The sequence below is a fragment of the Thermoplasmata archaeon genome, assembly GCA_038874435.1.
Classification (GTDB): Archaea; Thermoplasmatota; Thermoplasmata; order Lutacidiplasmatales; family SKW197; genus SKW197.
Map to the genome: position 1 here is coordinate 1 of JAVZCK010000005.1, position 57,671 is coordinate 57,671.

The window sequence follows — 57,671 nt, forward strand, 5'->3', positions numbered from 1 at the left end:
TTCATACTCATTAATTCCCATCACCTTGTAGGATAGCGGTATGCTCTCATAATTGAGGTCATGCACAACATCCAGTTTATACCCATAGTGCTCATAATATGGGCTATAATCTGCTTCTTTATCATGCTTTAGCGAATATATGTCTGTAGCATCTTCTGCAGTCCTTACTCCTATCTCAATACCCTTCTTTTTACAGTTAAAGATAAAGTCATAGAGAATTGTATCAAACACTTTTCTCATGTTCTCTTGACCAATTCTTTCGTTTACGAACTCACGGAGGAGTTCGTAGTTAGGACACTCTTCAAATCCTAACAACCGCCAGCCCTCATTTTCACACATCCGTCTGTATGCTTCTATTATCGTCTTGCATTGCCATGCACAAAGCAAGAGTAAAAAACGCACCTTCGGTGCCATTCTTCGCTCCACCACATTCCACCTTTTGTACACCCTAAGCTCTTTTATCAACTGGATAATGGGATTCACATCACATTTCCCTATCTCTTCCATGGAGATTGTCATGCATCCCATCCTCCTTCGTTTTTATTCAGGGAATTCTTAGAAATAAATTAAGGTTTAGGAGTTGTGAATAGAACCATGCTGCTTTATATACTAGCACCCCAAATCTTTATGACCCGTAAGAAATGATGAGAAACTATAGATAGGCCCATATTTTTTTCGCAATTTCCTCCCCCAGCCTTTCTCTGAGAAGGGTCTTGAGTTCTTCCTTTGTAAAAGGTCTTTTTGCACCAATCTCGCCAGCAAGCTTTTTTGAAATACCTGGTACAGAAGTGAGGGCATCAAGCGGGCAGTGGTTCACATCGAGGGGATGCTCAATGCATGTTATGCTTCGCTCACCATGGCCTACTACAATCCCATCAGTAAATTTTCCTACTTCAATCGGGTAAGGAAAGCCCACGAGCAATGGATATGTGCCTATCTGCCTCCCAAATGTGGTTTTACCTTCATGCATCTCAAGCCAAACCCTTTTTATGATTGTTTTTTCTGGCACGATTTTCTTAAGCATCGGCAAGTCAATGTTTTTTCTGACGATAAATTTGAAGTGCTGGAATTCTGATCTGTGTTTAAAATTGAACGGTTTTCGAACTCCTGCCACCTGTCTTATGTTTATTCTCCGCACCCACAAATCTCTTTTCAAAACTTCTACCAGAAACTCGTAATTTAACTTGTATGTGTTCCTTGTCTCGCCATCCAAGCCACCCAAAAAGTTCAGTCCTGGTAGCAACCTCGGCAATCCATTTCCTCCCCTTACCTTTCCAAACTCATTTAGAATTTCTATTGCTTTCATCACCTGATCTGGCCTGGCATTGAGATTGTTCTGCTTAACTACTACCGAATCTGCGGACTCCATTCCAAAAGCCAATACATTTCCTGATGTAGTGTACTCAACAAGCAATTTTGTTATCTCTCTTGCTTTGGATTCATGTTCTGCAAGTACTGCAGGGTTTGCATTGTCCAGATGTAAAACTTCTATTTTGGGGCATCTTGCCCAAATTCCTGTGAAAAGCTTTCTTATTACCTCAGGATTTGGTTCTGGTGTTTCAGTTTCTCCTACACCTTTTGCCATGTATGAGTAAATACATGTCTGACCTCCAATTCGAAAATTTCTTAGTCCAAGCTCATACATTGCTACAATTTCATCAACGATGTCTTCTGGCTCCCTGAAAACTGGTTCACCAAACAATACATCAGTGCAGAAACTACAACCTCCTGTAATCCAGCGTACACAACCTTTATAGGTTTCAATTTCAGCTATCACTCCATGTGGAAAATCCTTTACAAACTGAATGCATGCAGCACCAGTGCGCGCCCAATTTCGCCATTCAGTAGGGGTCTTCCGTCTTTGGCATTCTCCGTTGCCTACAAGAATGTCGTACAACAATGCTTCTCCATCTTTTATTGCAATCCAATCAAACTCATTGCTGACCTCCTTTCTCACTCTTCCCGTGAATGAAAACTTAGCCACAGGTCCCGCTAGAATTTTTTTCCCGTTCAGTTCTCTTGCCATGCTCACAATTTCATGCATTGATGCAGGCATTGTTCTCAGGTATTTACCTGGCACCAAGGCGCCACCAACGAAATACACAATTGTTGCATTTCTTACCTTCTCCCAAGCATCTTCCTTTTTTCGCCAGGTATCAACAGTAGCATAAATTGGCTCATGACCTGCATTTGCAACCGCACCCCATGCATACCTTGGATATGGAGAGATGTATGGTGGAACTCCAAGGACGCTTGGCTCATCAACATAGCAGTCAACGATGGCTACTCTCAACTATTCCCCCTCTTTCTCAAGTCAAGGTAACGAACCGTTACTAAAAGAAGCATGAGTCCAGCACACAGAACAAGGAACAGGAAGACAGAGAGCGTTCCTGAATGATCACTTAAAAAGCCAGCAACTGGTGGGCCAATACTCATGCCTGCAGAGATCACAATGCTGTAAAGTGCCATAGTTACCCCCTTTGCTCTCTGTGGACATTCATCTGCAAGAGATGCTAAAGCACTGGGTCCAAATGCTCCTGCTAGAAATGCGGAAATGCCCAGCAACCCAAGTAATGGTTTTGAGCTCATGAGAACAGAAATTAGACCCTCCACATTATTAGTTGGAGATGCATAAACGCTGTAGGCGACCGTGGAAACCACACCAATAACACCAACGGTGCCAATGAACAATACAGGAATTCTTCCATACTTATCTGCCAGTTTTCCATAGAAAATTTGGGTAGCTAGGAAAATTGTACCGCCACCTCCTAGCACAAGGGCGAGAGTTGTACCTGGCATTGAAATCTGGGCACTTTCCATGCTGAAGAATGAAAGAATCACACCAATCATTATATAGAGCATGAGCCAGGGAAGCACAAGTAGCAGAATTTCCCTAGATGTCAAAACACTTATCACATGCTTAGGAGTAATTTCTTTAGCAGTAAATTTGTGTAGTTCTGGCTCAACAATTGAGAGATAGGCAAAACCTAAACCTGCAAGTGCCACTGCACCTCCTAACAGAAATGGGATTGATAAAGAGCTAGAGAATGCGTCAACTAGGACACCACCGACAAGAAAACCACTGAACCAGCCAAAGAGATTTGCAAAATCAAACGCACCCATCTCCCTTCCTCTTGTGTGCTTTGCGGCATAGTCGGCCACAAGAGCTAGTGAGGCGACAAGAATTGCAGCCGCTGCCACACCGTGGAAGGCATTGATTATCATCAGAAGATAAGGATTTGTTGTGAGAGCGTATAGGAAGAGAGAGAGGGCACCAGTTAAAAGTCCTGCAAGTAAAACTCTCTTTCTTCCAAACCTATCCACAGCTAACCCTATGAACATCACAGAAATCATCTCTGCAAAAGGAGAGGCACCCCATATCAAACCAAACATGAAATCAGAGACAGTGTGGCGAAGATAGTACGGTAGAACAATCAAAATGATGCCAAAGCAAAGACGAATAATGAAAGTAGAAGTGTAGAGGGCCAAAAGCATCTTCCCATACCAATCGATTTTCATTGCTCAATGCCTCCATTTTTCCTCACTCAAGCTCTCCCGTCTTAGATAGGTATACATGCTAACTGCAAGTAAATTAACTGAGATTCCAAGCACAATAGTAAGAATAATAAGTGGGTCCCATGTAACATTTGCCCCTAAGATTGATTTAATAACTCCAATCGCTCCAAAAATTGTAATCGTAACTGCGACTAAGGATGCACTTGTAACCCAGAATGTCTTTGAAAACTCTCCCTTCTTGACGACGACTGTAAGCACCTTACCTATTTCAAAAATCCAGATTCCGATAAAAATCCACCAGATTGAACCACTGAAGAAATCAAGAATTCTTATTCCCACTTCTGCACTGCTTGCATTAAATGAATTGTATCCCTGAATTAATCCAACTATAATCATTATCATACCGAGAATGCTTGTTGAGAGTGTCAAACTGCCAGAAACAATATCTTCTCTGAACGCACTCACAGATTCACTAAGCCACTCAAGCACTCTATATGCCCAGAAGATGAGATAAAAACCAAAAAAGATTAAGATGGAATATATTCCGATAGCTGGCAGATAATCAATTCCCAACCAGCCCTCACGTTTTAACCTAAATAGGACTGGAAGCAGAAACGCGCTTCCTATAACAATAAGTAAAAGTGCGACTGGGAGCACAAGTTTCGAGCGAAACTTCACATCCTTGAGGGCTTTCACAATAAGGTAATAAGTGCTTTCAATGTTGGGATTTTGACGCACATAAATTCGTTTCACGCTGTCCACTTTTAACCTGGAGATGATTATGGGAAGAATGTACTCATCCTCTGCTCCGTCTGTGATAAAAATCGTGGATTCTGGGTTAAGAAGGTGTATGACTTTATCCAACTGTTCTGCAACCTTTTTATCAGAATAGGCACCTACATGGATATCCCCAGTTATTGTTACCACCTCAACATCCTCTCCGTTCTGTTTTAATGAATCATAGAGAGACACTGCACCAAAAATTGCGTTGGCGTCGCTCTCTTCCGGGTCCTTAAGCGCTAAAGCTTTAGCTGCCTCTATATTCTCCTCTCTGCCAATAACGGGTCCAGTAATACCTGTTTTCTCTCCTAAGTCATTGTCTCTATCCACACAGAGTACTATTCTTCTTACCATTTCATAATGGAATAGCAAAAGGTGTTTATTAGGATTGTGCAGTTTGCCTCTTCATAGGAGGCACCTCTTTTTTTACGTACAGACTTTTCTATATTTTCTATTCCCTGTAACATAGAGAATAAGGGCTGTGAAGGCAAACCCAGAAGCAATGTACATCACAAGGTGGAAAGTTGTGAGCGAGGCATTGGCTAATGCAATGTTTCCAATTACAAGTCCTGTTATAATCGGGCCGATTATGTTTGCCAAGCTTGTAGTTCCACTTAGTAATCCGCTCGCTGTTGAATGCTCCTCATTTCTCTCGTTTATGTACTTCAAAGCCCCGACATACATTGTTGCCCAGGAAAGACCGAGAATTACCTGTGTAGGAATCATTTGATGAAAATCTGATGCGAAAGTGAATGTGAGAAATGTTACAGCAGAGAGAGCAAAGCCAAATGGCAGAAGTTTAGTGGAGGCGTAACGGTCAAGGAAAAACATTGAAATTGCTTGAGTGCCAGTGTTTATCGCGTAAAGCACACCGATTTCAAAAGCAGTGCAACCTATTCTCGCAAGGAAGACAGGAAAAATTGCCCAGATTGCTGTTGCTCCAGAATGACGGATTAGCACACCCGCATAGGCACACCATGCTCGCTTTATCACACTTTTAGGGAACATCGGGACGACGTGCTTTTTTTCAGAGGAAAATGGAAGAAGAAGCGCAAGGACAAACCCAGCACACATAAACACAGAACATACCATAAAAATCATGGTGTAATCCTTTACCTGGCCTACAATCAGAGAACCAAAAGCAGTGCCTGCAGCCCCGAAGCTAGCATAAATTCCGAGTTTTTTGCTTCCTCTTTCATATGCATAAGCAATGAGTGCACCAGGAAAGATACCGATTGCAGCCCCAAAAAGCAGCCTAGCTAGTATTAGTGTGTAAACTGAGTTTATCATAAATATGTGGGCAAGACAGACGAAAACTGAGATGCCAAGTCCAAAAAGCATCACATATTTCTTGCCCCTGGTATCCGCAAGCCGCCCGAAATACCAGGAAGTGAGGAAAAGTGAGAGGTTGTAACCGCTTATTATGCCCGTTAGTTGGAAACCATTGGCTCCAACATTGGCTGCAATCTGGGGAATGAAAAGAGAAGCTCCGAATATGCCACAGTTTACGAGCAGGTTGACGGTGGCTGCCTTATAGAATCCGTTCTGCATTTAGTTGGGCAAAAAACAGGAGGTATTTGGGGCTTTGGTTAGATTTACCCTTCCCATCCATGCAATCTAGGCACGAATGCCATGAGAACTGCCTGCTGGGTTATCTGCACTCTGTCGGTAAGCCCTTTGGAGAGCAAACCAATTGCCCCAATGCTCTGTCCAATTTTTTTTTCGCCGTAAATCTCTTCAAACGCCTCCTCGATGCTCCTTCCCTTCTTAACAGTTTCAATGACTTCTGGCGGATATGAAAAGCCAGGACCATGCCCCAGCGTGATTCGTCCATACTTATCCACGATCGCACAATACTGCACATCAAAATAATTCTTCATCTGTTTGTTGTAAAAGAGACCTGCCTCTATTCCAATGCCGTAATCACAATCCCCTATTGCATTTAGAGCACGGTTCTTTGCACCTTTAACTGTCTTGCCCTCAAATGGCTGCTTCCCAACGCCAGTATCAACACTTCTTGGATAAAGCTTCATCTCAAGCGCTGGAAAGATTTTTGCAAGCACTGATTTTGCAGCTTCAACCTTAACAGGATTTGTAGAACCCAGAGCAATCGTAAGGGGCTTTAATCGTTTACCAAGCCGATTGATTTCACCTGCCCTTATTCTTGTTGAGGAGATAGGGAATAGGTCCTCAGCTAGTACTCTTTTCACAACTACAATCTTGAGCTTCCGGAGCCCTTTCTTCACCCTCTTTCTGTTAATCTCCACTGCTCTCTGCACTGTCTCTGATGAGACCACAAGGGCATCCAGTCCTTTCTTAAGTGTGATGCCGTATGCATCATTCAACATGAGAATCTCATAGGGTTTTCCGAATTTTTCCGCAAATTCAATCAGAGTTTTTTTTCGTATCTCGTATGAATTTACCCCTCCCTTATTAGATGCGAATTTATCGCTGGTCAAGCCAATCAAAACCTTGTCTCCCACTTCAAATGCCTTCTTGAGCAATGCCTCGTGCCCTTTGTGAAACAAGTCAAATGTTCCACCAACACCTACGATCATTTCAATCCCGCTAACTGAAGCAGAAGAATGAACAGGAAAATTGCCATCCCTGCATATAGAAGATAAACTAGCATTTTCTTTTTGTTCAATCTAGCATCAAGTTCCTTCTCGCACTTTTTACCGCAAACTTTCTTGTCTGGAGGAATCACCTTGTCGCAAATTACACAATGTCTATGGTCCTCCACCTCCATCCTACTTCACCCTTATCTCCCTGAACTCTCTCTCGGCCTCTGTAAGCACCTTACAACCGTCCTTTGTAACTAGAATATCATCCTCAATTCTCACACCTCCTATTTTGGGGATATAGATGCCTGGCTCTACTGTAAGCACCATGTTCTCCTCAAGTACAATGTCCTGGCTAGGGCTCATACCGCCAGGGTCATGTACAGTCAACCCAAGCCCATGTCCAAGCCCATGCGTAAACTTCCCCTTATACCTTGAGCGGTTGATCACATTCTCAGCCACCTTATGGCATTCCTTTGCTGACTTGCCGGCAGAAATAAAATCAATTGCTGCATCATGTGCCTCAAGCACAACCTCATACATCCTTTGCTGCTCCTTAGTGGCTTTTCCAGCCACAAAAGTTCTGGTTATGTCCGAACAGTAACGCATGTACCTTGCACCGAAATCGCACAGTACAAAATCACCTCTTCGAAGTGTGCCTGTGCAAGCAGTATAATGCGGTTCTGCTGCATTCTTGCCAAATGCTACAATCGTTTCAAATGAAGGCGATGCTGCACCATATTTTGTCATCAAGTAATTTATCTCTGCAACCACCTCAGATTCTTTCATCCCACTTTCCTTCACAATTGTGGGAATTTCATCCGCTACTTTTGAAACAATCGCACATGCCTTTGCAATCCGTTCAATTTCTGCAGGGTCCTTTATCATTCTGGCTTTTCTCAACGCTTCTGACACATCCACAATCTCTGCATCCTTCGTGCATTTTACAGTGTCTATGTAGCCAAGATGAGTTATGTTTTCAAAGTTGATACCCACTTTCTTTACCTTCCTGAGCTTTTTCTTCAAAATTTTTGTTCTATCTTCTTTCCTGTCAAACACCGTGATTGGAAGTTTCGCATGTTTTGCTGTTTCTGCCTCTAGGTTTGTGGTCAAAATCTCAGTTGTCCCGTCTTTCCAGATAAGGCAGATGCACCCTTCAAAAAGTCCATAAGGAAGGTCGGATACATAGAAAAAGTTAGGGTCTATATTTGGCTCCGTTGCGTTCCTGAGCACAATCACATCTACCTCTTGCTTCAGATTTGCAAGAATTTTTTCCACACGCTGCTTCCGCATAAAAACCAAAAAGAAATGGGTGATAAAAAGGTTTCAGTGCTCAAACACAATTGAACCATAACCCACGACTTCAAACATTTCCTCCACATCTCCAGATGTGGCATACTTCAGGAGTTTTCCCTTGAGACCGAGGGCATAAAGTAATGTAAGAACTGGACCATACCCACACATTGAAATCCCATATTTTCTGATAGTAGTGTAAAGCCCTTCTGGGTCACAATTAACAATTCTCTCAATTGCAAGAGCATCATACTTGTATGCCCATTCTTTTGGCACATAGTGGGAAAAGTCAGTGGACGCTATTATCACCACATCCTTGTTTGTGGTTGCAATCGCCTTTTTTATCGCCTCACCTGTCTTTTTCGCTGTAGGTAAATCCATCCTATACATGGCTATAGGCACAAACTGGATATCTGTCTTAAAATACTGGAGAAACGGAAGATGCACCTCAATTGAGTGTTCCTCCTCATGGGCCCTTTTATCATCTGGAATTCCCTCAGAAATCAACTTTTTTGCAATTTCCATGTCAATTTTTGCAGTTCCGAGCGGTGTTAGAAAGTCCTGAGTAGTAAGTGCCACCTCTTCTCCGAAGCCATGGTGGTTCACACCGAGAATTATGAATGTATCTGGAAAACCTTCCTCGGCAAGGGCCCCATAGGCATGGGAGGCAACAGGTCCAGAGTAAACATAACCAGCGTGCGGTGCCACAACCCCCTTTATTCTCTTTTTCCCTTGCTCCCCCAGCTTCGGGATTCGCCCAAACCCAAGTTCATGAAGAAAGCACTGCTCAATGCTCTTTCGCAAACTAGATGCACTGGCGGGGTAAAATGCACCTGCAACTGCTGGCTCTCTCAGAGGCATAGATGATAATGGGCTTGCGGTTATATAAAAGTATCCTTAAAATATCAGTTCATCTATTCCCCCCGCATGGTTGAGAATGCAGAAAAACTGAAGGTGTTGGTTGTAAGCTCAGAAGTAGCACCACTCGCTAAAACAGGTGGACTTGCGGATGTAACTGGAACTTTACCAAAGGCACTTGTGCAGCAGGGAGTGGATGCGAGAGTGATTATGCCAAGGTACAAAAACATAGGAAACTGGGAGAAGACCTTGATGGATTTTCCAGTAACCATTGAGGAATACCCGGATACAGCAATCATTAGGGAAACACAAATCTGGGGAAGTGTGAAGGTCTATCTTGTGGACTGCTATAGATATTTTGAGCGCAATTCTCTTTACGGCCAGCCAGATGATGCAAGAAGATTTGCTTTTTTCGCAAGGGCAGTGATAGAATTCCTTAAAAGACATGAGTGGAAACCAGACATAATACACTGTAACGACTGGCAGACGGGCATAATTCCCGCCTACCTGAAAGTAGTGGAAAAAAACAACGATGAACTTTCAAAGATTAAAACTGTGTTCACAATTCACAATCTCCAGTATCAGGGGAATTTTTATCGGGATGCATTGCGATTTACTGGGTTACCCGAAAGTGTTTTTCGAATGGAGGAAATGGAATTCTATGGCCAGCTTAGTTTTATGAAAGGTGGCATTGTCTACGCAGATGCAGTTACTACAGTCAGTCCAAACTACAGTAAAGAGATTCAAACCCAAGAGTATGGCTATGGAATGGAAGGTCTTCTCAAATATGTTTCCCACAAAGTATCTGGAATTCTAAATGGAATTGACACTGAGTTCTTCAATCCTGAAACAGACAAGTACTTGTATCACAACTATAGAGTTGAAAATGCAATTGAAGGAAAGCAAAAAAACAAACTGGAACTTCAGAAGGAACTCGGGTTGCGGCAAAATACAGAGGTTCCTTTGCTCACCTACATTGGGCGGTTATCTGAACAAAAGGGAATTGATCTGATTGCTGACATCCTTCCAAAACTTCTGGATTTGGATATCCAGATTGTGATTCTGGGCACTGGGGACAGATACTATGAGGAACTTGTCTCTACTTTCAGAGAAGTTAGTGACAAAATTGCCTGTGTGCTTAAATTTGATGAGGAACTTGCCCACAAACTGTATGCAGGTGCTGACCTTATTCTCATTCCCTCTAAATTTGAGCCATGCGGGTTAATCCAGATGATTGCGATGAGGTACGGAACAATTCCAATTGCCAGACGAACTGGAGGATTGGCTGACACTGTATTCGATTTGGATGCTGACAAAGAAAAGGGAAATGGGTTCTTATTCAAAAACTACCTTGGTGATGAATTCCTGAAAGCAATCCTGAGAGCGCTGGAGAAGTTTAACAGAAAGGATGCATGGAATTCACTTGTGAAAAAAGATATGACACTAGATTTCTCATGGAACCGTGCAGCGAATGAGTATATTGAATTATACAAGTCTATTTTATGATATATGATTGTAATTTTTTAGTATAAAAACCGAAATAGAGGATAATATGAGTGTGTTTAAAAGATTCGTTGATTATCAACAGGATGATTCGTTTGCGATTAGATTAAGACGAAAAAGATTTGCCTTTTTTAAGGACCTTCTATCCCGGCTTCCTAAACCTATTAAAGTTTTGGATGTTGGTGGCACAGAAACTTTTTGGGAAAGAATTGGATTTATAGATGGAGTGAACCTCACAGTTTTAAATATGGTCCCTCCAGAAAAAACTAATCCAAAATTGAACTGGGTTATCGGGGATGCACGCGACATGCAGGAATTCAAAGATAATGAGTTTGATGTAGTATTTTCAAATTCCGTGATTGAGCATGTTGGCGATTTCAATGACCAAAAACGTATGGCTCAAGAAATCCAAAGGGTTGGTAAACGCTATTTCGTTCAAACGCCAAATTTCTATTTCCCATTTGAACCCCACTTCATGTTTCCCTTCTTCCAATTCTTTCCGTTATGGCTTAAAGTGTTCTTACTAACTCACTTTAACTTAGGATGGTACAAAAAAATGTCTAAAAGGAACGCAATAAAAACCGCTAATTCAATTCGACTCCTAAAAAAACGTGAATTAATTGAGTTATTTCCTGGTTGTAGGATTTATGAAGTAAAACTCTGGGGCTTAACTACGAGCTATGTAGCATATAAGTGGTAGGTTGGAAGGTTATAAAAAAGAGAAAGAAACAGACAGATGGAAACAATATTAATTCTCTTTCTTCTCTTCTACATTTGTCTTTAGTTCTATCACCATCTTGGTGGGTGTCGGAAGTTTGGTGTTGGCTTTTCTTAATGCTTCTTTAGCTATGTCTAGTTTGTCCTTTGGGACCTCCACAGTAATTATTACATCACCTATGTTTACTCTTGCGGCATGGCCAACTGCTTTCCCAAAGGCAGCTCTCATACCTCCAGAAACTCTGTCTGCACCTGCACCAGTTGCCATCTTATGCTCCCTCAATACATTGTGTGGATACTTGCGAACTGTTAATCTGAACATGTTGGGCAACTTGGACTCAAGAACACGGGTAGCACTAATTCTTGCGGCCTCGTATGCAATGTCCCTTATCTGACATGCTTCAAGGGCTACAAGTGAGACCGCACAGTCAAAATTCGCGGTTAAATTACCCATCTTGAACTGAGAAATTCGAACATTGGGCACACCACCCATGTATTCCTTCCTCGTGTATGGCTGCCCTTCAATCTCTCTGTACATTCTGCCAGGTTTCCTGACCATAGTATCACCTTTCTGTGCTTCTCGGAAATTAGTTCCACACATGGTTTGGGATATATAAATATTTGGCTTTGTCACTCAAGGAAGGTTGCAAATGGACTAGGGGCCAAACACAAACTTTCCACTTCCTGGCTTTCCACACACCTCTCCATGCTCCATCACAACGCTGCCCCGCAAAATCACAATCTCAGGGTAACCAGTCAATTCCATGCCCTCGTAAGGACTCCAGTACTTACTCCTGAATTTCTTCGTTACCTTCGGGTTCAACAGCACAAGGTCTGCATCCATTCCCTTCTCAATTCTGCCTTTCTGATACAAACCAAATTTTTTTGCCTGTGTGCCAGTGACAACCTCCACAAATCTCGCCATGCTCATTCCCCGTTTTTTCACCCCATAAGTATAGATAAGAGGACATAGAGCTTCCAGCCCTGGGATACCTGCAGGTGCACTTTCAATCGGTTTTTGCTTTTCTTCTTGAGGTGTGTAAAAATGGTCCGTAGAGACACAATCTACAAGTCCAGAGATTAGGGCATGCCAAAGGGTCTCAACATCTTCTTTTTCTCTCAATGGAGGATTCATTTTTAGCAATGCCCCTTTCTCTTCCAAATCTTTCCTGGTAAATACTAGATGGTGTGGACATACTTCCGCACTGATTTTACTAACTTTATGCTTCCTCAACACTTCGACACCTTCCTTGGAGGACAGGTGGACAATGTGCAATGGTGCGTTCAAATCAGTAGCGGTGCTTAAAGCTCTCTCAACTGCAATCTTTTCTGCCTGGCTTGGACGCAGCATTGGATAATCCGAGGGCTTCAGTTCTTTACCATCAAGCTTTCCAGCAGCTTCTCTCAACACTGCCTCATCTTCACAGTGAAGCATCGGCAGAAGCCCAGCTTCATCCGCCACAGTAAAAAATTCTTCCAGATTGTCTATCTGATAAGGGCTACACAGAAAACCCTTTATCGCTTTCAGAAACCCCTTCAATTTGTGAATCTCTGCCCCACATCCAGCTCTGTAGTTGCCTGCATGAAAGCCAAAATCCACAATTGCCTCTCTTTTAGCCCGTTCCAATTTTTCAAGAACTACATTCTTTGAAAGTGTGGGTTTGTCTGTGGGCATTTCCAACACAGTGGTCACACCACCTAATAATGCCATTTCTGAGGCATTTTTGAAGTTGGAGGATGGAATTACAGGGTCAAGAATGTGGGCATGAACATCAATTAGGCCTGGAATCACAATCAACCCTCTTGCAGATAATACCACTCCTTTCTCTCCATGAATTACCTTCTTTATCTCCACAATTTTTTCGTTTTCAATCTGAATTTCACACTCAAGAAGTTCACCATCAATTACCGCTTTGCAATCAGTGATTGTGAGCACAGACATCCCTCAACAACCGCCTTGAAACCCTTTCCTGGTTCTCGAAAATTTTTCTCTCATCCGCAGTAAGAAGTTTTCCATTCTTCACCACAACCTTTCCATTCACAATTGAAAAATCAACATTCTGGCTAGCACAGAAGATGAGGGCTGCCGCAGGGTCTGAGTGAGCACCAGCATAATAGATTTTCTGGAGGTCAAAACCTACAATGTCTGCAGCCATTTCAGGTGCGATTTTCCCAATGTCCTCTCGACCAAGGACATTTGCACCTCCTATTGTTGCCATCTCAATTGCCTCGATTGCACTCAGTCCTGATGCACCATATCTCAATCGCTGGAGCAGTAACGCCTGTCTTAATTCCGCAAGCATGTGCGAGGAATCGTTGCTTCCGCTTCCATCAACCGCAAGAGAAACATTCACACCCGCATCCAGCATTTTTCTTACGGGTGCAATTCCTGAACCGAGTCGCATGTTGGAAGTTGGGCAATGGGCCACACCAGTGCCTGTCTCTGCAAGTTTTTTGATGTCGGCGTCATTCAAGTGCACACAGTGGGCATACCACACATTTTTTCCGATGAATCCAGTTTCTTCCATGTACTCAATTGGTCTTTTCCCAAATTTTTCCAAACAAAATTTTTCTTCATCAATTGTTTCAGCAATGTGCGTATGACAATAAACCCCATATCTGTCTGCAAGTTTTTTGGTTTCTTTGAGGAGTTCTGTGGTCACAGAGAATGGAGAACATGGTGCCAGCACTACCCTCACCATCCCATACCTCTCCTTCTCATGCCATTTCTCGATGAGTTCTTTTGAATCCCTCAGGATGTCTTTTTCCTCCTGAACGACACTATCTGGTGGGAGACCGCCCTTGCTTTCTCCGAGCGACATACTTCCCCTGCAGGGATGAAAACGTATTCCCATTTTCTTCGCAACTTTTATCTGGGTTTCTATTGAAAGTTTTTTTCCAGAGGGGAAGATGTAAAATAGGTCAGAAGTTGTGGTACACCCTGTAAGCAAAAGTTCTGCTATTGCGGTGGCTGTGCTCACTCTCAGCCCTTCCTCATCAATGCCTGCCCACACAAGATACGAGCCCTTGAGCCAGTCAAAAAGTTCCGCGTTCTGGACATGGGGCATGTTTCTGAAAAGGGTCTGGTAAAAGTGGTGATGGGTATTAACAAAACCAGGAAGCACAAGATGTTTATCTGCGTTTATTTTCACATCCACCCTTGTTTTCAGTCCCTTTGCAGTTCCAACCTCCACAATCTTGTTCCTCTCTATCCTGATTGCCATGTTCTTCTTCAATTGATATGGCTTCTCCATTGTAAGAAGATATTTTATGTTATGCACGAGAATGCTGCTCATGGTTAGTCAAATGCAGTTGAAGTATAAATCATTTCCCCGTCGCTAACTTCAGTTAAAATTCTCTTTTAAAAAACTGAATTTAAAAAATCAAAAAAATTTAAAGAAAAAGTTTTCTGCTGCAGTCTACTGCCATCACAATCTCTGGTGCCTCAGAGGGTGTCAGTTTTGAGTTGTATGCTTGAAGGAATTCATCCCACTGCGTTTGTTCTGTGAAGACACCCGAAGAAGCATATCCGCTAACACAGCTTGCACAGCCGCTTGGGAAGTAGATGCTAATTCCCTTACAGAAGCTAACGCTGGGGGTGGCTCTGTAGACCATAACAGTTGAGGAAACCTGGCTCATCACATTAGCGGCTGCGCTCTTCAAACTGCTGGAATTTGCGTATTTCTGGATGTTTTCTGCGAATTGATAAAGGTCAACTGTATTGTAGCCAGTTGAATCAAAGATTACACCACAAGCATTCCTTGCTTTGGTTATGTTTTCTTTATCCTTTGATAACTCACTAATTAATGCACTTGCGAAACTATCCACTGCACTGACAAGCCCTGGTACTGCACTAGCACTGTATGCTGCAATTGCTTGGGTGGTATAGCTTGCATCATCAACTGGAGTTGCAACATTGATTATTGTTGTCGCCAAAGCTGCACCCGAGATGCCGGGATTGCCTACAATTGCCCCGACAATCCTGTTCTGCGGGAAGGAGGATGTCCAACCCACTGTCTCGCTTGCTACAACATAGTCCACATATGGATAAACCTGTGCTAGGACTTCAATAGCACCCATCAGGCAGTCATCAAAGTAAAGCACATCCACATTGTGCCCACTGAACTGTTTGAGAGCTTCAACACCGTTAGCGATTTCTATAAGGTCGAGATTGTCACCGCCATTCGTGTCATCCCAGCAACAGCCAAGCCACGAGCCCCCATGGTTCTCAGGGTTCACAAGGTAGTGTTCACCCTGGAATCGCTGGGCACCCCATATCAGGAAGCCAATCCATGTATCTCTATCACCCATGTTTACCTCTCCCAAACTCATGAGTGCATTCTGGGAAGTTGGAGACATGCCTTTCGTAACAAAGTATCTGTATGCGCCGCTACTGGCATGGTCAATCTGGACTACAATGCTAACATCTCTTGTGGAGCCCACACTCGCCACATCCATAAAGTCCTCCACCATGTACTGGTCAAGGTTATTGTCGCCATCGTAGTAGAACAGAACTGTCCACTTTGCTTTGACAACCTGGAACGAGATTGTCGGGTCGTTGTTGCTTTCTCCAGTCCCAATGTAAGTTCCTGTGGCTTTGTTTGCCTCGCTCACAACGTAGGTTGTGTCGATTACAACTCTGACCGTGTGAGAACCTGGTTCTGACACATAGACAGTTGAGCTTGAGAAGGAGAAGGAGGTCCCTACGCCAAGCCCTGAGGTTGTCTTGGTACCATAGAGTTTTCCGTCAACAAAGATTTTCGTGTAAAAAGTACCGGCGGCATTCGCATCTCCAGCATTCTTTACCGTGGTATATACCTTGAACGGCTGACCTGAAGTTATTGTGGTTGTTGTGCTTCCATATGTGTCCACGATCCAGGTTTTCTCAACTACAAGGTCGGGGGCTGTAAACCATTGCACCGCCGATTTTATGTTGTTTTTCTCATTGCTCTCTGGCACGCTATTTGTTGAATCTGCCACTACCATCACGGTGTGATAGCCCGGTCCGAGCTTATTTGTGGTTTTGTAAACAGTTGTAGATGTTTCTGGCTCAAGTACATCTATCCACACTGTTCCAAGTGAGATGTTTGCATTTCCATACTGGCTCTTGAACTCCACAGAAAAGCCAGAGGCAGCCACTTCTCCATAGTTGGTTAGGGTCGCAGTAATCGTGATGGACTGGTAGGCAGTTGGTGCTGTTGGGGAAATTGACATGCTTTTCACAATTATGTCTGCTGCACCGCCTACTCCACTAACATCAGGGTAGCCTGTATCAATTGATATTTCAGGTTGAGCATACACCACTGGCTCCGCATAATATCCCTCAAAAACTTCCTCCACTTCGTTCTCTTCCATGTATGTAGTTGGGATAACTGGATTGTTAAGATGGTCTGCGACTTTTACCTGAGGTTCAACTAAAACAGGGTTAGAGGATGTACTCATTCCTGGGATAGTGACAGAGATAGCGCTTGCTATCAAAGCAAAAAGCAGCCCAATTCCAATTATCATCCTGGTATTGTTATTCATTTTTACGCACCTCCTGTAAATACAGTTAATAAATGGGGGTGAAAGTATTTATATTTAACCAGGTAGAGACCATAACTGTACCATGTAGGTAATCATTTATCTTTCAAATGACAGAATACCCACACACTACCACAGCATATTTATATATAGCGAACGCGATATAGTAACAGAGGAGGTACTATGCACCGCAATCTCGCAAATAAAAGGAACAGAAGGTTCTATATTTCAAAAAATGGGGCTGCGGATTTTTATGAGGAAATTCCCACAGTTATAATTGCAATTACAGCCATCACCTTGTTTTTCCTTGCAGCGACTGTTGCCTACGCAAATTACCAAGCAAATTATGTAAGGGTGGATTACCAAGCAAAATGCAACAAGTTTCTCCGGGACATCAGGGCATGGGAGAACCTCACTTACAATAACATGGAAGGACTGTTTGATTGCAGAAAGGTGGCAACTTACACATTGGACAATCTCACAAGGGCTTTCCAGCCCGACTTTGATTTTGAGATAAACATCACAGACACAAGCCCCTACTACTGGAAGTACAATCGCACTGTGAAGACAGGGAACATACCAAACACGGCCTCACTCCAGTATGGAGTTTATGTGATTTCAAGCGGAATTGCAATTTTTGTGAATGAAGAGGAGATACACGAGGGCAAGCTGACAGTAACAATCTGGAGGTGAGAAAATGGGACGGATGAATAGAAAAGGCCAGAGCAGCTTGTTCGACATGGTTTTTTTCATTCCTTTGCTTATTCTTGCTGGCTTAATCTTGAGCTTCTCAACAGTAAAAATTTACGAAAATACGGTCAAGGACGATGAGAAGATTGTGGTGGTTGCAGAAACTCTGGAGAACATTCTGCGAGTGACGATAGATAAAGCCACATACACTGCCTCCGGAGCTACAATTCTGCTTGAAGACCAGAGTGTCCTCGAGCTTCTGTTTGAAGACCTTTACCTGCGAGATAAGGGCGTGGCAGATGTGAACAGTATTGTTCAGGGCATAGAAGCGAAGATTAACGCAACAGTCAGAACCGTGGTGATGCCAGAGTATCATTACAATCTTTCTGCCTCTTACAAAAATGTGAATATCTGGGTTTCTGATTATGGTGCAAGCCCACAGATTAAGTACACTGCAACAGAATACTTTAAAATGCCCTACGAGCCCACGAATGTGATGAAGGTGACACTTGCAATCTGGCTCCGTTAAGGGGGTGAGAAAAAATGAAAAAAGAAATAAGAAAGATGAGAAAAAATGAGCGTGGAAGAGTGCCGTTTGCACTTGTAGCGATAGTGATTCTTTCTCTCGCAACCGTGAGCACACTTTACATTGCTGAGATAGATAAAGAGCGTTCCGAGCACGCAATAGAACATTACCAGGCAGATACAAATGCAGTGGCAAGGGCATGTGGTGAAGAACTTGAGACCGTTGCCTACTACATTCTGATGCGAGTGATTGCGGACATGAATAACCAGCACAACCCACCATTGGACCAGATAAACAAACGCCTGCAGGACAATTTCACAAGTTATGTGAACACCTACTACAAGCCAAAACGCATGGACAATTACTGGATAAATGTGACAGAACAGCATGTCTATTTCATAATGGACATTTTCAATGTGAATGATTCAGTAGACATATCAAATCAGAGCAGACCAGAGTTTCTTCTCTATGCCTCTCCAAGCAGCAATGAAATTGACATGACAGTGAACACGATGTTGAGCCAGACAAAGAAAACAGCGTATCCAAGAGTGGCAGGTAATGTGACGCTTGAGATGAAGGATGTGCGTGCCAACTACATTTTCACGAAAACAATGGAGTTTGACAAGAATCTATACTCTGCTCTACCAATGATGCGAAACGCCTATGACTATCTATCAAGGACTTCTTTTGGTGACTTTGGAGAATTGGGCAGACTTACAAAATTCATTTTAACCACAATAGCCCAGTACAGAGTGCTGCTTGGCTATGCTGGTGGTGGCTATGGAATCTACAATTATCCGAAGGAGCAGGTGCTTACACAAGACGATGCAAAAATTGCAGTGAATGTAGCAATGCTCTTGCTCTCTGCCAGATACTTCAGGGACTATGACCGAGATGCTGCAGCCCAGCTAGGCGTTAGTGCTTTATTTGATTCCTGGGTAAAAAATGGCACAGTTGATGCAGCGGACATCTGGGCGTTGTATAAAAACATCAAGGACACGAAGATAGACACAGGCAAGATTTTGGCCCAGAGTATCTATTCTTTCGCAGATAGATTTGCATTTGAATTGCTTACAATCTTCTGGGACCCGAGCACTGACTATTTTGCAGACCCGATTTTGAAAGAACCGTTCCGTGACTGGAATGAAGCAAAGGGAAAGGGAGAGGCATGGGCAAAGGCAATGCTCAAAATCTGGCTCGGTAAATTCAGGTCATGGCTCGGACTTGCGGAGAGTATCGGGGACTACCAGAGTTCTGCTTACATAAACGAGATGTCTGGTTTTTACTGGGCATATTGTCCAATTCACAGGATGCTTGTTTCAGGCACCTACACGGTGTTTCCAGGCGGAACATGGTATGTGCATGCGTATGGTGTGCCAGATACGAGGGACTTGATTCTCGGTGAGTCAGGAGCACCTAACTTGGATGCTCAGCCCTACAAAGTGGAAACCTGGGATGATTTCAGCGGAATCGGTAATCGCCTTTACAAATACTACCTTGTTAAGGAGTCCTTAATCAAAAAACATGCGAGGAGTGGCACTCCCTACTATGACACGCTGTATGACATTCTCGAGGCACTGAATAGAACAATGAAAAAACTCTCATCAAGCGTGGATGATAGGAACAACAAGGGCTTCATGGACTACATGGCCTATGACATTTCAAAACGTCACAATCTGGAAAATACCAATTTACAGGTGGATCCAAGCGACAAAACCACAATCTTGCTCAACCAGTCGGATTATCTTATTAATACTGGTGCGATTAAACAAGGCATAAATGACATGGCATCCTACTCAAGTTCTTTTAGTGTGAGGGACAACTGGTGGAGGTACGGTGCCTACCATAGAGAACAGACCAATCCGAAGACTGGCTACCTCTATGCTATCACACAGGAAACAGTGGACCTCTGGTATGAGATGGTTGTGAACCTTGTGATGAGTGCTCTGAAGGACTTTGACCCGTTCCCAACTAGAGGATTCCCACCGTCTGTCCAGAGAAGTGATTGGTACAATCCTAATGGTGCGTTCAAATTCAAGAATGACTTGTTGAGAGATGCCTTCATGCGTGTGTGTATCAGTTATGCAGACCCAAGGCGCATGTCCTGGCATGATGAAGCATGGGATGGCACGCCACCATGCTGCAGCATTCCAAAAATGATTATTCTTGCCCAGGTGAATGCAGAATGGACTGATCAGAACATATGGGACCATATCATGGCAGACATCAGAGAGGCAGTTGAAGACACAGTGGGGAGGAATGGACTCCTTATGGATGTAACCAGAGATATGAAGGAGCACATGGACGAAGTGACAGACATGCATGCATACCAAGAAAATTACTATCGGTTTATAAGAGAATATATTGGTACTAAATTTATTGGGACTTCGAGCTCCAACACCTGTCTCGTGGTTGCGCTGATGAAGCAAGGGGGCTGGGTGGAAAACATAATGCAGACCACGCTGAACCACATAAGGGACAATGCTGATTTAAGCAACATTGTGCTGTTTGAACAAACAAACTACAGAATGGTCTATGATTTCTGGGAGAACAATCTGACTACTGCAGCCCAGAACGGAAGCATTCTCCACGAAGAACTAAGAGTGAAGCAGACACCAGCTGTGCTCTCGCCCGGCTCTGGCATAAATGTCCAGATTACAATTCCAAGCAAGGGAGTACACTATGTAGATGCTCAGGATGTTGAACACAACATGGGTGATGCACCCTTCACAACCCAATGGGATGTCACAATTACAGGGAGTGTAAGAATCACAGTGAATGCGCTAAGATACTCCTTGCTGAAGGGCTCCTCACATGTACAAACAATCTACAACAACACAGTTACCATTGATATGAGTTTCCCTGTTGTGGTTTACTCTGGCTGGAACCTTGAATCTAGATGGCTTGCATATGACATTGACTACCCAATGACGAGGGGCTACTTTGGGATCCCACCCAAGGATGATTCGTTCGACCCCTGGTTCATAAGCAAGCCGTTTGTGGAGTTAATCGAAGGGATGAAGGATGCAGCGGACTGGGTAATGGACAGAGACATGCGAATGAACCTTCTGCTAATGAACTATCTAGATGAAGGGGTTGAGCAGGAAGTCCATCTTTCAAAGATAATTTCGGATGTGCTGAAGACAAACTCAATCTTACTGCGAGACGCAGCAAATTCTGGGTATCTTTCACAGCTTGACCAACGCTTCAATGCAGTTTACTCTGCTGGAAGGGTGAGCACCTACAACATCAAGTTCTATGGGTTTGATGCCACATTCAAGAGCGGTTCTAAAGTGCTGGATTACAAGAGCAAGTACTTTGCTACAAAAATTGACTATGCGAATTTGAAGAACGAGTTGAAATACACCACTGCCGACTTTGATTTCAACGACACAAGTGAGCCCAAATCAGGCACATTTGGAAAATACAGTTTAACAGCCCACAACACCTATTTCAACAAAAAATTCACAAGCCAGATTGAGGTACCAAGCGGAAAGCCCACAATTGCAGAATGGAGTGGAACGCTGAACGGAATCTATGTGCCCTATCTCCATCAGACAATTCAGCTGAAAGTGGGAGCGATAGTTATTGGCACTTCCTCAATGCCATCCAATGTTGCGAATGCTTTCACAAACAACATGCAGTATTTCAAGGCAAACATGGAGGACCTGTGCGTATTCCTGAAGTACTCACTTGGTGATGTTTATTCAAAGTGTGTGAACGACTTAGCCAGCAGACAGGGCTTCGGAATTTTCTTTGAATACACCCTCGGAGGCAAGACCTACAGACAGGAGTATGTTGTGGCTGACTTCCCAGGTGCAAGCTGGACAAAGGATTACATAAAGGCATACCTTGTTTCCATGATCAACCACATTCGCCAGGTGGTTTATAACATCGGAAATGTGGAAATTCCCACGGCGATATATTCTTCCTATCCAACCAATGTTGGCAACGCAATGAAGGTGATTAACCACTGGAGGGACTATGACTATCTAGGAGATGCAAGAACTGAAAGCACAATCAATGCGCATGCTTCGCTGCTGGGCAAAGTGGGTGCAGGGATAGATGCTGGCATTGTGAGAATCGAGTTTGAAGTGGTCGGCACGGACAACTGGATTGTGGCTGGAAAAACAACATCCTAAATTTTTTTAACTATTTTTTTGTGCAGAGTGAATTTTTTGCTCTGGTTTCTGTTTAGAATTCTCCTTGAGCTTCTTTCTCTCAAATACAAAGGTTGCTGCAGTCGGGATTATATTTGAAAACAGGATTACAAGAAATGCAAATCCTACGAAGTTTTCTGTGCCTGCAACACCACTGGATAGTGGGAGTGTGGCAAGCACTGCAGCTGCAAGCCCTCTTGGAAACATCGTTGCCATAATCTGCCAGTCAGAGGAGAGTCCACTTCTCCACGAGACCAACACACAGGTGACAAGCAGCCTTACACCCATGAAAGCCGCAATGAGAATTAAAATTGTACCCAGAACCCAGTATGTTAAACTTGTGAATGAAAACATTAAACCCAGGTACACAAAGAAGAATGTGCGGACAAAGAAGCTAACCTCACTTTCAAACTCTTTTATGCGTTCATCTAGCACAAATTCCGTCTTTATTTTGAAAATTCTAGTTATCTCATCTTTATTCCCGAGAACCATGCCAAAAATTAAACCAGCCATTGCTCCGTTTCCACCTGCAGTTTCGGTGAAGGCATAAAGCAGGAAAAGCACTGCAATCGTCATCATGAACGCATATGGCTTACCAACAAGTTTTTTAAGGAACCAGAGCCAGAATATCCCAAAAATAAGTCCAATGACTATTGCTACAGAGAATGCAGCTGCAATCTGTTTCGCCGCATTTGCAATAGATGTACCAGTATCCACATTTCCCATGCTCAGGTACTGTAGAATTGCAATTACGACCACAACACAGATCACATCTGTAAGCACAGCTTCAAGCGTGAGAATGACTTTTGTTTCTTCCTTTACAGATAGGCGGGACACCAAAGGCACAACAATTGCTCCACTAGTGCCTCCACAAATCGCCCCGAACATAACTCCAAGAAGGAGCGGCATTTTGAATAGTAATATAAAAAGGATTGCAGAGACAGAGATATTCAGAGTAAAAATTGAAATTGTGAACATAGATGCGGAACCAATTGTCTGCAACACCTTATCAAAATTCAGATACAGTCCACCCTCAAATAAAATCACAAGCAATGCAACAGACGCAAAGTATGGAGTGTAGGGCTTTAATGTTTCAATAGAAAACCATTGCCAACCAAAAAGTAAGGCGATAGGACCGATGAGCATACCGAGAAATATCAATATAAGAACATCTGGGATTTTGAGACGCTGGAATAGCATCGCACCGAGGAATCCAACAACAATTATTGCACCAAACAATGCAAAGGCTGTAGGTACATCCATGTTGCTCGAAGGGGGATTGCATTATGAGATATAAAATTTGTGATATGCAAAAAAATTGTGCTAATATTTGTAGTTTACACACTCGTTTCGCTTAATAATTTCAGAATGAGATCTGAAAACCTCATCCTCATCTTTGCTTCTGTCCATCCATAGAGAACTGTTGTGTGGAGCTGCCACTATTCTCGTTCTGCCCCTCTTCTAAAAGCCCTGTTCCAGCATTACAACACTTACAGAAATATAGTGTGGAAAAACAGGAGACATGGTAAGGGGTATCACAATTCTGGCATCTAACGATTTCCTGCTTTTTTATCCTCCTGCCACAGAGTGCGCACCTGGGTATGGAGTAGAAATAGAGCAAGATTACCGCAATAGAAGTGAAAATTATAATTATAAGAATATAAATATAGATAAGATAGGAAGAAAGGGTCTTGTAATCCTTCAATGTGATGTCAATAATTCCCATGTATGTGGAGTTTAGATGCCATTCCCATGTTTGATCATCGTTTCTTCCTGTTGGAATCCCGCTCACAGGCAGCCCTCCTAGATAGGGTTCACCCGCAGGATCTGCCACAACCCAGTATCCAAAATTATCCTTCACAAAAACCATGTTCATCTTATGAAAATAGTAGCCATCTACAGCTCTTTTAATTTCCGAGAAATGCTCACCAATATACACGACTGCAAAAGCATGGTTGTTGGTGTAGCAAAATCTGGCAGTGCCACCGGCTGCACTTACTAGTGAGGAGAGCAAAATTGCAAAGTCCTCGCAATCCCCAGAATTTCTTGTTATTGTTTCATCTGGGGTCTGCCAGTAATCGCTTCCATTTGGTTCCTGTGCATATTCAATTCCGCAGACATACTCGAAAATTCCAAGCAGGAGGTGTGTGGTGTAGTTCTCAGTGGTATTTGCCCTTATCTCCCTAAGCTTTGCTTCCACTAGTCCCGTTGGTCTGGCTAAGGAATTTATTTCACTGTAAATTTCCTTCTCATTATTGACAATTATGTTCTGGTAAGGTGTACCGAGCGCAGTCACCTCCATTTCGCTTTCCTTGAATGAAATGTTTCTGGGTCCAGCCCAGAGCCCGGTGTTGAAATCCATTGCGAAAACCGTGATTTCAAAGTTGTACAGGTATTTGCCCGCTTCCTTTGGCGTCTCAAAATTCCAGATGCCGAGGTCAACCTTTTCACCTGTATCAGCATACTTTCCAACAGCCCGTGTGGTTTTTATTGAGTTATGCCAGACAATTGAGATGTTGAGAATGTACATGTTACTGCTTGGTCTCTGAAAATCTGTACGATTGTTGTTTATCAGATAAATTCTAGCGGTACCTCCAAACTCTGCATAAATCTCTCCAATTATCAATGGCTGGAGTTTGCAGTTCAAAACTGGAAAAATATCCTGGCTCGGTTGTGGTGGCGTTTCAGGGGTGTAATTGTGTTCCACATAGGCTGGCACTCTTAAATCACTCTCAGTAAAAGCTGGAGGCACATCATTGAAAATCTGGAAGGCACCCGCATGTGGCAAACAGAATAGGAGAGACAGAAGACAGCAGAATATTTTTTCCAGCATACTACTCATTTTGTGGCACTTACTGTCGGAAACAGTATCACTTCTTTTATTGATGGTGCATTCGTCAGTATCATCACAAGGCGGTCAATTCCGATTCCCAGTCCTCCAGTTGGGGGCATACCATAGTCCAGTGCTTCGCAGAAATCCTCGTCGTAGTCATAGATCTCTGCTTCTCCTCTTTTTCGCTCCTCAAGCTGGGCCATGAACATCTTGCGTTGGTATGCTGGGTCGTTCAATTCGCTGTAGGCATTTGCAATTTCCATTCCGGCGATATAACTTTCAAATCTTTCAGCAAGCCCTGGTTTTGAACGATGCGGTTTGGTTAAGGGACAGACCTCAATTGGGTAGTCGCAAATATGTACTGGTCCCACCAGTTTTTCCTCGCACACCTTTTCAAATATCTTCATCAAAATCTTGCCCACAGGATAATCTGGTTTTATCTCGGCACCCACGCTCTCACCGATTCGGAGAGCCTCTTCCTGCGTCACCTTCTCAATGTCTATCTCAATTCCTTCATTTTTCAATGCATCAAGAAAACTCAGCCGTTTCCATGGGGGACGCAAGTCAATGGACTTACCCTGATACTCAATTACTTCTTTTCCGAGTACATTCATTGCCACTCTATGCACCAGATTCTCTGTGAGTTCCATTATGTCATTATAGTCAACATAAGCCCAGTAAAGTTCCAGAAGTGTGTATTCCGGGTTATGCTGGGCATCCACATCCTCATTTCTGAACGCCTTACCAATTTCAAAAACCCTCTCAAAACCCCCAACAATCAACCGTTTGAGATGGAGTTCATGGGCGATTCTGAGGTAGAAGTCCTGGTCCAAGTAGTTATGATGAGTTATGAAGGGTCTTGCAGCAGCGCCTGATGCCACGGATTGAAGAACTGGTGTCTCAACCTCGAGAAAGCCCAATGCCTCAAGTCCCCGCCGAACTTCTGAAACAATCTTACTTCTGAGCGCAAAAATTTTCTGAACATCAGGGTTCATTATCAGGTCTAGATATCTCTTCCTGTATCTGAGTTCAATGTCCTTTATTCCGTGATATTTTTCTGGCAGAGGCCTGAGCGACTTGCAGAGAATTTCAAAGTCATCAATGCTCACAGTAAGCTCACCTCTCTTCGTTCTGAAAACCCTGCCTTTGATTCCCACGATGTCCCCTACATCCAGTTCTTTCCAGAGCCCGTACTTTGTTTCTCCGAGATTGTCCAGTTTGGCATAAACCTGAATGCTACCTGTCTCGTCCCTAATGTGTGCAAAAGAGGCCTTTCCATGCTCTCTTATAAGTATCAATCGCCCAGCAATCTGGACTTTCTCCTCACTCAACTCGTGCCCCTGATTTGCAAATCGTTCATGGATTTCCTTTGCACTTGTGGTCTTCTCAAATTTGTATGGGTAGAGCAGGAGACCCTGCCCTTCCATTTTCACCCGCTTTTCCAGACGTGCCTGAATCAAGGGATTTAAATCCACATAGAATTTTTTTAACTCCTCAAGGTTCATGAATTTGGATATAGCATCGCCTATTAAAAGATTAGCCACTCACTTACTTTAATCTTCTCTTCGGAAAACTTCTTATAATCCATCTAATTTAGTATGTACAATGAAATTAATGGATGTGTTCGTTAACCGAGAACATGAAATCTCAAGGCTGGAAGAGTTTTATGCAAAAACTGCGGGAGGGATTGGTAGCGTAGTAATGCTCTCAGGCAGAATCGGAACAGGAAAAACTGCGCTCATTGACAAGTTCCTAGAAACAAAAAGAGGTTTCTATTTTGAATGTGTTCTCGGACAGCCACCATATGCGCCTCTTAGAAACTTTCTTACTTCCTTTTTCTCAATCGAACGAAAAGATGTACCTCCTAGTATGCAATTTCTTGTGGAAGAAAGGGTAGAAAAAGTTGAGGGAGAAACCCTAGAAGAAGCATTTGCAGCCCTCCTTAAATTCTTTAATTCATACATTACTACAGAACCGGTGGTTTTTGCCATAGATAACTTCCAAGATGTTGACGAAGGTACAATAAAATTCCTTGACTACTTCGTGCGACACCCGGAACTTGCTAAAATAATGATAATCTGTGCTTATCGCACCGAAATGCTTGAAGAAACAGGAAGAGGGAAGGTAATTTCAGATTTTCTTCAGTTTCTGATAATGACCAACATGTTTAACGCTGTTATTGTGGATAATTTTAATGAGGGAAACACTGGCCTACTGCTCGCGAAACTTTTCGGAGAGAATGTACCTCTAGAGGGCGTTAAACAACTGTACCAGAAATCAAGTGGGAATCCTTTAATGTTAATGGAAATGCTGAAAATATTAGTTCAAGAAAGAAACATTGATCTTGCTGTGCCTGAAAACTGGAATAAAATTGAATGGGAGAAGTTGAGTATGCCAGATAACCTTCAGGAAATCTTCCAGATGGAACTTGATTCCTTACCGCCAGAAGGAATTGCTTTGTTAGATTACATGGCAGTAGCAGGAAATGAGTTTGAGGTAGACATTGTGAGTGAGGCATCGCGCCAACCATCTGAACTTGTTCATAAAATCGCAAACTTGATGGTAGAGAAAGGCATTCTAACCCAGGATGCGAAAACAGGAAAATATAGATTTACTAGAAATATCTACATGGAGTTGATTTACAACGACATCGGAACAAAAATCCTACCCATTTGCTTTGCTGTTGGCTCAGCAATTGAAAAATTGCGAAAGGATAGGTTAAGCGAGTATGTGTTTGATCTTGTGCGGCTCTTCGGGAACAGTAGAGACAGAAAGAGAGCATATGAGTATGCAATCATGGCTGGAAGCAGAGCAGAAAAGCTTCATGCACCAGAAAGTGTCGAGAAATACTATGAATTAGCAATTGCGATTGCTGAGGAGTTGAACTTAGGATGGGAAGATATTTACGAGATAAAAATGAAGAAGGGGATGGGGCTTTTTTATCTCGGTGCATGGGAGAAGGCAGAAAATTGCTTCGTCGACATGATGAAGATTGCGAAGGAGCATGAAGACAAAAAAAGAGAGACAGAAAGTTTGCTTTTGCTAATTCGCTTAAGACAGCACCAGAGTGAGTATGAAAAAGCAAAATCCCTACTTCCAAAAGCAATTGAGCTAGCAAAAGGTACTGCTGACTCCAGATTCATTGCTGATGCACTCCGTGGTGTAGCTCACATGGAATGGAGGAACGGTGACTATGACAATGCCATAAAACATTATAATGAAGCCCTCTCATATTTCCAGAGTGCTAGTGCAGAAGCAATTTTCACAGGCAACTTGCAAGCTGGCGAGGAAAACATTCCAATTAAAGGGGAAATTCTGTTAGAGCTTGGAACTGTTTACGCGGAGATGGGAGATTATAGACAGGCACTTCTCTTCAACTTGAAGGGTCTCAAAATCTTAAAAGAGACCAACTCACCTGCTACAGCGAGAGCGTTCCACAGCATAGGTGCAATCCAGCTCCGTGAAGAGAACTGGCAGAAAGCTCTGGAATCCTTCAAACAGGGAATTGAGTATGCAGAAAAATTAAACGACTTGGATACAATGGGCTGGTGCTACCTTGGACTTGCAGAAACCCTTTTGAGGTCTGGTGGAAGCAAAGAGGAGGCAAGCCAACACATTGAAAAAGCTAACCAGCATCTCTCAAAAATCAGTGATAGAATTGGAAATGCTCTTCTCCACAAAATTTATGCGGATCTCTGCATCAAGATGAATGACGTAGTTGGGTCCGAAAACCACATAAAGATTGCTGAGGAACTCGGACACAAAGTTGCATCTCCTTACATTACTTGCGAAATTCTCACTGCGAAAATAGAGCTCTCAATTAAAAAAGGTGAAAAAGAAAATGCGATAAACTATCTTAAAACTCTGGAGGAATTATGTATGAAACATAAAATGAAATCATTTGGGAAGTTTATTGATGCGAGGAAAAAAGAACTATTACCACCGCCAGTAGTTGCCCCTGCACAGACACCTCCTGCTCCAGCTCCACCTGCAGAAACGCAAAAAGCACAGACAACAGAAGAATCAAGGCAAACTACGCCACAAGAGCACCCGCAACCCACGGGAGAGAAAGGTGCAGGCCAGATTACTGTCTCCCCAGAAACGCAAGTTAAAAAGAAGCGGAAAAAAAAGAAAGGAGGTGACATGCAATGACTTCTCAAATCAGTGAAAAAGTATACAATATAATGGGTAGAGAGATGGGACACATCGGCAGATTCATTGTCCAAAAACAGTGCAAGGACTTAGGAATAAATCCAGACGATATTAAGCCAGAAGAACTTCCAAAAATCGCAAAAGCCTTAGGCGATGTTATGAAGACCTTTGGGGGCGAGGAAAAGGGTAAGGCGATTGAAGCAGAAATCAAACGACTTGCCCAGAGCCACTAATTTATTTTTTCCCTCAATGTTTTTGCATTCTCTTCTGGTTGGGAGATATTAACCGTAATCCCAGAACCCATTTCAAGTCCAGCAGGTATGGTCAATCTAGGCGTAATTTCAAGATACCAGTGATAATAATCCACCTCCTTTAAATAAGAGGGTGCGGTATGAAGGACAAGATTGTATGCTGGGTCGTTCAGTGCGAGTTTCAATGCCAAAAGCACTTTATGGAGGACAACACCAAGCGATGTCAGGGCTTCAGAGGTTATTTCAGAGAAGTGGCTGTGATGCCGTTTAGGCATTATATGTATCTCGTACTGAAGCTTGGCTGCATATGGAACAAATGCCACAAAATGTGCGTTTTCATATATAATCCGCTCGCTCGCATTTTGCTCTTCGCTTATTGTGTCGCAGTAGACACATCTTCCGTTTTCATGTGAATAGCATCTGGCAGTGTTTAAGAGGTCCATTATGTGTGTGGGTACGAACGCAAGCCCAACTACTTGAGAGTGAGGATGTATCAATGATGTTCCTGCCTCTTTTCCATGGTTACGAAAAAGAATCACTGACTTAATCCACGGGTTTTTATACAAATACTTAACACATTCAAAATAGGCCTTGACAACATTGAAAACCTCAGATTCATTCATGTCAGGGATATCCCTATTGTGCAATGGTGTTTCTACTATTACATAGTGAAAGCCAGTCGCTGCTCTTTTTCTGAAAAATCCCTCCGTGTGTGCAGTTCCACTATTTTCAGAGACCACTGGAAATTTGTTAGGAATTACACGAAGTTTCCATTTGCGGCTTCCTTCTTCTACATAAGAAAACAATTCCTGAGGTGTATTTGCCTCGTTACCAGGACAGAATGGGCAGTCGGCTTTCCATTCAGGCAATGGCTCTTTTTGTTTTATCTCGCCAGGCACTTCATGTTTTCTCTTTGCTCTCTCACTTGCGACAATTACCCATTCACCAGCAACCCTATTAAACCGTAACTCATTCATGGAATAGAATAGAGGAAATAGTTAAAAACATTTTCCCTGTCTCATCTTACTTTAATCAATTTTAAACTTTCCTCCTCGCTGAAATGCAACTCTCCAGGCAACACAAGTACATGAGGTGGCTTCCCAAAGTCCACACGCTCTATTTCCGAGATTGGCCCGTATGCAGCAATGCAATCAGGGCTCCCAGCCCTTGCAACAACACAGAGTTTAGTTTCGGCCGTGAACAAGCCCTTCTTTTCCCTTTCCTCCAACTCTACCAGAATATGGATTCCTTCATTCGCTGACATCAGATAGTTCTCCTCTGCCTTAATGTCGAGCAAGATAAGAGTGTGAAGCCCGTTTTCATGGTTTTTTAGAATTGAGTAATAGGGAGATGTTGGGAAGAATCCCTTTTCTGGCTTTGGTAAACTCACACATCTTCCAAATTTGTATATGTGAAGGCCAAGGATTGCAGGAGCCGCAGTGTATATCGAAGCCCCATGAATAATCTGAGTTTTAATTCCACGCTTTATTGCTTCTACCCTTAGGAAGCTATGCGTAGTTGCTGTCATTGAGTCCCCTGCACAAAGCAACACCACATTTTTCTCTTTAGCTAGACCAAGAAGATTATCAAAATTTTGTTCGATATCCTCTCGTTTTAGCAGATTTATTTTCCTTCCATATAGATTTTCAAGCATTGCGATTTTCGCACCTGCAAGCACAGAGGTGTAGAATTCTGCGAAAACAAGCTCGGCATTTCTCACTACTTCAAGCCCTCTCAATGAAATATCTAATTCATCATACAATCCTAAACCCACAAATGTAATCATCAGATTTCACTCTTCCTTACTGGAATCTCCTTCTCATTGATAAAGCTCATCGCCTCATCCCAAGTTAGCAAACCATACTTTGCACCGAACTGTTGGACAACAGAGGCGCCATTCGCACTTCCTACTTTAAGAGCTGTTTCAATATCTCTTCCCTTCGCCAATGCTGATATGAATCCAACAGTGAAAGCATCACCAGCTCCAAGAGTGGAGACAACAGGCACATCGTATGCTGGAAACATGTAACGGAATTTACCATCGTAACACTGTACTCCCTTCTTTCCATCTGTAATTACCACAAGTTTGACACCCATCGCATGAATCTTTTTCAAAATTGGATCAAGATTGTCAGCCCAGGGTTCATTGGTTATTGCCCTTGTAGGACAGCGTTCTACACAAAGTCCACACTTTGTGCATTTTTCCTGATGTCTTGTTACCGCCTTTCCACTCTCCACTGCAAAAATTTTCACAGGGCATACATCCACACAGGTACCACACCCTATGCATCTTTCTTCATCCACAACCATCTGAGAATACTTTATTCCAGTGAAATTTGATGCCTCTTCTTTGTTCAAAAAGAGAATGTCTATTCGTGATATAAACGGAAGCATCTTCTCGATACCCCTTGAAATCTGGGTGTTACCTGGGTTCCAGCAAATCTTCACATCCCTATTTGCGAGTAATTCCGCAAATTTAGAAGGAATTTCACTTGCCTTACCAGTCATTGGTCCAAGATATAGAAATTTTGTATCCGTGGCTTTATTTATGTCAATCTCATCAAACGCTAAAAGATTATTCGCGCCTCTGTAGGTTAGAACCGTTCTTTCGCCCTCAAACGTAGTAATTATTACAGAATAGCCAGTTTCCTCCTCAACTCTAAAAGCAAGAGAAGTATCAACCCCCTCTCTCTCAAGCTCACTCAAAATAATTTTATCGCTTTCATCGTTTCCCAAAGCACTACAGAATCCTGTTCTCAATCCCATCTTTCCGAATCCATACGCAGTATTTGAGGCCCCTCCTCCTGTGGTAAACATAATTTTATCTACATTAATTTTGGCACCATACTCAAGACAAAGGTAGGCCTTTGTTTGTAGCATCTCCCGCATTTCCAGAACCTTGGCGATGTTCGTTTTCACAAACACATCCTGGGTGGCACTTCCTATGCAGACCACATCGTACATGTAAATGCACAGGCATTGCAAGTAAAAAAACTTTTGTAAGAAACAAACTGGGACATTGCCTAAAAATTCCATCGCAACCTTATTATCTGCCCTCTGGTATTTCTGCACATGGCAGATGAAAAGGTTACACTTGAGAATCTGAAGCAGCTTGTAGCCAAGTTTAACAACGAGAGGAAATGGGAAATTTATCATCAACCAAAAGAACTGGCAATAGCAATTGCAGTTGAGAGTGCAGAACTCCTTGATATCTTCAAATGGCAGCACAGCCAAGCAGTGACTTCTAAAGTGGAAAACTACATGAAAATTAAGGAGGAGATGGCTGACATCCTTATACTTCTACTTTCCCTAGCTAACTCCTTAAACATTGACTTAAGTGATGCCATTGTATCAAAAATGGAAAAGAACGCCATGAAGTATCCTGTGAATACAGATTACACGAAAATCTGGAACTTAGAAAAAAACAAAAACTCCCCACTGTGAATATGCAAAAAATGAAGGTTTATCAGGTCTGGCCCTTCTGTCCCTCAATATCAATCTCAGGCAATACCTGCCAACTGATGTGTGAGCATTGTAAGGCACACTACCTTAGTTACATGTACCCAGCTGAAACCCCTGAGAAATTCAAGCAAATCACGGAGAAACTAACAAAAGAAGGTGCAAAGGGATTCCTCGTTAGTGGAGGTTGCGATAGAAATGGAAAAATGTTGAACTTAGAAAAGATGCTTCCCGTAATTCGAAAACTTCATGAAGAGGGGTTTGTGATAAAACTTCACACCGGATTTATGGAACCAGAGACCGCTAATCTTGTTGTGGACGCCATTGATGTTGCTTCTATGGAGTTCCCCTCCTCGTTCTCAGCAGTTAAAGAAATTTTTCATATAAATGAAGGTGTGGAGAAATACGTTGAAACTTTCAGAAATTTGAGAAACGCCGGGGTAAAGCACATAGTTCCACATCTTTGTATTGGTCTCTACCACGGTACGCTTTCAGACGAAAATGAAGCAATTGAAAAATTGAAGAAAGTTTTTACACCTGAAAAAATCGTTTTTATTGTATTCATCCCAACACCAGGCACACCCTGTAGCACTGACCCACTTCCATTACCAGAAGATATAGAAAAAGTCATTAGGAATGCAAAAATCCAATTGCCGGAGACAGAGCTTGTGCTAGGTGCCCTTCGCCCCAGATTTGCTCGGATAAATGGAATAACCCAGAATTACATCCAGGAAATAGAGTTTCGTGCAATTCGTGCGGGTGTCTCAGGTATCGAAGTGCCTTCCAGAAAAACAACTGAGTTTCTAAGACAAAACTATGAGATTGTGCGGATTGGTGCATTTGGGGCATTGCCTTCAGAATTTGAGGAAAATTTTATAATTTAATGTCTAACTACAATCACATACCTCTTATGCACCACTACTTTCGTTGTTTCCTTGTAGAGAATGTACATCGCAAAGTTAATCACAATAAAGGCGGAGAGAATCAGAAAAATCGAAAGGAGCCAGTTGTACTGCCATGTCGCCGAGACAAAGTAGAGCATTAGACAAGACAGCACAACAGTGCCTGAAACTGTGGTTTCAATCAAGTGGTCCATCTTTCTTGTCATCCCGAGATTAGAATAATTCAAATGTCTTATCACAGGCAATAGCATACGGTTAAGCTTCAGTGTAAGGTATATCAGAATTGCTGGGGTAAGGAAAATCACGAGAATGTAATGCACAAGCCCTACTGTGAGCAACTGGGTGACGAAGACACAAAGGAATAGCATCAGAATAAGCACAACTTTTCTATCAATTCTGTAAATAGGAACGGACCTCGGAAAGATAATTTTTTTGAGAGTCCTGGAGATGACAGCACTAGAGTATTTAATGTAGTTGGGTAGAATTCTTGAATAAGCACGGGCCAATCTTTGATGAATTTTGAGGAACACAGGAGTTATGAGAGTAGTAATGAGACAAATAGCACCAGTAACAGGGTAAATACTAGATGCATGCATCAGGGCGGGAGTTCCATCTATGTTCTTCAGTCCTGTGCCGATGTTTGCAAAAATTACCGCTTCTTCGCTTCTTGGCAGAGCACCGTTGCCTACGAAAACAGCATCCTTGGAAGGCAGTCCAACGAGGTATCCTACCGCAGATAGAATAAACATTTCGCAAATGACAATCGCAACTAAGGCGAAAAAGATAATTTCAAGGTTCGTAAGGAAGCCAGATGGCGCTATCATCATTCCGAAGGAAAGGAAGAAGATTGCGACAAAAATGTGCTTGAAAGAGGTAAGATGCTTTTCGAAATCCTTCTTCAATTTGGTCTCAGAAAATGCAAGGCCAACGAAAAACGCACCTATCAGTGGAGAAATCCCAAACGGAAGCCCTATCACTCCACCAAAAAACACCATTGAAAGTGCGAAAAGCCCCATTATTTCTTCATCCCTCAGATGGTGCACATGCTTCGCAATCAATGGCACCACATATACATAAAGCACCAGAAAGAATATGAAAATAAGGATTAGCCCCACAATGACCATTAGGATTTCATTGCTTCCTGTTTTGTTCATAAAACTTGAGGCAATAATCACAAGAATGATTGAAAGAAAATCCTCAATCAACATCATCCCAATTAGCGTGTCTCTTGTCTGGAGTGAAGAGAGCTGCATTTTCTCAAGGGCTTTAGCTGTAACAGCCACACTGCTCATCGCTATGATGCAGGCAAGAAAGAAGGTGTCCTTGAATGGCCAGGCAAAGACTGTACCTATAATGAAGCCAGCAAATAGCATTGTTCCGATGTCTGCAAGAGAAAGTATCACGCTTGCGTTCTTTGCCTGTTTTAATCTTGTAACCGAAAAATCCAGACCGACGAAGAAAAGCAAGAGCATCACACCCAGTTCTGAAAAGATGTAAATGATTTCGTCATTCTGAACGATGCCCTTGTACTGGTAACCAAAGAAGTTGATTGACATATGGGGGCCAATTAGCATCCCCAAAATTATGTAACCAACAAGCGTGCTCTGCCCGAGTTTTGAGGAGATTATGCTACCTACGAATGCAAACACTAGGAGAATTGCTATTTCATAAAGGGGTTCCATTGGTATCTACCCCTTCATAGGCAAACTGTAGATATATTTTTCCAACAGACGTCATTCATTCTTCCTATCTTTGATGATTTCATTCTCCACAGCATCATAGAATCTACTTGCATCTACACCAATCATTTTTGCATAAATTAGAGCTGCAACTACTGGCATGGTGCAAGTTTCCTCAGCAATTTGGTTTACCTCAGCCACCACTTCTTTCCGCTCTCTACCAGATTTGTCAGAAATGTATTTAACAATTTCTACGAAGATATCAACTTTCTCTGAGACAAGAATTTCTGGTGTTATCGTAAAACCCTGTTCCAAAACTACATCTTCAAGCTCAAAATTGGGCTTGAGCAGATTTCCCTCTTTCTGAAGAACAGAACTAGAAATACATTTTTCTAGAATTTTCTTTGCGTCTTGTGGCGCTACCATTCGCTTTTTGACAGAAATGTAGTTGACAAAATCGCTTTCCGTAATCTCTTTTATTCCCTGACTTTTTAGCACAAACGCTACAATTTTCTGGAGCTCATATGTCATTTAAATCTGCCTCCACAATTTTTCCCACAATGTTTAATTTTTCCGTCACCTGAGGCATGTCTTCATCAGCACAGGCAACATCTAATATAACTGGGATCCCCTGAAGGGCTCGCCCGAAATTTTTATCTTTGCAGTTTCTCAAAATTATTTCACACCCGGTTTTTCTCAAAAAAGTGTACATTTTCTCAACTGCTTCCAGCCCTTGCTCATATAGAAGCAATGCAACACTTGTAGTTTCTTCTCCTATCCTCTGAAGGGCATGGGGAGTTACTTTCCCAATCTCTAACACGACTTTCTCCACACCTGCCATCAGAAGGTCAGATACATCTTCCACACTCTTTGAATTCGCCTCTACCCAGATAGGAATTAAATCTGAAATTTCGGACAGGATATCAAGGTGGGGCGTGCCCTCTGTAAATCCATTTAAATCTATAACGTATACCACTGTCTCTTCTTCACTGACCCGCTCAAAAAAATCCAAAATTTCGTTTGTGTCCACTCTTATCTCTCCAGATGCATCAACCACTCTGTAGTTTGCAATTCTGAGTTTGGGAATTACATTCTCAACCATCAGTTCTGGAAAACAGAGGTAAAAAATAAATTATGCGGTTGCCGGGATTCGAACCCGGGCTAGAGGCTTTACCCGAACCTTTCTTTCTAAGAAAGGTTCCTGGGAAGCCTCAGTCCTAACCACTAGACTACAACCGCACCTATTTTTTCACAGGTTTCTTAAGGGCTGCCCTGCGCTTTTTGAATTGCTCAATGATGATTTTCTTCGAGAGTTCCTCAAATTGTTCTGGCTTCTCTTCAAGGATTTTTTCTATTTCCGTGACATCGTAGCCCTCTGTTTTCCAGTCCTCAATTCGCTTTTTGTATTCTCTATATTTTTCCTCGCTTATTCTGGGCTTCTTTGTCTCTCCTTCCTTTATTTCTTCTTCTTTTTTAATTTTTTCCTCTTCAATCAAGCCGCCCAAAACATCCTCGAGCGATTTCTTTTTCGCTTCCTCTTCCTTAACTGTATCAATATCTTCTATATCAAACGTGATTTTCTTCTCCTCTTTCTTCTCCCCTTCCACCTCTGGGATTTCCACCTTCTTCTTTTCCGTCGGCCCTTCAACTTCCTCAAGTTCATCCAATGTTAACTTTATCTTTGGCTCTTCTACCTTCTTCTCCTTTACTTCCTTTTCCTCTGTTGTTTGCTCCGCTTCTGGTGGCGTCTTTTCAACCTTCTCCTGGGGCTGCGCAGAAGGTTTTTCAACGGGTTTCTCGTCGGGCTTTCTCTCTTCTTTTTCCTCTAAATCCTCTTCAACCTCAAGCTCTTGAATTACTTCATTCACAAATTTGCCCAGACCATCCGTAATTTTTTCATACTCAAGTCGGATAATTTCATCTTCAACTGAAGCATCACACACCGGGCAGCGGTCCAATGAAACCTCAATCCTCGTTTTGCAGAATGGACAAGAGATTGTTTTTCCTCCAGTTTTTTTCATAAGGATGTATTCCTCAAATACCAATGCAGTCCTTTCCGCACCTTTCACCTGCTGGTTTGAAAGCATAGAATATATCAACTCAGAAAGTGATTTGATACCTGAAACATCATAAAGCTTCTCCGCAACCTCTTTCGTAATACCAGGCACCATTTGAAAATCTCGGATGACCTCATCTCTTGTTTTTGGCTTTTCTTCCTTTCTGTATTTTTCTGGTAAGCTCCTAATGAGCTTTCGCACATTTTTCTTCTCCTTTGTTTCTGTTACTTCCACACTTAATTCCATATTTCCACCTAATGGTTTTTTATCCGGGAAGATTGTCTTGCATTTTTCGCATGTTTTCACTGATATGTGATTTGGATGGCCACATACTGGACATTCGAAGGTCTCGTTGAGCAGGTCAAATTTAAGAGGCATTTATCTCCTTATTGCTACCCCGTATTTTAACCTTTTCAAAATCTCTCTATCCTGCTATTATTTCCCTGCCCAGAAAAAAATTTTTCCGCAACCTCTTCTATGTTTTTCACCGTGGTAGCCCTGAAGTCCTCGGGCATATACTTCTGGTATCTAGGACTGCTAAATCTAGTATCAAGCAAAAAAATTATTGCCCTATCTTTCTCGCTTCTTATACACCTTCCAGCTGCCTGGAGCACTTTGTTGAATGCAGGGCAGAGCCGTGCATAAGCATACCCCTTCTCCTCTCCATACTTTTCTTTAAGGAATTGTTCGAGAAACAGTGTTTCCAGTGAGGGTGGCGGAATAGGAATCCCTGCAATTACCACAGCAGAAAGCAAGTTATCTCTGAAATCAATGCCTTCTGAAAGAGAACCACCCAGCACTGCATGAAGTACCGCTCCATGCTGTCGATGCTCTTCAAGTTTCTTCAACATACTAATTTTCTCTGCCTTTGACATCTCAGCATTTTCGTAAATCTGAGGCTTTGAGCACTTGCTCTCTACATATCTAGCAATCACGGCCATCATCTGGTAGGAAGTGTAAAAAACAGCGATGTTACCAGGTACGCTGTTAGCAATTCTCGCAATTGCAGAGGCATAGCTTCTATACATTTCTTCGCTCCTCACATCATACCTTGATGTCAGGTTCGGCAGAGAAACCAATAAACGATTTTCCGGTGGAAAGGGAGATGAGAAATATCGAAGCACACTTCTCTCTTCTGGGACCCCTAGTAATTCCCTGTACATTTCTAACGGGTAAAGCGTTGCAGACATCACAATTCCTGCTGGAGAATGTTCAAACACTCTTGCACCAATTTTGCTCGTATCCAACATCTCGCACACAAATTCATCAGGACCTGCAAACCTAAGCAATGACTTTTCCTCCATGCTCCATCGCCTAATAAAATCCACAATGTTTTCTAAATAGGGCTCAACCACTCCCTGCTTTTCCAGAAATGCATTAAGAAGTTCGATTTTTTCTAAAAATTCGGAAAACGATAATCTAGCAAGTCTCGTTTTACATGCGATTTCAAAAACCTCTTCAAAAAACTCCCGTTCCAGCTTCGTCTCCGCATCAAACTTTTTATCAGAAAGTATTCCATGAATTTCTCTGAGCAACCCTGCAATCGCTGGCTCTATCTTCGCCACTTCTTTTGCTCCTTCACTAAAATCCTCTACTTTGAGAAATTTTGTGTAGTTAGCACGAATTCTTTCTGGCAGATTGTGAGCTTCGTCAATTACAACCACTATGTTCTCTGTACTAATGGCAAGTTTCTGGAGAACAATCTCGCTTATCTCTGAAAAAAGATAGTTATAATCGCACACAATCACTGTTGCCTCCTTTGCAACTTCAGTCGCACACAGATAAGGACAGGATTTCCTTGAAATTCCCTGCTTGATTATCTCATCCACATCCATGGGAAATTCCTTTGCCTTTCTAACAATCTCAGTGGAGGCTCTGGCAAACTTGCAGGAGTGTGTCCGTAAACTTGCGCTGCAGATTTCCTCAAAAAACCTTGAATTTTTTATGTTCTCAGCGATGCACATGCTCTTCTTTCCTATCATGTCCGCAACCACTATTTTCGGCTCCTTCTTTCGCATTCTCGCCAGTGTTTCTATTGCAATTTTATGCTGGGACTGTCGGGAAGTCATGAAGAAGACAATACAGCCATGTTCCATAGCATACTCTACAGCCGCAGTAAGTGCGACTGCCGTCTTTCCCATCCCAGTGGGAGCATTCGCCATCAAAAACTTACCTGCATCTACAATTTCCCTTGCTTCTTTTAAAAAATCCTTTTGGACTGGGCGTAAACTTTCGAACGGAAAAAGGTTTCTAGGACTCTTCTCGACACTTTCTTCTACTGGAACATCCTTTACAGTATCACATTTCTGGCATACAAATTCAATTTTTCCTTTCCGTCTCATGGGCTTTAGCAAACTGTGGCACTTCTCACAAAACATCATAGCCCCCAGAAACTGTTCTCTTTTTTCTTTATCTCTACAATTTTGGCAAGGGCTTCTGCTTCCTCAAAACTGAGTGTAACATTCTTCAATTCCTTATATTCACTTTCTGTAATACTGGTGTAGAGAATGTCTCCCTCGTTTATCTGCCTTCCCACGGTGGGTCCTTCAATAGAAATTGCCACTTCCATTCCCATTATTGCTTCATTTATGGGCTTGTTTTCACTCTGGATACTTCTTACCCTCCCAACAACGGTGCCGTCTTCACGCATCAAAGGCATGTTTTGCCGCAATTTTCCTGCGAGGATACGTACACCTACAATCGCGGGCTTGCTCACTCTGAATACGCAGCCAGGCAAAATCTTTATTTTTGCAGGATATGTAATACTCTTCCTTTTCTCCTCCTCAATCCTCTGTTTCTCTTCCTCTCTCCACTTCTCATAGTCCTCAATCAGTTTATAAACAATGTTTCCATCTATTATTTTCACACCCTGCTTCAGTGCTTCTGCAATAGCATCCTCTTGTGTTCTCACATTAAATGCAAGAATTGCTTTGTAAAAGGGGTTTTTATTTGTTCCTGCCTCAACCACATCATGTTTTGATACACTGCCGATTTCAGCATGCTTTATTGGAATGTTTGCCACCTTACACTCAAAACCCAGTGCTTCTATTGAACCCACCGCATCTGCCTTCACTATTATACCTTCTTCTGCAACCTCAATTGTTGGTTTCAGGCTCTCCAAGAGCTCTTTTTTGTATTGTTCAAAGTTCTCTGGCTTATCTAACACTCTGATTATAGTACCCGCAATGGCTTCATCAAGGTTCTGAGCCCCAATTCGCACACCCGCTGCCGCCGATACCATTTTTTCCTGCCGGAAACGGTCCTCTGGGTCTCTGATTTCATCGAGCGGTTTTGGCCTAAAAATTGCTTTGACCTTTGTGGAAATCACGCCATCGCTCTTGCAAACCAGAATTGTGTCCCCCACTTTCAGAATTCCCTTGTAGATTATCACATCAATGACTGTACCAAGCCCTTTCGCCTCCTTCACTTCAAGCACTGTACCTTCGCACCCGTCATCTGGCTTTATCTCAAGCTGGTTTTCAAGGAATCGCTGGGCAAGACCAACAAGTACCGTGAGCAAATCAGGGATACCTTCTCCTGTTTTCGCACTTACTGGAACTATCGCAATGTTTTTTGTGAAATCTGTGATTCTATCATACCTATCTGCAGATAGCCCAATGTCACTCAATCTGCCAGCAATCTCATAAATTCTGGCATCAAGTTCCTGAATTGCATAGTCGCTCTGTTCTCTTACTGAGTGAATAAAGCATGCCTCTGCACTTCGCCAGCCTGAGATGAGGTCTATCTTGTTGGCACAGACAACAAATGGTGTCCTGTATTTTTTGAGGATGTTTACAGACTCTGAGGTCTGGGGCATGAAACCCTCTCTAACATCAACGACCAGAATTGCAAGGTCTGCAAGAGCTCCGCCTCTAGAACGCATAGTTATAAACGAATGATGCCCGGGTGTATCTATAAACAAAAGTCCTGGAACCTTCAGAGCTTTTTCGTTTACCATTCGCCCACAAATTTTAGCAATCGTATCCGTGGGAATCTCTGTTGCCCCTATGTGCTGGGTTATCAGTCCTGCCTCCCGCTCCGCTACGCTTGTTCCCCTTATTTTGTCAAGAAGTGTGGTTTTACCATGGTCCACATGACCCAACACGCTAACGATTGGTTGTCTTATTGGCATGGTCTTTATTGCATAAGGCATTTGATATAATACATTTTCTGTTGGAAACTCAACCCCTAAAGGAAACTTTTTAATTCTGTTCGTGTTCACACTATTTGATGCTACAGGATGTTAAGCCCACCAGGTCAGAGCTCATAGAATTGAAGAAAAAGATTGAGCTTGCAAAGAAAGGACACAAACTCCTGAAAATGAAGCGAGATGGTTTAATTTCTGAGTTTTTCAGGGTGCTGAAAGATGCAAAGAACCTACGAATGGAAATTGTGAGTGTTTACAACAATGCCAGACACCTTGAGGCAATTGCTGAGTGTGTGGATGGAAAAATTGCCGTGGAATCTGCAGCAATGGCACTGAAAAACATTCCAAGGGTTAGTATCAGGCCTATAAATATAATGGGTGTGAGTGTTCCTCATGTATTGAGTACCAACGAGGGGAAAGTAGGTACCGTTTCTCCGCTAGGTACAGGAATTATTGGCACCAGCACAAGCATTGAAGACGCAGCCAGAGCATATACAAATCTGCTTCGTCTGATTATAAAGGCAGCTCAGTATGAGACCGCATTGCGAAGATTGATTGATGAAATTGACAAGGTGAAGCGTAGGGTGAATGCTTTGGAGTTCAAGGTAATTCCAGAGCTTACAGAAAAGGAAGCAATTGTGAGAATGCATCTGGAAGAACTCGAGCGTGAAAACATTTTCAGATTGAAGATGATGAAAGGGGAAAGTTAAATATTTCCAAGATATACCAATACACACGAAAATCGTTGCTGCATATCCTGGAAGACGCACCTTCGCAAAACATACTCACAGAGGAGTTGTTTTTATCGCAAACAGTTTGCTCTTTCTGGTCGGAACCCAGTTTATCTCTGTGATTCTCCTTTTGATAGGCATTCTATCAGTACTCTCTAATCCAGACATTTCAATTGTGCTTACCACCATTCTAAATGTAATGTCCTCCAAAAACCCATTTATTTTTGTGCCCGCGGTGCTCCTTTCTCTCTTCAGTTTTCTGAGTTATCTCTTCTTTTTCATTGGCTGGTTCTTCCTCGTTTATGGAGAAAATGAGATTCCATCCGGTTTCCCAGAGAGTGTGAGCAAGGGTTCGATTTTTGCCTTTTTCTATCTAATTGTTTACCTTGTTAGGGTCTCAGTATCTCTGTTCGCTCTTGTAGGATTCGGGACGCTGATGTACATCCAGGAAATTTTTGTTGGATCTGGGTTATTATTTAACATCATTGATGCAATTCTTCTCTCTACGGCTCTTCTCTACTTTGCCAGAGCTAACGCATATCCCACAACTGCCTACCATATCCGAAATACTGGATTCATGTATGTAGGAGGCGCCGCTTGTGCTGCAATTGGCTATACTACCCTTATTTGTGGGATAATTTTCTCAGCAGTTATTGGCCTGCTGGTTGTTGCCGGGCTTGTGCTGATTTATCTGGGTTTTGGGGTGATGATTGCCTCTCTCATAAAACTCCATGAACTTTACTTTGTGATCGTGAAAAGAATAGAGGAAGAGGACTACATTCACAAGTCCACTCCTCAGCTCTCATAATAGCCTTTTCTTTATGCCTACAGCCCTATTCTTTTGTTTCTTTCAAAAACATTAAAAGACGAAGTTCTTCTGGCGTAAGACGTGTGTTCTCGAGTAATACTCTGTCGTTGTTTTCTGCCATCGCCTTAAGAATCCCAGGCATCCCTTTAGTTAGCATCATTATCTTCTTCAGGTTCTCCTCTGGTATTTTTTCATTTTTCAGAATTTTTTTAGCATCTGCCTCCTCAAGCCCTTGTAACCTAATCTCAACTCCATATCCCTCCTCTATGTCTTTCGCACTGTAGCACCACATATAGGCAGGAGTGTCAGAACGCATTGTGAGAACAAGCTTTATTCTAGACCCACTTTTGATTCCTCTGATCATACCAGAGAGAATGTCCACAATCTCATCGTTTGCATGCTGGTAATCGTCTATCACAACCACGCTTCTAGAATGCTCGAGCTCAATTGAAAAAACTCTGAGAAATTCTTCGAGGTCCACTTCCTTGCTTTCTCTCAGCATATCCTCCAGCGTTTTCTTTCCCATCTCCGCTAGGAATTTAGCGAGACCGCTCAGCAGATGCCAACCAGTATCGTTCTTCCGTAGGGTGTACCATAAAATGTTGGAATTTTTCTTGACGCGTTCCAGCCCCCGATAGGCAAGTAAACTTTTTCCTGCTCCCCAGGGCCCTGTAATTGAAATAAATCTTGGCTTGCTGGAATTCAGCACAGATTCTATTATCGCAAGTTCCTCCTCTCTATTGTAGAATTCTCTAACATCTGGTACAGAATACCAGAGCTCCACATACCTCTTTAACTTTGGCTCTGGCTGTTCACTGATTTTACTCGCGTCTACAATTTCTACTGAAGAAATGGATTTTATGGCAGAGAAGAAGTTCCTAGCATCCTTCAATATCTCCTCAATTGTTTTCTCCACCACTTCGTCCCCTTCTAGCGCCGGCACTTTAATTGAGAAAATCTCTTTCTTAAGTGCATTGGCTCTCGTTACTCCATCAGAGGTTAAGAAATACACTCTCACCTTCCTTGGTATTCCCTCTACTCTCCCAAATTTTTCCTCCACAAGACCATCACCGATGAGCTTCTTCACAGTTCTGGGGACATGGGCTGGGAGAATGTCGATTCCCTCTGCAATTCCTTTCTGGGTTACGCCAAAGGGAAAGGTATGTCGCTCCCGAAACCTCTCGTATTCCAATAGATAAAGTAACACACGCTCAGAATAGGTTAGCTTGATATGGTGTTCAAACGCAGCCATCAAAGGATACATCTGAATACACATCATAAAGGTTTCGCAGATTTCTGCAGAAAATTATATAGGGGATTGTGGTATTCTGGGTTTGTGATACATAGAAATGGTAACGAAAATAAGGAAAGATGCTAAAAACCGCAAACAGAATACATATGACTACTAATATAAAAATGTGTTTAATAAAATATGATGAATAAAAAAGCCACTCCGAAAAATATATATATACGTATGCCTATTAATTAGAATTGACGGACTGATGTCGGACAAAAGATGGGATGCCATCTGACATGAAAACAAAATAAAAAATGGCCAGAAGGAGGCAAACATGTACCTGAAAGAAATTCAGATGCGGAATTTCAAAACTTTCACAAAACCAATCTCAATCACTTTTGAAAAGGGATTTACTGCAGTCACAGGACCCAATGGTTCTGGTAAATCAAACATCTCAGACGCTGTGCTGTTTGTTCTTGGTCCCAAAAGCTCACGGGTAATTAGAGCAGGTAAACTCACAGACCTTATCTTCAACGGAGGTAAAGAAGGAAAGCCAGCTAAGGAGTGTGAATGCTCGCTAATCTTTGATAACACAGACAGAACGATTCCAATTGATGCAGATGAGGTAAAACTCACCCGCATAGTAAAAATTTCGCCATCAGACCCTTCTGGCTACAACAGTTATTTTTATGTGAACGACAAGAAATCCACACTCACGGAGTTTGAAGAACTACTTGCTAATGCGAGAATTTCAGCAGATAGTTACAACATTGTCCGCCAAGGAGACATCACAAGCATCGTGGAAAAAATGACACCAGTTGACATAAGAAGAATCATTGATGGCATTGCTGGCATCACCAAATTTGATGAGGATATAAAGAAAGCAGAGGAGAAGCGTGCCTATGTTGAAGACAATCTTTCAAAGATAAGCATCATTCTAGATGAACACAAAAACCAACTCAAGGTGCTTGAAAAGGATAGGGAGACCGCTATAAAATTCATGGAATTGAAGCACAAACTTGAGGAGGCAAAGGCCTCACTTGCACACAAGAAAAAGGCGTCCATAGAGGGAGAGATTGCAAACATCAACAACCTTATAGAAACCCAGAATAAAGAAATTGAGAATTTGAAAAAAGAGAAGGAGAAACTCGGAGAAGAAATCAAGACACTGAGTGCAAAGAAGGAGGAAATCGAAAAGGAAATTGTGGCAAGAGGTGGAGAGGAATTTAAAAAGCTGAAAAACGAGATTGATGGCATTCGCCTGAATGTGGCAAAGGCGAGGGATAGAATTGCGGAACTCAAGGAGGGGCTTGTCACTCTGAAAAACGAGAAAAACATGGCCGAGAAAGAAATCCAGAAATTGGAAAAAGCCAGAACGAACCTCGAGAACGATGCGGAAAAGACAAAGGAGGAACTCAGAAAGGTTACTGAAAACATCAAGGACATGGAATCTAAAATCAAATCAATTGAGGAAACAATTTCCAAGTCAGACACTGAAATTGTTACACTCCAGAAAGAAATGTTGAAGTTCTCGGAGACGATTGATAAGAAGATGGAAGAATCCAAGCTGGCTGAAATTGAACTCGGCAAGGCAAGAAATGTTATCGAGAATTTAGAAATCCAGATTACGAAAGCAGAGGAAGAAATAAAGACGAGGGAATTCGAGTTGAGAGATGCGGAATTTGAGTTGAAGGAGTTGAGCACAAGTAGGAAAACCTCAGGAAAAAGCATTCAAGAATTGACAACTGCCTTCCACAAGAAACGGGGAGAGATTGCAAAACTGGAAACTGAAATTGAGAAACTTGAAGACGAAATTAGAGAACTCACAAGAACCTATAACACCCTCAAGGCACAGATTGAAGCGAGAATGGGTGCCGAAAGAGGTGCTGGAGACGCTGTGAACACCATTCTGGATGCTAGAAACAGAAATCTGATAAAGGGGATTCATGGTACGATTGCCCAGCTTGCAAAATTTGAGGAACAATACAGCGTAGCTCTGGGCGTGGCTGCTGGCCCCAGAATGAATGCAATTGTGGTAGAGGACGATGGTGTGGCAGCCCAGTGCATTGAATATCTAAAACAGAAGAAGGCAGGCAGAGCAATTTTCATTCCACTTAACAAAATTTTGGAGACAAGACCAAGAGGAAAGGCAGTGATAGTTGCAAAAGATAAGAATTGTGTGGGTTTCGCAATAGACCTCCTACAATTTGACGAAAAATATCGCCCTGCATTTTCCTATGTGTTCGGTGATACACTTGTAATGAAGGACTTAGATTCTGCAAGAAGCGTGATGGGTGGCGTTCGCCTTGTAACCCTTGCAGGTGAGTTGATAGAGGCAAGTGGGGCAATGATCGGGGGGAGCATCCAGGACAAGGAGAAGTTTGGTGCTGGTGCTCTTGAAGAACTTGATAGAATTGGAAAGGTGCTTGGCTCAAAGATGGAGGAGGAGAAAGTCCTCACTGATAAACTGAAGGAAGAGCGAGAAGCCCTCAGAAAGCTTGAGGATGAAATCAGGGAGAAAAACAGCAAGGAGGGCACTGCCCAGCTCGCCTACGAGACCTGCCTGGTAAGAAAGAAGGAGACAGAGAAAAGACTGAATGAGGCAAAGGAAACGCTTGAAAAATTAAATAAGGAAATGGAAAATGCCAGAAAGGAGACGGAAAAATGGTCCAATACTTGTGAGAAAATCAAGAAGGAAATTGAGAAGTTGAAGACAGAGAAAGAGGAGATAAATGCGAAAATTCTTGAACTAACACCAAAGGTGCTTAGCGAAGAACTAAAGGAGGCGAGGAGCCAGTTACAGTCCGCTCTTGGGAAAAAGGTTGAGTTAGAGGGAAAGCTCTCTTCAATTGAAACAAACATAAAGCTTTACACGGAAAGATTGGAAGAGCAGAGACGGAAGAGTTCTAGTGTTGCAGAACAGATTGAAAAAAATGGAAAAGAAATTGAGAAGTTAAATAGCGAGGTTTATAAGGGCGAGGAAAAATTGAAAGCCCTTTTGAGGGTAGAGGAAACACTCAACAAGGAACTGGCAGACCTCCAGCAACAAAGAGAAGAAATATTTAAGCAGATCAACGAACATACGGCAGAAAGGGACAAGATTGATACTAAAATTCTCTCTAAAAACGACATAATCATCAGCCAGACCACAAAACTTCGCTCCCTTGAAGATGCCCTCGCAGAAATCAACATTGAGATAATGAGTTACAAGGTAAGCGTGCCAGAAAAACTTCCCTCAAATGAGGAATTGAAACGCACAATTACTGAGTGTGAGAACGCTATAAATTTACTGGGCGCCGTGAATATGAAAGCAATTGAGGACTACGATGCTCTCAAGAAACGGATTGAGGAATTGAAAACAGAGTTTGACAGATTAGAGGATGAAAAGCACAAACTCATAGAGCTTGTGAAAGAGATCACGGAAAAGAAAAAGACAGGTTTCTACAAAGTTTACACAGCAATCAATGAGAACTTCAAGAGAATTTATGCAGAACTCTCAGATGGGGGCGAGGCAGAACTTGTCCTTGAGAACCCAGATAATCCATTTGAGGGAGGGCTACACATAAAGGCAAAACCGAAGAACAAAAAAGTGACACGACTTGAATCTCTATCTGGCGGTGAAAAGAGTCTTACTGGGCTTGCATTCATATTTGCAATTCAGCAGTATGACCCAAGCCCATTCTATTTCCTTGACGAGGTTGACATGTTTCTAGATGCAATAAATGCGGAGATAGTGGCTAAGGTGATAAAGAAAAATTCTGCAAAAGCTCAGTTTATCATGATTTCGCTCAGAAAAGTCACGCTTCAGTATGCGGATAGATTGTATGGCGTAACCCTGGAGCCAACTGGCACCTCCAAGGTCGTTGCGCTTGAACTTGACCAGATTAAGGACATGGTTGAGGAAAAACCAAGAGAAGAGTCAGAAGGGGTGGTGTAAATGAACACATCAACAGTTTGTGAAGTTGGGAAAAACGAGAATCTGGAAATCGGGGCTCTGAGAACAGCGAAATTTGACCCAGATGTAGTTAAAAATGTGCTGAACCACCTGCTGTTCTACAAGTCGCTGATCAGCGAAAACGATGAAAAGAAGATTGACCATTACCTGAACCTTGTGGAGACCTTGGGTGGCGGAAGCTTTATTTCAATCCAGAATCCGTTTGAACGTGCACTTGCAGCAATATTTGAACTTGTGCTGGAGCACGCACTTGATCCATGGAACATAGACCTTGTTGAATTTGCAAAAATGTACCATGAGAAACTGAAGGAAAGTGAGGACATAGATTTCATCACAGCTGGAAGAATCATTCTGATGGCCTGGGCAATACTACACATCCAGAGCGAAACCCTCCGCTTGAAGGCAGAACCACCAGCACCTGTTCAGGTGGAAGAGATTGAACCCTGCATGGATTTGTGGAGCACACCAGAGGAGATGGATTACACAAATATTGTGCTGAACTCTGAAGAACCACCAATTCAGCCACTTGCTTTACATCCAAGTTCGAGACCAGTAACTCTGATGGAACTCGTGAACGCATTTGATGAGGCAAGAGTGGAAGCAGAGCGGAGAATACAACTGGAAGAAATAAGGAAGGCGAATGTAGAAAAATTCCGTAGCACACCTGTGATCAAGGTTCATGAGGAGTCCATAGAGCATGACATAAACGAACTCTGGCCGAAGATTGAGCATAAACAAGGGAAATTTGCATTTCGCTCATTGCTGAATGGCTGCAGGAGCAGAAGTGTTATCGTGGGTATGTTTGTGGCGTTGCTGCACCTTGCTAAGATGAACCGAATAAAAATCTGGCAGGAAAAAATTCCGTATGGAGAGATATATATAGAGGTTCTGAATAACTGATAGAGACCATGGAGAAGCAACTCTCGCTGGTGATTGAAGCCCTGCTCTTCTCTTCAGGTAGAGAACTCAGCGTGCGGGAAATCGCTCAAATTCTTGGTGTGGATGAGCCAGCAGTAAGGAAAGGCTGCAGAGAACTTGTGCAAAGATACAGAAAAGCAAACACTGCGATTGAGATAGGAAAAGTGGGAACTAGGTATGTGATGCGGCTAAAACCAGAATTTGTCGGAGTTGCTGTGCCTATCGCCATGCCAGAACTTGATAAAGACGAGATAAAGACCCTGGCACTAATTGCATTCTATCAGCCATTAAAACAAAGTGTCCTTTCAAAGATGGTGGGCTCGAAGGTGTATGAACACATTGAAAAACTGAAAAGAACGGAGTTAATCAAAGCGAAAAAAAGCGGTGCTACCTTTACGCTGACCACAACAAGGAAATTTCTAGTTTATTTTGGAATTCCGAGTGCAAAAAAAGAGGAGATTAGAAAGTGGATTGCAAGTAAAGTGGGAATTGAACTGAAACAGGAGGAAGTAGAGAGTCCTGAAAACAAGCAGGCGGTACAAGCTGTGGAAAACCCAAGCGAGCCAAAAACTGATGGGAACAATCAGGACTGAGCAAAAATTTTATTTTTCATGGGGTTATCAGCTTTCTCAAGGTGCCGCAGGGGGCTATCAGAATGGCCACAGACGACGAAAAGAAGATACTCGTAGAGTTTACAAGAATTCCAGGCATAGGGCTAGCGAAAGCAAAGAAACTTTACGATGCTGGCTATCACTCAATAGAGGACTTGAGAAAAGCAAGTTTTGAAGAATTGGCAGGAATAAGAGGTATTGGTGAGGCACATGCAAGAGCAATTAAAGAACATTTTGGAGATAAGCCAGTTAAAAAGCCATTTTCTGATTTCAAAGTTAAAAAAGTTGCGGTTGAAGTGAGCCCTGAGGAGACCAGAGCAGATAAGAAAGAGGATGTATCTATCATAGACCCCGAAATGGAAAAAGAGTTATTGGAGATGGAGAAGGAACTGAAGGAAACAGAGGAATTTATTGAGAAGTCGAAGGTGAGCACTGCTCCTGTTGTCTTCGAGAAAAAGGTAAAGAGCGTGAAAAAGGGAGAGGTAAGAAAAAGAAAATTTCCTACCAGGCGTGTGAAGTTCGGTGCATTCATTTTCGTCACTCTGCTTGTCATTGGCTCAATCCTTGTGCTCCTGCTTGCAACACAACCCTCCGGCAGAATCAAGGTAGATGGAAGCATTGAGGATTGGCAAGGAATTGTAAGATACACCGATACTCAGCCCGTGTTCAACATGGACATCAATCTGAACGAATACAGTGTTTACTATGAAAGCGATAGAGTTTACTTCTATGCTAAAGTATCTGGCAGTTTGTTCAATGGTGCTAACAATGGCTACGATGCTTTGATAATTTTTGTGGATACAGATGCAAATGCCAACACTGGCTACAGAATAGAGAATTTGGGTGCTGATGCGAAAATTGAAGTTGCTGGTTATTCGGGTGAAATCCGCTCTGCCGTTGCCTCAAGATTCATTGAGCAGAGTGCTTCCTCGAAGCCAGAATTGAATTACAGTGCCTGGGAGAATGCTGGCGAGGTAAGAGTTGAAAAGAGCACAAACATTGTTGAAGGGTATGCTAAAATTGCTGGCTTGAAGAACCCAGTGAGTTTGGTGTTGATGCGACACTACGAGAGCAGTGCTTATGCAGAGAAACGGGGCATGGCCCTAGTGAGCAAAACAGAAGGAAGTTTGGTGGTTTACCAGAATTTTATTGGCAATGATGTGGTGAATGCAGACGAGGATGTGCTTGAGCTGAGATTGATTGCAAAGGGCAAGGATGTACATGTGGAAAGCATAAGCGTGGCAAATGCGAATGTGAGTTTACCGAAGAAGGACATTGCAGTGAACGAAGAACTTACCGTGAGATGCAAGGCAAAGAGCTTGAGTGATGGTAATGCGTATGCGTTTGCAGTTTCCAGCGTTGACACAAATGTGCCTTACAGAATTGTGGGCAACGGTGGCAAAGCATACTTTGGTTCTCTGCCTTCTGGGATTGTTATAGACGGTGCATTTGGTGACTGGCAGGGTGTGCAGAAAGGTGTGGATGTGCCGGGAGATGCAAGCCGAAACATTGATTTGCGAGAGTATGCAAGTGCAATTGCAAGCAATGCATACTTCTATATGGCAGTGGATGGTACAATGCTGGCTGGCTGCGAAATCCCTGTGCTTGGTGCCAGACCACCAGTGCAACCAGGACCACCAACGCCAGTGGTGATAAAAGAAAATCTGGGCATGGATGTGGCAAGGGTTTACATTGATTTGATGAATTCCACAATCAACACCTTCAACCCAGCAATGATTTCCCATGGTTATCTGATTGAGTTACAAGGGAGAAATGGGCAAGTGATAAGTGCAAGGGCCTGGAAGTGGGAGAACGGTGTTAAGGCAGAGGAAATCCAGAATCCAAACATTGCTCATGGTTTGAGTGATGGAAAAATAGAGTTCAGTGTTTCGGGAACTGCGTTGCAAGGCCTAACCAACGACACGAAATTCTACTTTGAGATGACAAATTGGTTGGGAGAGAAAGATGCATGTGAGTTATCCTACCTCGTTGGCATGGTCCAGACAAGAGTTGGAGGTGATGGAAGTTATGGCTCTTCTCTCCTGAATGAGTTCACTGGCAGTTATAACAAGGTAGTGCTTGTGAACGACCGCTACACTTCGACCACAAAAGGTGCGTTACGGCTGGACAACAACACAATCGGTTATGGTGGACTCAATGCCACGGATGTGGATGCAAACGGAAATCTCACTGTGAGCAACACAAGATACTGGAACGGCACGTACTACTTCAGATATCTCAAGATTACAAGCACTGGAAACATTACTGCAAGCGGTTATATGACTGTGATAAGAATTTATGCTGAGGTAATTGAGATTGATGCAGGAGGCATAATCTATCTTGCAGGCAAGGGTGGACAGGGAGGTGCTGGTGGTATCGGAAGCGGAGGCGACGGATATACAGGACAGGATGGGAACGACTGGAGTGGCCCCTCTCCGAGCACCAATGGACAGGCAGATGGTGGGGGAGGTGGGGGAGGAGTTGTGTCATCGGATATGTATGGGGGTTGGGGAGGAGGTGGTGGTGGATTTGCTGGAAATGGTGGTGATGGAGGAAGAGGTGGGCTCAATGGAGTTCTTGGTAGTGATGGGAATAATGGGTCATATGGCAGAGCTGGCATTTCTTACTCTGCAGCAGGAACGATAGGAATTGGCTCTGGTGGTGGTGGCGGAAGTGCGGGACAGCATAACACGACAACCTATGTTGCTGATGGCGGTGCTGGGGGCAGCGGAGGCGGTGCACTTCTCCTGAGTGCATGGAATGTTTACATCAACGGAATTGTAAATGTCTCTGGACTTCCTGGAAACGATGGGGGGACAAACCATGTTCCTGGAGGTGGTGGAGGTGGAGGTTCAGGTGGTTGCATCCTTATCAGAGGGGCAAATGTGACAATTGGCATGAATGCAGAGCTTAATGCATCGGGAGGAAAAGGTGGCAACGGTGGGGATGACATTTCTGCCACATATGCAGACGATGAGGCGGGTGGTGGTGGCGGAGGCGGTGGAGGTGCAATCTGGATTTATGCTGATAATGCTTACAACGAAAGTATAAACGCAAAGTTCAATGTTTCTGGTGGTGCTGGAGGGCTTGGCTCAGTTGGGTCATTGACCTGGTTGAACAACAACGGAACTAACGGAAATGCAGGAAGTTTAATCAAACCATCACCAGGCACACCTCCAAACCCGAGGACGGAATTTACAAGCATGTTCCTTTATTCTCCTTCTGGTTCCTACATTTCCCCTGTTTACGATGCAGGCAGAATTTCGTTCTGGAGGGCACTCAACATCACATACGATACACACTGGGTTGGCACAAGCGTTGAAGTATCCTACAAAGTGTGGAATTTCACAGAGCCGGAAACATGGACATATCTCACAACTATTTCTGGAGGTACAGGCGTTTTGTCTGCACAACTTTCTTTCCCAGATAGTGCATTTGGTAGATTTTTAAGATACAACCTCACATTAAAAACTACGGTCTCAATGTATACTGGATGGGAATATTATGTGCCAATAAGAATCGATAACAGAAATAACCCAGAGACACTCTGGAACTACACGCTCAACTTCACGCTGGACACGGCTTCTCTCATAGCTCAAGGGAAGATGCGGGCAGATTGTGGGGATTTGAGATTTGCAAATGCGACAGGAGTAGAAATACCTCACTGGATAGAAAGCGGAATAAATACGGCAACAACCTTAATCTGGTTGAAAGTGCCACAAATCGCAGGTTCATCAATAACAACAATCTACATGTTCTATGGCAACCCAAACGCACAGAACATAGCGAATGCAAGCCAGACATTTCTTTTCTACGATGATTTTGAATCAGGCAATCTTAACAAGTGGTCAAATGTGGCAGATGGTATATGGAACATTTCCGCAACATCGCATCAGGGCAATTATTCAATGGTAGCGAACGGATACTCTGGTAGTATCACGAAGTACATTGTAGCCAAGAATCTCAACATTCAGAATGTAGTTTTCGAGTCCTGGTGGCGGCTGAGCAACATCTCAGGTACAGATGTATCCCAGTGTGTGAGAGCAAGCAACGGAATGCCAATCTACGATTATGAAGTAAACTGGGAATTGAGTGACTGGGCACTTGCAAAGACAATCAACGGCACATGGACACGCCTCAACTCAACGACCTCAAGTTCACCAAATGCAAACACATGGTTCAAAGTGACTGCAATTATAAATGCCTCAGGAATGAAATTTCTGATAAACGATACGCAGCTTCTTCCTTCATCTGGCTGGCAGGATATGGGCAACGAGATTCTGAATGGGAGTATAGCATTCAAGACCTTCCGTGTGCCTTCAGGGCATTACTGGTGGATTGATGATGTGAGGGTGAGAAATTACACAGAACCAGTGCCAAATGTGTATCTTAGACCAGAGCGAACTTCCAGTAACTCACCAACTGTTTACAGTATCAACCTCTCCTATCACAAGCCCAAGTTGTTGATAAAGAAAGTGGAGTTCCCTCCATCAGGTAAACATCAGGTGGTGCTCTACAACAATGATACAATCTCTCTTGTTTACAAAAATCTCTATCTGAATGCGAGTAAGAGTACCTTCTTAATGTCAGACCTATCTCTGGCACCTCACACAGAAGCAATTGTATTTCTTGGGGACTATTTCAACAATCCTGCAATTGAAGGAGATTTTCTTTTCCTAAACGACTCCACCTCCAGCATCAATGGTAAATCTCCAAACGGGATAATTGATTTCGTGAACTGGACAGATGCAAACGGAAATCCTCCTCCTTCAGAGGGTGGCATCGCAGCAACTAATCTGGAATGGAAGGATGAACCCGTGGACCTAAGCGTCGCCCACAACCTACCAGAGGCCATCAATCGCACTGAGGTTTCTAGCGTTCCGAAAGATAATGACATAAAAGAGGACTGGTATGTCAGTGAAGTTTCTTACCTTGCACCACTTTCCACAAGCATTTTCTTGTATCTCTTGTGTTCTCGAAAGACACGGAAGTTGAAGCGTTTGTAGATGCTAACTGCTGGCAGATTGTAGGAATCAGTGCCGAGATAAAACTTCTGCATTCCTCTCGCAATCAGATATTTCAGGGCTTCACTTAGCAAATGTTTACCTATGCCCAGGTTTCTGTAATGAGGGATAACACCAAGGGCACGAATTTCACCGCCATCCAACCCTCTAATGTTTTTCTCCTGATGTGCCCAGGCAGCAACAGTACCAACAAGTTCGCCCTTGAAATCGGCAAAAAAATAGCCGTTGAAGTCCACATAGGCTGGATAAATGTATTTTTCGGCAAAGTCAGGAAAAGTGTATGGTTCCCAGTTCTGATCAGTGCTAAAAGAAATGTTAACTAACTCATAAAATTTCTCAATCTCCTTGGGTTCAATCCTTCTAATCTGGAGACCTTCTATTCTTTTGACTTGAGGCAACTCTAAATCCTCTTTTATCATCCAGTAACCACTTGAGTCCTGCCTAAAACCCTGACTTTCAATAATTTGCTCAAGTTCTTTGTTCTGGCTAACTGTGGTCTGCATCTCCCCAAACCCGAGTTTTCTCAACCTTGGTTCAACTGTTCGAAGAAGCAAGCCCACTGTTTCCTCACTCTGATGTTCTGGAACAATGCTTATCCTTACGCCCACGGCACCATTTTTAAGCACACCATATCCCACATCAATAGATGCAAGTAGCTCACCCACAACTTCTTCACTATGGAGCAGCACCAGATGTGTTTTTGGGTTATAATATGGCTTTCGCATGTACCTCTTGATGTAGTCCTCTGGCTCTATAAATGCAAACTTTGGCTCCGTTGAGCTTTTCCTCAACATTGCAGTTATTTTTTCCACATCTCCAAATACTGCATTTCTCACTCTGTATCTCATTTTCCAAACCTTCTCTGTCGCATCTGATACGCCCTTATAGCCCGTAATAAATCAATCTTTCTGAAACCTGGCCAGTAAACATCCACGAAGTAGAGTTCAGAGTATGCCATTTGCCATAGCAAGAAATTGGAAATGCGCTCCTCACCAGAAGTGCGAAGAATTAAATCCGGGTCTGGTAAATCCTTTGTGTAGAGTTTACTGGAAACCAATTCCTCCGAGATTTCATCCGGCGTAATTTTTCCCGCCTGTACTTCCTTAGCTATCTCCTTGATTGCATCAATTATCTCCTGTCTCCCACCATATGCAACAGCAAGATTGAAGAAGTAGTTGTTGTAGTCCTTTGTCCTGTTTTCAGCATATTCAATTGCGGAAATCAGAGAATCTGGCAGCAGGTCCCTTCTTCCGATAACTCTCACTTTTATACCATGCTTGTGCACTCTCTCATCGTCACCTAGTTTTCTGAAGTTTTCCTCGAATAATTTTATCAACAACTGCACCTCAGAGGTGCTCCTCAGAAAATTTTCAGTTGAAAATGCGTAAACTGTGAGCACTTTTATCCCGATGTCCAGACACCAACCAAGCACTTCCTCCAGCTTGTCTCTTCCCATTTTATGTCCTTCAGAAGGGTCAAGCCCAAGTTCTTTTGCAAATCTCCTGTTGCCATCCATGATTATTGCAATGTGCTGCGGCAGTGGATACTGTTTAACCTCTTTCATCAATTTTTTTTCGTAGGCAAGGTATGCTGTGTCAGAGATTGTCTGCGAAATGTCTGGAATCTACACCACCTTCTTCAATATAGCCAACAGGGTATAAAAGAATTGCTCAAGGGCTACGGATAATTTTTATATCTTTCCACTTGTTAGCGGTTTTGATAGCCCCGTGGTGTAGTGGTCAATCATGCCGGCCTTTGGAGGAAACCTTTTCAGCACTTCGTGCCGAAAAGCTTTCATGGAAAAAGGCGAGTTCGGGGTATGCGGAGCATACCCCTTGGCACAGGTTACCGTAAGGGGCGTAGCCCCGCAAGTTACCGTAAGGGTGTTAACCCTCGTGGTAACGAAGGGCGTATGCCCCGTGGGGGTGAAACCCCCTCGTTCCGAAGAAAGCCAGCGACGCAGGTTCGAATCCTGCCGGGGCTACCAAAATTTTATTACTTCAGCTTAAGAAAAACTGGGAAAGAGTAATAAAAAGTTAGAGAAAAGAGTTTTGTCTGTTTAGTCCTCTGGTGCAGGTGGGATGAAGCCCTTCTTCATCAGGAACTTTGCTTGCTCTCTTGCACGCTTTATAATACTTTCAGCCCTCTCCATCAGTTCCTGCCTGGAAGGTTTCTCTCTGGCGATTCCCTGTTCTATGGCTTTGAGTGCAACTGCAACTGCTTCTCTTGGGAAGACCTCCCAGTCGTCCATCGTAGGCACAATGTACTCCTCATGCAATCCTTTGTCTTCAGCCGTCTTTGCGAGTTCGTAGGCAGCAGCTACGCACATTTCATCAGTTATTGTCTTTGCCTTCACATCTAGAGTACCTCTGAAGATACCAGGGAATCCAAGCGAGTTGTTAATCTGATTCGGGAAATCGCTTCTTCCAGTTGCCACAATGTATGCTCCTGCCTCCTTTGCCTCCCAAGGCCAGATTTCAGGAATCGGGTTAGCAGTGGCAAATACGATTGCCTTGTCGTTCATGAGCTTGATCCATTCTTTCTTTATTGTGTCTGGGCCTGGCTTTGATGCAGCTATAACAATGTCCGCACCCTTGAAAGCCTCCTCAATTGTCCTTGCTCCTCTTTTGTTTGATTTTTCACATAGCATCCATTTGTCTGGATATTCGTTCTTAACTGCTTCAATGTCCTTTCTATCTGGGTGTAATGGTCCCTTGCTGTCAATCTGTACAATGTTCTCAACTTTCACACCCACTGCTCTCAGCACCCTGCCAATTGCA

Annotated in this window: 44 protein-coding genes and 2 tRNA genes (1 of these 46 running past the window's edge); 16 read left to right on the plus strand and 30 right to left on the minus strand. The window is 42.9% G+C overall.

The window, feature by feature from the left end:
- The 9 genes from QXD64_03035 to amrB form a co-directional block, all read right to left on the minus strand.
- Nucleotides 1-519, minus strand: a 519-nt coding sequence (locus QXD64_03035; GenBank protein MEM3396290.1) for a hypothetical protein, incomplete at its 3' end; no start/stop codon positions are given.
- Between the two features lie 133 nt (nucleotides 520-652).
- The gene (locus QXD64_03040) at nucleotides 653-2,293 is read right to left on the minus strand and encodes a radical SAM protein (protein MEM3396291.1); all 1,641 of its coding nucleotides are present in this window, start codon (nucleotides 2,291-2,293) and stop codon (nucleotides 653-655) included.
- The gene (locus tag QXD64_03045; GenBank protein ID MEM3396292.1) at nucleotides 2,290-3,519 is read right to left on the minus strand and encodes an MFS transporter; all 1,230 of its coding nucleotides are present in this window, start codon (nucleotides 3,517-3,519) and stop codon (nucleotides 2,290-2,292) included. Before QXD64_03045 ends, QXD64_03040 begins: the two co-directional genes overlap by 4 nt.
- A 3-nt stretch (nucleotides 3,520-3,522) precedes the next feature.
- Nucleotides 3,523-4,650, minus strand: a complete 1,128-nt coding sequence (locus tag QXD64_03050; protein ID MEM3396293.1) for a DUF373 family protein — start codon at nucleotides 4,648-4,650, stop codon at nucleotides 3,523-3,525.
- 72 nt (nucleotides 4,651-4,722) lie between these two features.
- A complete protein-coding gene (locus QXD64_03055) occupies nucleotides 4,723-5,847 on the minus strand; it encodes an MFS transporter (GenBank protein ID MEM3396294.1) in 1,125 nt (374 codons plus the stop codon).
- Nucleotides 5,848-5,891: 44 nt separating this feature from the next.
- Nucleotides 5,892-6,854: an inosine/xanthosine triphosphatase gene (yjjX, locus tag QXD64_03060; GenBank protein MEM3396295.1), complete on the minus strand. Its 963-nt coding sequence runs from the start codon at nucleotides 6,852-6,854 to the stop codon at nucleotides 5,892-5,894.
- The gene (locus QXD64_03065) at nucleotides 6,851-7,045 is read right to left on the minus strand and encodes a DUF2116 family Zn-ribbon domain-containing protein (protein ID MEM3396296.1); all 195 of its coding nucleotides are present in this window, start codon (nucleotides 7,043-7,045) and stop codon (nucleotides 6,851-6,853) included. The genes yjjX and QXD64_03065 overlap by 4 nt, the downstream gene beginning before the upstream one ends.
- 1 nt (nucleotide 7,046) lies before the next feature.
- Nucleotides 7,047-8,150 carry a Xaa-Pro peptidase family protein gene (locus QXD64_03070; protein ID MEM3396297.1) on the minus strand — a complete coding sequence of 368 codons (1,104 nt, stop codon included), beginning with the start codon at nucleotides 8,148-8,150 and terminating at the stop codon, nucleotides 7,047-7,049.
- Nucleotides 8,151-8,183: 33 nt separating this feature from the next.
- Entirely contained in the window at nucleotides 8,184-9,011 is an 828-nt protein-coding gene (gene amrB / locus QXD64_03075; protein ID MEM3396298.1) for an AmmeMemoRadiSam system protein B, read from the minus strand.
- Nucleotides 9,012-9,077: 66 nt separating this feature from the next.
- On the opposite strand from amrB, the gene glgA reads away from it, so the two are divergent.
- Nucleotides 9,078-10,514 carry a glycogen synthase GlgA gene (glgA, locus tag QXD64_03080; protein ID MEM3396299.1) on the plus strand — a complete coding sequence of 479 codons (1,437 nt, stop codon included), beginning with the start codon at nucleotides 9,078-9,080 and terminating at the stop codon, nucleotides 10,512-10,514.
- Between the two features lie 46 nt (nucleotides 10,515-10,560).
- Nucleotides 10,561-11,211, plus strand: coding sequence for a class I SAM-dependent methyltransferase (locus tag QXD64_03085; protein ID MEM3396300.1), 651 nt, complete (start codon nucleotides 10,561-10,563; stop codon nucleotides 11,209-11,211).
- 48 nt (nucleotides 11,212-11,259) lie between these two features.
- Here the strand turns inward: QXD64_03085 and QXD64_03090 are convergent, their stop codons facing one another.
- The 4 genes from QXD64_03090 to QXD64_03105 form a co-directional block, all read right to left on the minus strand.
- Entirely contained in the window at nucleotides 11,260-11,787 is a 528-nt protein-coding gene (locus QXD64_03090; protein MEM3396301.1) for a 50S ribosomal protein L16, read from the minus strand.
- A gap of 96 nt (nucleotides 11,788-11,883) precedes the next feature.
- On the minus strand, nucleotides 11,884-13,170 hold the full coding sequence (locus tag QXD64_03095; protein ID MEM3396302.1) for a dihydroorotase family protein: 1,287 nt from the start codon (nucleotides 13,168-13,170) through the stop codon (nucleotides 11,884-11,886).
- On the minus strand, nucleotides 13,148-14,524 hold the full coding sequence (locus QXD64_03100) for an 8-oxoguanine deaminase (GenBank protein MEM3396303.1): 1,377 nt from the start codon (nucleotides 14,522-14,524) through the stop codon (nucleotides 13,148-13,150). Before QXD64_03100 ends, QXD64_03095 begins: the two co-directional genes overlap by 23 nt.
- Before the next feature lie 97 nt (nucleotides 14,525-14,621).
- Entirely contained in the window at nucleotides 14,622-16,754 is a 2,133-nt protein-coding gene (locus QXD64_03105) for a clostripain-related cysteine peptidase (protein ID MEM3396304.1), read from the minus strand.
- Between the two features lie 180 nt (nucleotides 16,755-16,934).
- On the opposite strand from QXD64_03105, the gene QXD64_03110 reads away from it, so the two are divergent.
- Genes QXD64_03110 through QXD64_03120 form a run of 3 tightly spaced genes read left to right on the plus strand, consistent with a single transcriptional unit; the run spans nucleotide 16,935 to nucleotide 22,109 of the window.
- Complete coding sequence (locus QXD64_03110) at nucleotides 16,935-17,444, plus strand: hypothetical protein (protein MEM3396305.1); 510 nt, start codon at nucleotides 16,935-16,937, stop codon at nucleotides 17,442-17,444.
- Between the two features lie 4 nt (nucleotides 17,445-17,448).
- Nucleotides 17,449-17,970 carry a hypothetical protein gene (locus QXD64_03115; protein ID MEM3396306.1) on the plus strand — a complete coding sequence of 174 codons (522 nt, stop codon included), beginning with the start codon at nucleotides 17,449-17,451 and terminating at the stop codon, nucleotides 17,968-17,970.
- Between the two features lie 14 nt (nucleotides 17,971-17,984).
- The gene (locus QXD64_03120; protein ID MEM3396307.1) at nucleotides 17,985-22,109 is read left to right on the plus strand and encodes a hypothetical protein; all 4,125 of its coding nucleotides are present in this window, start codon (nucleotides 17,985-17,987) and stop codon (nucleotides 22,107-22,109) included.
- A gap of 6 nt (nucleotides 22,110-22,115) precedes the next feature.
- Here QXD64_03120 and QXD64_03125 read toward each other — a convergent pair whose 3' ends face one another.
- From QXD64_03125 to lysS, 3 genes are all read right to left on the minus strand, one after another.
- Nucleotides 22,116-23,390: a cation:proton antiporter gene (locus tag QXD64_03125; GenBank protein ID MEM3396308.1), complete on the minus strand. Its 1,275-nt coding sequence runs from the start codon at nucleotides 23,388-23,390 to the stop codon at nucleotides 22,116-22,118.
- Nucleotides 23,391-23,517: 127 nt separating this feature from the next.
- Nucleotides 23,518-24,960 carry a transglutaminase domain-containing protein gene (locus QXD64_03130; GenBank protein ID MEM3396309.1) on the minus strand — a complete coding sequence of 481 codons (1,443 nt, stop codon included), beginning with the start codon at nucleotides 24,958-24,960 and terminating at the stop codon, nucleotides 23,518-23,520.
- Nucleotides 24,961-24,965: 5 nt separating this feature from the next.
- Nucleotides 24,966-26,465 (minus strand): lysine--tRNA ligase, encoded by a 1,500-nt coding sequence (gene lysS / locus QXD64_03135; protein ID MEM3396310.1) that lies wholly within the window; start codon nucleotides 26,463-26,465, stop codon nucleotides 24,966-24,968.
- 100 nt (nucleotides 26,466-26,565) lie between these two features.
- On the opposite strand from lysS, the gene QXD64_03140 reads away from it, so the two are divergent.
- Nucleotides 26,566-29,112: a tetratricopeptide repeat protein gene (locus tag QXD64_03140; GenBank protein ID MEM3396311.1), complete on the plus strand. Its 2,547-nt coding sequence runs from the start codon at nucleotides 26,566-26,568 to the stop codon at nucleotides 29,110-29,112.
- Complete coding sequence (locus tag QXD64_03145) at nucleotides 29,109-29,345, plus strand: hypothetical protein (protein ID MEM3396312.1); 237 nt, start codon at nucleotides 29,109-29,111, stop codon at nucleotides 29,343-29,345. The genes QXD64_03140 and QXD64_03145 overlap by 4 nt, the downstream gene beginning before the upstream one ends.
- On the opposite strand, the gene galT is transcribed toward QXD64_03145, so the two are convergent.
- Genes galT through QXD64_03160 form a run of 3 tightly spaced genes read right to left on the minus strand, consistent with a single transcriptional unit; the run spans nucleotide 29,342 to nucleotide 32,327 of the window.
- Complete coding sequence (gene galT, locus QXD64_03150; protein MEM3396313.1) at nucleotides 29,342-30,340, minus strand: galactose-1-phosphate uridylyltransferase; 999 nt, start codon at nucleotides 30,338-30,340, stop codon at nucleotides 29,342-29,344. The genes QXD64_03145 and galT overlap by 4 nt on opposite strands.
- Nucleotides 30,341-30,381: 41 nt before the next feature.
- Complete coding sequence (gene dph5 / locus QXD64_03155; protein ID MEM3396314.1) at nucleotides 30,382-31,149, minus strand: diphthine synthase; 768 nt, start codon at nucleotides 31,147-31,149, stop codon at nucleotides 30,382-30,384.
- Complete coding sequence (locus QXD64_03160; GenBank protein ID MEM3396315.1) at nucleotides 31,149-32,327, minus strand: PfkB family carbohydrate kinase; 1,179 nt, start codon at nucleotides 32,325-32,327, stop codon at nucleotides 31,149-31,151. The genes dph5 and QXD64_03160 overlap by 1 nt, the downstream gene beginning before the upstream one ends.
- Nucleotides 32,328-32,435: 108 nt before the next feature.
- Between QXD64_03160 and QXD64_03165 the strand changes: the two genes are divergently transcribed.
- Complete coding sequence (locus QXD64_03165; protein ID MEM3396316.1) at nucleotides 32,436-32,807, plus strand: MazG-like family protein; 372 nt, start codon at nucleotides 32,436-32,438, stop codon at nucleotides 32,805-32,807.
- Between the two features lie 11 nt (nucleotides 32,808-32,818).
- The gene (locus QXD64_03170) at nucleotides 32,819-33,706 is read left to right on the plus strand and encodes a radical SAM protein (GenBank protein ID MEM3396317.1); all 888 of its coding nucleotides are present in this window, start codon (nucleotides 32,819-32,821) and stop codon (nucleotides 33,704-33,706) included.
- Here the strand turns inward: QXD64_03170 and QXD64_03175 are convergent.
- The 7 genes from QXD64_03175 to infB form a co-directional block, all read right to left on the minus strand.
- A complete protein-coding gene (locus QXD64_03175; GenBank protein ID MEM3396318.1) occupies nucleotides 33,703-35,406 on the minus strand; it encodes a cation:proton antiporter in 1,704 nt (567 codons plus the stop codon). The genes QXD64_03170 and QXD64_03175 overlap by 4 nt on opposite strands.
- A gap of 51 nt (nucleotides 35,407-35,457) precedes the next feature.
- Nucleotides 35,458-35,934 (minus strand): DUF2240 family protein, encoded by a 477-nt coding sequence (locus QXD64_03180; protein MEM3396319.1) that lies wholly within the window; start codon nucleotides 35,932-35,934, stop codon nucleotides 35,458-35,460.
- Nucleotides 35,924-36,505 carry a hypothetical protein gene (locus QXD64_03185; protein ID MEM3396320.1) on the minus strand — a complete coding sequence of 194 codons (582 nt, stop codon included), beginning with the start codon at nucleotides 36,503-36,505 and terminating at the stop codon, nucleotides 35,924-35,926. The genes QXD64_03180 and QXD64_03185 overlap by 11 nt, the downstream gene beginning before the upstream one ends.
- 33 nt (nucleotides 36,506-36,538) lie before the next feature.
- Nucleotides 36,539-36,642: transfer RNA gene (locus tag QXD64_03190), tRNA-Gly, on the minus strand.
- A 2-nt stretch (nucleotides 36,643-36,644) separates the two neighbouring features.
- The gene (locus QXD64_03195; GenBank protein ID MEM3396321.1) at nucleotides 36,645-37,838 is read right to left on the minus strand and encodes a hypothetical protein; all 1,194 of its coding nucleotides are present in this window, start codon (nucleotides 37,836-37,838) and stop codon (nucleotides 36,645-36,647) included.
- A gap of 35 nt (nucleotides 37,839-37,873) precedes the next feature.
- Nucleotides 37,874-39,802 (minus strand): ATP-dependent DNA helicase, encoded by a 1,929-nt coding sequence (locus QXD64_03200; protein ID MEM3396322.1) that lies wholly within the window; start codon nucleotides 39,800-39,802, stop codon nucleotides 37,874-37,876.
- A gap of 35 nt (nucleotides 39,803-39,837) precedes the next feature.
- Entirely contained in the window at nucleotides 39,838-41,592 is a 1,755-nt protein-coding gene (infB, locus tag QXD64_03205) for a translation initiation factor IF-2 (GenBank protein ID MEM3396323.1), read from the minus strand.
- Nucleotides 41,593-41,690: 98 nt separating this feature from the next.
- On the opposite strand from infB, the gene QXD64_03210 reads away from it, so the two are divergent.
- Nucleotides 41,691-42,317, plus strand: coding sequence for a V-type ATP synthase subunit D (locus QXD64_03210; protein MEM3396324.1), 627 nt, complete (start codon nucleotides 41,691-41,693; stop codon nucleotides 42,315-42,317).
- 106 nt (nucleotides 42,318-42,423) lie between these two features.
- Nucleotides 42,424-43,146, plus strand: coding sequence for a hypothetical protein (locus QXD64_03215; protein ID MEM3396325.1), 723 nt, complete (start codon nucleotides 42,424-42,426; stop codon nucleotides 43,144-43,146).
- A gap of 25 nt (nucleotides 43,147-43,171) precedes the next feature.
- Here QXD64_03215 and QXD64_03220 read toward each other — a convergent pair whose 3' ends face one another.
- Nucleotides 43,172-44,410, minus strand: coding sequence for an ATP-binding protein (locus tag QXD64_03220; protein ID MEM3396326.1), 1,239 nt, complete (start codon nucleotides 44,408-44,410; stop codon nucleotides 43,172-43,174).
- Between the two features lie 307 nt (nucleotides 44,411-44,717).
- Between QXD64_03220 and smc the strand changes: the two genes are divergently transcribed.
- The 4 genes from smc (at nucleotide 44,718) to QXD64_03240 (ending at nucleotide 54,873) form a co-directional block, all read left to right on the plus strand.
- Nucleotides 44,718-48,320 carry a chromosome segregation protein SMC gene (gene smc / locus QXD64_03225; protein MEM3396327.1) on the plus strand — a complete coding sequence of 1,201 codons (3,603 nt, stop codon included), beginning with the start codon at nucleotides 44,718-44,720 and terminating at the stop codon, nucleotides 48,318-48,320.
- Nucleotides 48,321-49,238, plus strand: coding sequence for a segregation/condensation protein A (locus QXD64_03230; GenBank protein MEM3396328.1), 918 nt, complete (start codon nucleotides 48,321-48,323; stop codon nucleotides 49,236-49,238).
- Nucleotides 49,239-49,246: 8 nt separating this feature from the next.
- Nucleotides 49,247-49,849 carry an SMC-Scp complex subunit ScpB gene (gene scpB / locus QXD64_03235; protein ID MEM3396329.1) on the plus strand — a complete coding sequence of 201 codons (603 nt, stop codon included), beginning with the start codon at nucleotides 49,247-49,249 and terminating at the stop codon, nucleotides 49,847-49,849.
- A gap of 62 nt (nucleotides 49,850-49,911) precedes the next feature.
- Complete coding sequence (locus tag QXD64_03240) at nucleotides 49,912-54,873, plus strand: DUF2341 domain-containing protein (protein MEM3396330.1); 4,962 nt, start codon at nucleotides 49,912-49,914, stop codon at nucleotides 54,871-54,873.
- Here QXD64_03240 and QXD64_03245 read toward each other — a convergent pair.
- Nucleotides 54,795-55,739, minus strand: a complete 945-nt coding sequence (locus tag QXD64_03245; protein MEM3396331.1) for a GNAT family N-acetyltransferase — start codon at nucleotides 55,737-55,739, stop codon at nucleotides 54,795-54,797. The genes QXD64_03240 and QXD64_03245 overlap by 79 nt on opposite strands.
- Complete coding sequence (uppS, locus tag QXD64_03250; GenBank protein MEM3396332.1) at nucleotides 55,736-56,455, minus strand: polyprenyl diphosphate synthase; 720 nt, start codon at nucleotides 56,453-56,455, stop codon at nucleotides 55,736-55,738. The genes QXD64_03245 and uppS overlap by 4 nt, the downstream gene beginning before the upstream one ends.
- A 157-nt stretch (nucleotides 56,456-56,612) precedes the next feature.
- On the opposite strand from uppS, the gene QXD64_03255 reads away from it, so the two are divergent.
- Nucleotides 56,613-56,878: transfer RNA gene (locus QXD64_03255), tRNA-Gln, on the plus strand.
- 72 nt (nucleotides 56,879-56,950) lie between these two features.
- Here the strand turns inward: QXD64_03255 and QXD64_03260 are convergent.
- Nucleotides 56,951-57,671, minus strand: partial view of an NADP-dependent malic enzyme gene (locus QXD64_03260; GenBank protein MEM3396333.1) — the 3' portion only. It continues 665 nt past the right edge of the window; the window shows 721 of its 1,386 coding nt (coding positions 666-1,386); its start codon lies off the right edge, out of view — the gene reads right to left on this strand; the stop codon is at nucleotides 56,951-56,953.

Coding starts and splice junctions, on each gene's coding strand:
- QXD64_03045 (MEM3396292.1), bottom strand. CDS start 3,519: ATGAAAATCGATTGGTATGGGAAGATGCTTTTGGCCCTCTACACTTCT.
- QXD64_03050 (MEM3396293.1), bottom strand. CDS start 4,650: ATGGTAAGAAGAATAGTACTCTGTGTGGATAGAGACAATGACTTAGGA.
- QXD64_03055 (MEM3396294.1), bottom strand. CDS start 5,847: ATGCAGAACGGATTCTATAAGGCAGCCACCGTCAACCTGCTCGTAAAC.
- yjjX (MEM3396295.1), bottom strand. CDS start 6,854: ATGATCGTAGGTGTTGGTGGAACATTTGACTTGTTTCACAAAGGGCAC.
- QXD64_03065 (MEM3396296.1), bottom strand. CDS start 7,045: ATGGAGGTGGAGGACCATAGACATTGTGTAATTTGCGACAAGGTGATT.
- QXD64_03070 (MEM3396297.1), bottom strand. CDS start 8,150: ATGCGGAAGCAGCGTGTGGAAAAAATTCTTGCAAATCTGAAGCAAGAG.
- amrB (MEM3396298.1), bottom strand. CDS start 9,011: ATGCCTCTGAGAGAGCCAGCAGTTGCAGGTGCATTTTACCCCGCCAGT.
- glgA (MEM3396299.1), top strand. CDS start 9,078: ATGGTTGAGAATGCAGAAAAACTGAAGGTGTTGGTTGTAAGCTCAGAA.
- QXD64_03085 (MEM3396300.1), top strand. CDS start 10,561: ATGAGTGTGTTTAAAAGATTCGTTGATTATCAACAGGATGATTCGTTT.
- QXD64_03090 (MEM3396301.1), bottom strand. CDS start 11,787: ATGGTCAGGAAACCTGGCAGAATGTACAGAGAGATTGAAGGGCAGCCA.
- QXD64_03095 (MEM3396302.1), bottom strand. CDS start 13,170: ATGTCTGTGCTCACAATCACTGATTGCAAAGCGGTAATTGATGGTGAA.
- QXD64_03100 (MEM3396303.1), bottom strand. CDS start 14,524: ATGAGCAGCATTCTCGTGCATAACATAAAATATCTTCTTACAATGGAG.
- QXD64_03105 (MEM3396304.1), bottom strand. CDS start 16,754: ATGAATAACAATACCAGGATGATAATTGGAATTGGGCTGCTTTTTGCT.
- QXD64_03110 (MEM3396305.1), top strand. CDS start 16,935: ATGCACCGCAATCTCGCAAATAAAAGGAACAGAAGGTTCTATATTTCA.
- QXD64_03115 (MEM3396306.1), top strand. CDS start 17,449: ATGGGACGGATGAATAGAAAAGGCCAGAGCAGCTTGTTCGACATGGTT.
- QXD64_03120 (MEM3396307.1), top strand. CDS start 17,985: ATGAAAAAAGAAATAAGAAAGATGAGAAAAAATGAGCGTGGAAGAGTG.
- QXD64_03125 (MEM3396308.1), bottom strand. CDS start 23,390: ATGGATGTACCTACAGCCTTTGCATTGTTTGGTGCAATAATTGTTGTT.
- QXD64_03130 (MEM3396309.1), bottom strand. CDS start 24,960: ATGCTGGAAAAAATATTCTGCTGTCTTCTGTCTCTCCTATTCTGTTTG.
- lysS (MEM3396310.1), bottom strand. CDS start 26,465: ATGAACCTTGAGGAGTTAAAAAAATTCTATGTGGATTTAAATCCCTTG.
- QXD64_03140 (MEM3396311.1), top strand. CDS start 26,566: ATGAAATTAATGGATGTGTTCGTTAACCGAGAACATGAAATCTCAAGG.
- QXD64_03145 (MEM3396312.1), top strand. CDS start 29,109: ATGACTTCTCAAATCAGTGAAAAAGTATACAATATAATGGGTAGAGAG.
- galT (MEM3396313.1), bottom strand. CDS start 30,340: ATGAATGAGTTACGGTTTAATAGGGTTGCTGGTGAATGGGTAATTGTC.
- dph5 (MEM3396314.1), bottom strand. CDS start 31,149: ATGATTACATTTGTGGGTTTAGGATTGTATGATGAATTAGATATTTCA.
- QXD64_03160 (MEM3396315.1), bottom strand. CDS start 32,327: ATGTACGATGTGGTCTGCATAGGAAGTGCCACCCAGGATGTGTTTGTG.
- QXD64_03165 (MEM3396316.1), top strand. CDS start 32,436: ATGGCAGATGAAAAGGTTACACTTGAGAATCTGAAGCAGCTTGTAGCC.
- QXD64_03170 (MEM3396317.1), top strand. CDS start 32,819: ATGAAGGTTTATCAGGTCTGGCCCTTCTGTCCCTCAATATCAATCTCA.
- QXD64_03175 (MEM3396318.1), bottom strand. CDS start 35,406: ATGGAACCCCTTTATGAAATAGCAATTCTCCTAGTGTTTGCATTCGTA.
- QXD64_03180 (MEM3396319.1), bottom strand. CDS start 35,934: ATGACATATGAGCTCCAGAAAATTGTAGCGTTTGTGCTAAAAAGTCAG.
- QXD64_03185 (MEM3396320.1), bottom strand. CDS start 36,505: ATGGTTGAGAATGTAATTCCCAAACTCAGAATTGCAAACTACAGAGTG.
- QXD64_03195 (MEM3396321.1), bottom strand. CDS start 37,838: ATGCCTCTTAAATTTGACCTGCTCAACGAGACCTTCGAATGTCCAGTA.
- QXD64_03200 (MEM3396322.1), bottom strand. CDS start 39,802: ATGAGACGGAAAGGAAAAATTGAATTTGTATGCCAGAAATGTGATACT.
- infB (MEM3396323.1), bottom strand. CDS start 41,592: ATGCCAATAAGACAACCAATCGTTAGCGTGTTGGGTCATGTGGACCAT.
- QXD64_03210 (MEM3396324.1), top strand. CDS start 41,691: ATGCTACAGGATGTTAAGCCCACCAGGTCAGAGCTCATAGAATTGAAG.
- QXD64_03220 (MEM3396326.1), bottom strand. CDS start 44,410: ATGTATCCTTTGATGGCTGCGTTTGAACACCATATCAAGCTAACCTAT.
- smc (MEM3396327.1), top strand. CDS start 44,718: ATGTACCTGAAAGAAATTCAGATGCGGAATTTCAAAACTTTCACAAAA.
- QXD64_03230 (MEM3396328.1), top strand. CDS start 48,321: ATGAACACATCAACAGTTTGTGAAGTTGGGAAAAACGAGAATCTGGAA.
- scpB (MEM3396329.1), top strand. CDS start 49,247: ATGGAGAAGCAACTCTCGCTGGTGATTGAAGCCCTGCTCTTCTCTTCA.
- QXD64_03240 (MEM3396330.1), top strand. CDS start 49,912: ATGGCCACAGACGACGAAAAGAAGATACTCGTAGAGTTTACAAGAATT.
- QXD64_03245 (MEM3396331.1), bottom strand. CDS start 55,739: ATGAGATACAGAGTGAGAAATGCAGTATTTGGAGATGTGGAAAAAATA.
- uppS (MEM3396332.1), bottom strand. CDS start 56,455: ATGAAAGAGGTTAAACAGTATCCACTGCCGCAGCACATTGCAATAATC.